General features: G+C 67.1%; 48 protein-coding genes, 1 tRNA gene and 1 riboswitch (1 of these 50 only partly in view). Of the genes, 30 read left to right on the plus strand and 19 right to left on the minus strand.

Annotated features, from left to right (window positions below; genetic code table 11):
* Positions 1-116: 116 nt before the first annotated feature.
* From SFB74_RS18480 to SFB74_RS18490, 3 genes are read right to left on the minus strand one after another with little or no spacing between them, the layout of a single operon-like run.
* Positions 117-404 carry a hypothetical protein gene (locus SFB74_RS18480; protein WP_432725682.1) on the minus strand — a complete coding sequence of 96 codons (288 nt, stop codon included), beginning with the start codon at positions 402-404 and terminating at the stop codon, positions 117-119.
* Complete coding sequence (locus SFB74_RS18485; RefSeq protein ID WP_432725683.1) at positions 401-736, minus strand: hypothetical protein; 336 nt, start codon at positions 734-736, stop codon at positions 401-403. Before SFB74_RS18485 ends, SFB74_RS18480 begins: the two co-directional genes overlap by 4 nt.
* Before the next feature lie 55 nt (positions 737-791).
* A complete protein-coding gene (locus tag SFB74_RS18490; RefSeq protein WP_432725684.1) occupies positions 792-2,324 on the minus strand; it encodes a sigma-54 interaction domain-containing protein in 1,533 nt (510 codons plus the stop codon).
* A gap of 135 nt (positions 2,325-2,459) precedes the next feature.
* On the opposite strand from SFB74_RS18490, the gene SFB74_RS18495 reads away from it, so the two are divergent.
* From SFB74_RS18495 to SFB74_RS18510, 4 genes are read left to right on the plus strand one after another with little or no spacing between them, the layout of a single operon-like run.
* Positions 2,460-3,158: a CerR family C-terminal domain-containing protein gene (locus SFB74_RS18495; protein ID WP_432725685.1), complete on the plus strand. Its 699-nt coding sequence runs from the start codon at positions 2,460-2,462 to the stop codon at positions 3,156-3,158.
* Entirely contained in the window at positions 3,155-4,672 is a 1,518-nt protein-coding gene (locus tag SFB74_RS18500; protein WP_432725686.1) for an efflux transporter outer membrane subunit, read from the plus strand. The genes SFB74_RS18495 and SFB74_RS18500 overlap by 4 nt, the downstream gene beginning before the upstream one ends.
* Positions 4,669-5,871: an efflux RND transporter periplasmic adaptor subunit gene (locus SFB74_RS18505; RefSeq protein ID WP_432725687.1), complete on the plus strand. Its 1,203-nt coding sequence runs from the start codon at positions 4,669-4,671 to the stop codon at positions 5,869-5,871. The genes SFB74_RS18500 and SFB74_RS18505 overlap by 4 nt, the downstream gene beginning before the upstream one ends.
* A gap of 43 nt (positions 5,872-5,914) precedes the next feature.
* A complete protein-coding gene (locus SFB74_RS18510) occupies positions 5,915-9,034 on the plus strand; it encodes an efflux RND transporter permease subunit (RefSeq protein ID WP_432725689.1) in 3,120 nt (1,039 codons plus the stop codon).
* Here SFB74_RS18510 and SFB74_RS18515 read toward each other — a convergent pair.
* The 4 genes from SFB74_RS18515 to SFB74_RS18530 all read right to left on the minus strand — a co-directional run bounded on the left by SFB74_RS18515 (position 9,031) and on the right by SFB74_RS18530 (position 12,614).
* Positions 9,031-9,363, minus strand: a complete 333-nt coding sequence (locus SFB74_RS18515; RefSeq protein WP_126468404.1) for a DMT family transporter — start codon at positions 9,361-9,363, stop codon at positions 9,031-9,033. The two genes, SFB74_RS18510 and SFB74_RS18515, sit on opposite strands and share 4 nt — an antisense overlap.
* Before the next feature lie 124 nt (positions 9,364-9,487).
* Positions 9,488-11,011: a tripartite tricarboxylate transporter permease gene (locus SFB74_RS18520; RefSeq protein WP_432725690.1), complete on the minus strand. Its 1,524-nt coding sequence runs from the start codon at positions 11,009-11,011 to the stop codon at positions 9,488-9,490.
* A gap of 1 nt (position 11,012) precedes the next feature.
* Positions 11,013-11,549, minus strand: a complete 537-nt coding sequence (locus SFB74_RS18525) for a tripartite tricarboxylate transporter TctB family protein (RefSeq protein WP_432725692.1) — start codon at positions 11,547-11,549, stop codon at positions 11,013-11,015.
* Between the two features lie 105 nt (positions 11,550-11,654).
* The gene (locus SFB74_RS18530; RefSeq protein WP_432725693.1) at positions 11,655-12,614 is read right to left on the minus strand and encodes a Bug family tripartite tricarboxylate transporter substrate binding protein; all 960 of its coding nucleotides are present in this window, start codon (positions 12,612-12,614) and stop codon (positions 11,655-11,657) included.
* Positions 12,615-12,750: 136 nt separating this feature from the next.
* Between SFB74_RS18530 and SFB74_RS18535 the strand changes: the two genes are divergently transcribed.
* From SFB74_RS18535 to SFB74_RS18550, 4 genes are read left to right on the plus strand one after another with little or no spacing between them, the layout of a single operon-like run.
* Positions 12,751-13,434, plus strand: coding sequence for a response regulator (locus tag SFB74_RS18535; RefSeq protein WP_432725695.1), 684 nt, complete (start codon positions 12,751-12,753; stop codon positions 13,432-13,434).
* On the plus strand, positions 13,431-14,888 hold the full coding sequence (locus SFB74_RS18540) for a sensor histidine kinase (RefSeq protein ID WP_432725696.1): 1,458 nt from the start codon (positions 13,431-13,433) through the stop codon (positions 14,886-14,888). The genes SFB74_RS18535 and SFB74_RS18540 overlap by 4 nt, the downstream gene beginning before the upstream one ends.
* Positions 14,889-14,907: 19 nt before the next feature.
* The gene (locus SFB74_RS18545; protein ID WP_432725697.1) at positions 14,908-15,345 is read left to right on the plus strand and encodes an RNA-binding S4 domain-containing protein; all 438 of its coding nucleotides are present in this window, start codon (positions 14,908-14,910) and stop codon (positions 15,343-15,345) included.
* Positions 15,346-15,393: 48 nt separating this feature from the next.
* Positions 15,394-16,200, plus strand: coding sequence for a PPK2 family polyphosphate kinase (locus SFB74_RS18550; protein WP_432725698.1), 807 nt, complete (start codon positions 15,394-15,396; stop codon positions 16,198-16,200).
* Positions 16,201-16,256: 56 nt separating this feature from the next.
* Here the strand turns inward: SFB74_RS18550 and SFB74_RS18555 are convergent, their stop codons facing one another.
* Complete coding sequence (locus SFB74_RS18555) at positions 16,257-16,925, minus strand: hypothetical protein (protein WP_432725699.1); 669 nt, start codon at positions 16,923-16,925, stop codon at positions 16,257-16,259.
* A gap of 140 nt (positions 16,926-17,065) precedes the next feature.
* Here SFB74_RS18555 and SFB74_RS18560 point away from each other — a divergent pair, with 140 nt between their 5' ends.
* Both SFB74_RS18560 and SFB74_RS18565 read left to right on the plus strand, forming a co-directional pair.
* Entirely contained in the window at positions 17,066-17,410 is a 345-nt protein-coding gene (locus tag SFB74_RS18560) for a c-type cytochrome (RefSeq protein ID WP_432725700.1), read from the plus strand.
* A gap of 101 nt (positions 17,411-17,511) precedes the next feature.
* The gene (locus SFB74_RS18565) at positions 17,512-19,458 is read left to right on the plus strand and encodes an ATP-binding protein (protein WP_432725701.1); all 1,947 of its coding nucleotides are present in this window, start codon (positions 17,512-17,514) and stop codon (positions 19,456-19,458) included.
* Here the strand turns inward: SFB74_RS18565 and SFB74_RS18570 are convergent.
* Positions 19,446-21,155, minus strand: a complete 1,710-nt coding sequence (locus SFB74_RS18570; protein WP_432725703.1) for an acyl-CoA dehydrogenase family protein — start codon at positions 21,153-21,155, stop codon at positions 19,446-19,448. The genes SFB74_RS18565 and SFB74_RS18570 overlap by 13 nt on opposite strands.
* A 277-nt stretch (positions 21,156-21,432) precedes the next feature.
* Here SFB74_RS18570 and SFB74_RS18575 point away from each other — a divergent pair, with 277 nt between their 5' ends.
* From SFB74_RS18575 to ileS, 11 genes are all read left to right on the plus strand, one after another.
* Positions 21,433-22,272: a helix-turn-helix domain-containing protein gene (locus tag SFB74_RS18575; RefSeq protein WP_432725704.1), complete on the plus strand. Its 840-nt coding sequence runs from the start codon at positions 21,433-21,435 to the stop codon at positions 22,270-22,272.
* A gap of 261 nt (positions 22,273-22,533) precedes the next feature.
* On the plus strand, positions 22,534-23,526 hold the full coding sequence (locus tag SFB74_RS18580; RefSeq protein WP_432725705.1) for a class I SAM-dependent methyltransferase: 993 nt from the start codon (positions 22,534-22,536) through the stop codon (positions 23,524-23,526).
* Positions 23,527-23,594: 68 nt separating this feature from the next.
* On the plus strand, positions 23,595-24,410 hold the full coding sequence (locus SFB74_RS18585) for a hypothetical protein (RefSeq protein ID WP_432725706.1): 816 nt from the start codon (positions 23,595-23,597) through the stop codon (positions 24,408-24,410).
* 35 nt (positions 24,411-24,445) lie between these two features.
* On the plus strand, positions 24,446-24,754 hold the full coding sequence (locus tag SFB74_RS18590; RefSeq protein WP_176666669.1) for a DUF1330 domain-containing protein: 309 nt from the start codon (positions 24,446-24,448) through the stop codon (positions 24,752-24,754).
* Between the two features lie 93 nt (positions 24,755-24,847).
* Complete coding sequence (locus SFB74_RS18595; protein ID WP_432725707.1) at positions 24,848-25,768, plus strand: DMT family transporter; 921 nt, start codon at positions 24,848-24,850, stop codon at positions 25,766-25,768.
* A gap of 47 nt (positions 25,769-25,815) precedes the next feature.
* Positions 25,816-26,541: an alanyl-tRNA editing protein gene (locus SFB74_RS18600; RefSeq protein ID WP_432725708.1), complete on the plus strand. Its 726-nt coding sequence runs from the start codon at positions 25,816-25,818 to the stop codon at positions 26,539-26,541.
* Between the two features lie 45 nt (positions 26,542-26,586).
* Positions 26,587-27,204, plus strand: coding sequence for a Rieske 2Fe-2S domain-containing protein (locus tag SFB74_RS18605; protein WP_432725709.1), 618 nt, complete (start codon positions 26,587-26,589; stop codon positions 27,202-27,204).
* A 285-nt stretch (positions 27,205-27,489) separates the two neighbouring features.
* A complete protein-coding gene (locus SFB74_RS18610) occupies positions 27,490-28,596 on the plus strand; it encodes a Leu/Phe/Val dehydrogenase (protein ID WP_432725711.1) in 1,107 nt (368 codons plus the stop codon).
* The gene (gene argE / locus SFB74_RS18615; RefSeq protein ID WP_432725712.1) at positions 28,593-29,735 is read left to right on the plus strand and encodes an acetylornithine deacetylase; all 1,143 of its coding nucleotides are present in this window, start codon (positions 28,593-28,595) and stop codon (positions 29,733-29,735) included. Before SFB74_RS18610 ends, argE begins: the two co-directional genes overlap by 4 nt.
* On the plus strand, positions 29,732-31,087 hold the full coding sequence (locus SFB74_RS18620; protein ID WP_432725713.1) for an MFS transporter: 1,356 nt from the start codon (positions 29,732-29,734) through the stop codon (positions 31,085-31,087). The genes argE and SFB74_RS18620 overlap by 4 nt, the downstream gene beginning before the upstream one ends.
* 48 nt (positions 31,088-31,135) lie before the next feature.
* Positions 31,136-33,922, plus strand: coding sequence for an isoleucine--tRNA ligase (gene ileS, locus SFB74_RS18625; protein ID WP_432725714.1), 2,787 nt, complete (start codon positions 31,136-31,138; stop codon positions 33,920-33,922).
* 70 nt (positions 33,923-33,992) lie between these two features.
* Here ileS and SFB74_RS18630 read toward each other — a convergent pair.
* From SFB74_RS18630 to cysS, 6 genes are all read right to left on the minus strand, one after another.
* Positions 33,993-34,085 (minus strand) — tRNA-Ser (locus tag SFB74_RS18630).
* Between the two features lie 27 nt (positions 34,086-34,112).
* A complete protein-coding gene (locus tag SFB74_RS18635; protein ID WP_432725715.1) occupies positions 34,113-35,381 on the minus strand; it encodes an aspartate kinase in 1,269 nt (422 codons plus the stop codon).
* A 55-nt stretch (positions 35,382-35,436) separates the two neighbouring features.
* Positions 35,437-36,414, minus strand: a complete 978-nt coding sequence (tilS, locus tag SFB74_RS18640) for a tRNA lysidine(34) synthetase TilS (protein WP_432725716.1) — start codon at positions 36,412-36,414, stop codon at positions 35,437-35,439.
* Positions 36,415-36,429: 15 nt separating this feature from the next.
* Positions 36,430-37,413, minus strand: a complete 984-nt coding sequence (locus SFB74_RS18645) for an acetyl-CoA carboxylase carboxyltransferase subunit alpha (protein ID WP_432725718.1) — start codon at positions 37,411-37,413, stop codon at positions 36,430-36,432.
* Positions 37,414-37,563: 150 nt separating this feature from the next.
* The gene (locus tag SFB74_RS18650) at positions 37,564-38,214 is read right to left on the minus strand and encodes a DNA-3-methyladenine glycosylase family protein (RefSeq protein ID WP_432725719.1); all 651 of its coding nucleotides are present in this window, start codon (positions 38,212-38,214) and stop codon (positions 37,564-37,566) included.
* A gap of 17 nt (positions 38,215-38,231) precedes the next feature.
* Positions 38,232-39,608: a cysteine--tRNA ligase gene (gene cysS / locus SFB74_RS18655; protein ID WP_432725720.1), complete on the minus strand. Its 1,377-nt coding sequence runs from the start codon at positions 39,606-39,608 to the stop codon at positions 38,232-38,234.
* A 218-nt stretch (positions 39,609-39,826) separates the two neighbouring features.
* On the opposite strand from cysS, the gene SFB74_RS18660 reads away from it, so the two are divergent.
* From SFB74_RS18660 to SFB74_RS18685, 6 genes are all read left to right on the plus strand, one after another.
* Positions 39,827-40,417, plus strand: coding sequence for a tetratricopeptide repeat protein (locus tag SFB74_RS18660; RefSeq protein ID WP_432725721.1), 591 nt, complete (start codon positions 39,827-39,829; stop codon positions 40,415-40,417).
* Between the two features lie 82 nt (positions 40,418-40,499).
* The gene (locus tag SFB74_RS18665; protein WP_432725723.1) at positions 40,500-41,093 is read left to right on the plus strand and encodes a peptidylprolyl isomerase; all 594 of its coding nucleotides are present in this window, start codon (positions 40,500-40,502) and stop codon (positions 41,091-41,093) included.
* Between the two features lie 24 nt (positions 41,094-41,117).
* Entirely contained in the window at positions 41,118-41,630 is a 513-nt protein-coding gene (locus tag SFB74_RS18670) for a peptidylprolyl isomerase (RefSeq protein ID WP_432725724.1), read from the plus strand.
* A 28-nt stretch (positions 41,631-41,658) separates the two neighbouring features.
* Positions 41,659-42,447: a UDP-2,3-diacylglucosamine diphosphatase gene (locus tag SFB74_RS18675; RefSeq protein WP_432725725.1), complete on the plus strand. Its 789-nt coding sequence runs from the start codon at positions 41,659-41,661 to the stop codon at positions 42,445-42,447.
* Between the two features lie 17 nt (positions 42,448-42,464).
* Positions 42,465-43,256, plus strand: coding sequence for a zinc-dependent peptidase (locus tag SFB74_RS18680; protein ID WP_432725726.1), 792 nt, complete (start codon positions 42,465-42,467; stop codon positions 43,254-43,256).
* 93 nt (positions 43,257-43,349) lie between these two features.
* A complete protein-coding gene (locus SFB74_RS18685) occupies positions 43,350-43,946 on the plus strand; it encodes a hypothetical protein (RefSeq protein ID WP_432725727.1) in 597 nt (198 codons plus the stop codon).
* A gap of 103 nt (positions 43,947-44,049) precedes the next feature.
* On the opposite strand, the gene SFB74_RS18690 is transcribed toward SFB74_RS18685, so the two are convergent.
* Together SFB74_RS18690 and SFB74_RS18695 are read right to left on the minus strand one after the other, a co-directional pair.
* Positions 44,050-46,902, minus strand: a complete 2,853-nt coding sequence (locus tag SFB74_RS18690; RefSeq protein WP_432725728.1) for a DUF349 domain-containing protein — start codon at positions 46,900-46,902, stop codon at positions 44,050-44,052.
* Positions 46,903-47,127: 225 nt separating this feature from the next.
* Positions 47,128-50,955, minus strand: a complete 3,828-nt coding sequence (locus SFB74_RS18695) for a DUF748 domain-containing protein (protein WP_432725729.1) — start codon at positions 50,953-50,955, stop codon at positions 47,128-47,130.
* A 668-nt stretch (positions 50,956-51,623) separates the two neighbouring features.
* Here SFB74_RS18695 and SFB74_RS18700 point away from each other — a divergent pair.
* The 3 genes from SFB74_RS18700 (at position 51,624) to nrdR (ending at position 54,411) form a co-directional block, all read left to right on the plus strand.
* Positions 51,624-52,463: a transglycosylase SLT domain-containing protein gene (locus SFB74_RS18700; protein ID WP_432725730.1), complete on the plus strand. Its 840-nt coding sequence runs from the start codon at positions 51,624-51,626 to the stop codon at positions 52,461-52,463.
* Positions 52,464-52,504: 41 nt separating this feature from the next.
* Positions 52,505-52,628, plus strand: a riboswitch (ZMP/ZTP riboswitch).
* A gap of 41 nt (positions 52,629-52,669) precedes the next feature.
* Entirely contained in the window at positions 52,670-53,914 is a 1,245-nt protein-coding gene (gene glyA, locus SFB74_RS18705; protein ID WP_432725732.1) for a serine hydroxymethyltransferase, read from the plus strand.
* A 53-nt stretch (positions 53,915-53,967) separates the two neighbouring features.
* Positions 53,968-54,411 (plus strand): transcriptional regulator NrdR, encoded by a 444-nt coding sequence (gene nrdR, locus SFB74_RS18710; RefSeq protein WP_007836918.1) that lies wholly within the window; start codon positions 53,968-53,970, stop codon positions 54,409-54,411.
* A gap of 40 nt (positions 54,412-54,451) precedes the next feature.
* Here the strand turns inward: nrdR and SFB74_RS18715 are convergent, their stop codons facing one another.
* Positions 54,452-54,913, minus strand: a complete 462-nt coding sequence (locus SFB74_RS18715) for a type IV pilin protein (RefSeq protein ID WP_432725733.1) — start codon at positions 54,911-54,913, stop codon at positions 54,452-54,454.
* A gap of 9 nt (positions 54,914-54,922) precedes the next feature.
* Positions 54,923-57,671 carry the 3' portion of a PilC/PilY family type IV pilus protein gene (locus SFB74_RS18720; RefSeq protein WP_432725735.1) on the minus strand. 650 nt of this gene lie beyond the right edge of the window, so 2,749 of the gene's 3,399 nt are visible here — the last part of the coding sequence; its start codon lies beyond the right edge, outside the window; the stop codon is at positions 54,923-54,925.

Here is a 57,671-nt window from a genome sequence, read left to right on the forward strand (position 1 = left end):
AAGGTGACTGAATATTGCACAGTTCGTGCCATCCGCTAAGCCATTGATAACAAACGTTTCTCCACTCGGGAGAATCGCTTTCCGGCTGAATTCAGAACACTTGCAGTGTCTTTATTTCAGTCGAATGTCTGATTTTCAGTCAGGGCTTTCCCGGAGGCTTTGCGCTGGGCGATCCATTGCTCGAACTGCCGCTCGGCCTGCATGCGGAATTCGTTGCGCGCATGGTTGCAGGCCGCATGCGCGAGCCGCCGGTGCTTGGACGACCGAATGCCGCCGAAAGTCGAATCGACAAGATGCTCGATGGTCGCGGACTCCGGCCGGCCCGCGGGCTCGTCGAAATCCATCGGCAGGCCGCACCAATGGCAGTTCGGCCCGAAGGTGGAGCGCAGTGCCTTGACGCTCACAGGTTCGCGTACTCCAGGATCTCCTGGCCCATCAGCGTGCAATCGTTGCCCGACACGAAGTAGATGAGCCGCATCCGGTACTCGCCCTTGTAGATGCTGCCCCACACTTCGAGCACCTTGAACTGCTGCTTCTTGTTGGCGGGGTTGCGGATCGGCGGCAACTCCTTCACATCAGGGCTGACGCGGATGCGGTCGTCCTCGCCGAAGTGGAAGGTCAGCAGCTTCTTGGCACGGGCGACGGCTTCGCCGGAACACTGGGGTGCGGCGCTGGCCATGCTGGCGGCGGCGCAGAGCGCAAGACAAGCGGCGGTACGGGCAAGGGCCTTCTTCATCGGGTGTGGCGTCGGGGTTTATGGACTGGGGCGGGAGTATCGCTCGGGCATCGACTCATTGATCCTGGCTCGTCATCCGCTCATAAAGCGTCGCCCGCGAAATACCTAGCAGCCGCGCCGTCGCCAGCTTGTTGCCGCCGGTGGACGCCAGCGCCGCGGCAATCGCCTTGCGTTCGAGCTCCGCCACCTGCTGCGACAGCGGGCGCAGCAACGCAGCCTGCTCGTCCGCGTCGTGGCTGCTCTGCAAGGTGGCGGGCAGTTCGATCTGCTCCAGGCCGGCTTCGCGCAGGATGCGTTCGAGCTGCACGGCGTCGATGCGCTGCGAGTCGCTTCGCATGGTCACCTGCTCCAGCACGTTGCGCAGCTCGCGGATGTTGCCGCGCCAGTGCTGGCCCGCGAGGAGCGCAAGCGCGTCGGGCGTGAGTTCGGGCGGAGCCTCGCCGCTGCGCAGCGCCATGTCTTCGCCCAGTGCCTCGACGAGCGCTGGGATGTCGGCGCGCCGTTCGCGCAGCGGCGGCACGCGCAGCGGCAGCACGTTGAGACGGTAGTAGAGGTCTTCGCGGAACTGGCCGCGCCGCACGAGCTCGGGCAGGTCGCGCGAGGTGGCGGCGATCACGCGGGCGTCGAAGGGCACGAGCTTGTTGGAGCCCAGCGGCTCGATCTCGCCTTCCTGCAGCGCGCGCAACAGCTTGGCCTGCAGGCCCAGCGGCATGTCGCCGATCTCGTCGAGAAACAGGCTGCCGCCATCGGCCAGCTTGAACTTGCCTTCGCGGCCCTTGCGGTCGGCGCCGGTGAAGGCACCGGGCGCGAAGCCGAAGAACTCGGCCTCCAGCAGCGTGTCGGGCACGGCCGCGATGTTGACGCTGACGAACTGGCCCTTGGCACGCGCGGACGATGCGTGGATGGCGTGCGCCAGCAGTTCCTTGCCGGTGCCCGTTTCGCCCAGCAGCAGCACCGGGCTCGCCGATTGCGCGGCACGACGTGCATGCCGCTTCACTTCCACCGCGGCGGGGCTGCTGCCGATGAAGCTCGCGAAGGTGTACTTGGAACGCCGCTGCCCGTCGGCTGCATGCTGGTACAACGGGTTGTTGCGCTGGCTCGCCAGTTCGCGCCGCGCGTCGTCGAGGTCTCGCTGCAGCAGCGCGAACTTGCTGATGAGCGGCTGCAGCGTGGTCTCCGGCTGGTCGAACAGCACGATGCCGATCGCGCCGATGACCTTGCCCATGCCTCCTTCAGCGCCCCCGCGCTCTTCGCGAAGCGGAATGCGGCTGACGACGAAAGTACCAGCCTTGTTGGTCAGCAGGTCGACCAGGATGGGCTCGCCGGTCTCGAGCACGCGCCGCATCTGGGTGTTGGGAATCACGTCCTCCACCATGTGGCCCATGAACTCGTCGATGGACGAGAAGCCCAGCGCCGGAAGGAAACGGCGATAGCCCTCGTTCACCCACACGATGCGCCCGGTGCTGTCGACCAGGAACATGCCCTGGCTGATGCTCGAAAACAAATGAAACATCGAGCGCGCTGCGAGCGCGAGAATGCCCTCGGCATCGAGAGGCAGCGAGGGTGTTGCGGTGGAGGCGACAGGCATGGCGGGATCGTAGCGCGCCACGGATCGCAACCGTAAGTCTTAAGGATTCGCTCAGGCTCCCCCCTTCCGACAAAACCCTTCAGCAAGCCTTAAGTTAATCAATCGTTTGATTTCATGCGTGGTGTAATGCCGGCCATGAATGCGAGAGATCCGATCACCCAGGCACCTCGCCGCGCACCGCGCGCCGACGGCGCCGAGGCACGCCACCGGCTGCTCCACACCGCGCTGAGGCTGTTCGCGCAGAAGGGCTTCGCCAAGACCTCCACGCGCGAGATCGCCCGCGAGGCCGAGGTCAACATCTCGGCCATCAGCTACTACTTCGGCGACAAGGAAGGCCTCTACGCCGCCACCTTCAGCGAGCCGATGGGAGGCGACTCCAGCGACCTGATCGCCGCCTGCAACGCCCCCGGCCAGCCGCTCGAAGCCACGCTGCGCACGTGCATGGTGTCGATGATCGATCCGCTCAAGCAGGGCGAGATCGTGCGGCAATGCATCCAGCTGCACATGCGCGAGATGCTGGAGCCCACGAGCCGCTGGGCCGAGGAGCTGGAGCGCGACATCAAGGGCCCGCACCGCGCCATCGCCGACCTGCTGTGCCGCCACCTGAAGGTGGAGCGGGCCGACGACGACATCCACCGCCTGACCTTCGCGATCACCGGGCTGTCGATGCAGCTCTACGTGAGCCAGGACTTCATCGAGGCCATCCGCCCTTCGCTGCTGCGCACGCCGCGCGCCATCGACGCCTGGGCCGACCGCCTCACGGGCTATGCACTGGCATTGGTCGAGGCCGAGGCAGCACGCCGGCGCGCCGAGAGAAAGCAGAAGAAACAATGAGAAAACTCCGACTCGAATTGATAGCTGCCCTCTGCCTGGGCATCGGCCTCTCGGGCTGCGCGCTGACCCGCCCGCCCGCGCAGGTCGAGGCACCCACGCCCGCGCAATGGCACGCTCCCCTGCCCCACGGCGGCTCGCTGGCTTCGCTGGCGGACTGGTGGAGCCAGCTCGACGATCCGCTCCTGGTCGAGCTGATCGCCGCGGCCGAGGCCGCGAGCCCCAACGTCGCGAGCGCCGCCGCGCGCGTGGCCGAGGCGCGCTTCACGCGCGTGCAGGCCGGCGCGGCACTGCTGCCCAGCCTGGACGGCACCGCCTCGGCCAGCCGCGGGCCCGTGGGCATTTCGGGCGGCAGCTCCTCTGGCAGCAGCAGCAGCGGCAGCAGCGGCGGGCTGTCGTCGAGCACGCCGATCACCACGCTGCAGGCCGGCCTGCAATCGAAGTGGGAGGCCGACCTGTTCGGCCGCCTGCGCGCCGATCGCGATTCCGCCGAAGCCAAGCAGAGCAGCGCCAATGCCAAGTGGCACGACGCCCGCGTGGCCGTGGCGGCAGAAACGGCCAACGCCTATTTCGCGGAGCGCGCCTGCCAGCAGCAGCTGCGCGTGTCCGAATCGGATGCACGCTCGCGCGCCGAGACCTCGCGGCTCACCGATCTGTCGGCCAAGGCCGGCTTCACGGCACCTGCGGACGCAGCGCTCGCCCGCGCCAGCGCCTCCGACGCATCGGGCCGTCTCACGCAGCAGCGCGCCCAGTGCGCGGTGCAGCGCAAGGCGCTGGTGGCGCTCAGCGGCATCGACGAGACCACGCTCGAGCAGAAGCTCGCGGCCGCGCCGGCGCAGCGCGCGCTGCCGGCCGTGGGCAGCATTGCCAGCGTGCCGGCCGAGGCGATCTCGCAGCGCCCCGACGTGTACGCAGCCGAACTCGGCGTGGCCTCGGCCAGTGCCGACGTGGGCTCTGCCGAGGCCGAGCGCTACCCCAAGCTCACGGTGTCGGGTTCCATCGGACGCACGCAATACCGCGTGAGCGGCGTGCGCCAGTCGCTCGAAACCTGGACGGTGGGCCCGATCTCGCTGACCGTGCCGCTGCTCGACGGCGGCTCGCGCAAGGCCAACGCCGACGCAGCCAAGGCGCGCTATGCCGAGGCCGTGTCGCTCTACCGCGCCAACGTACGGCAGGCGGTGCGCGAGGTCGAGGAGGCGCTGGTCAACCTCGACGCCACCAACGCCCGCACCACCGACGCCGATACCGCGGTGAAGAACTACCAGGCCTCCTTCGACGCCACGCAGGCACGCTACAGCAGCGGCCTCGCGAGCCTGTTCGAGCTGGAGGATTCGCGCCGCACGCTGTTCTCGGCGCAGACCGCGCGCGTCTCGCTGCAGCGCGAGCGCACCGAGGCCTGGGTGGCGCTCTACCGCTCGATGGGTGGCGGCTGGAATCGCCAGTCCGCCCAGGGCCCCTCTTTCGAATCGTCCTCAATGACCACCTCCCCGGCCGCCAAGGTCGCGACGTCGCCATGAAAACAATGAAGCGTTCCACTCTCGCCATCGCGCTGATCGCGCTGGTCGTCGTCATCGCGGCGATCTTCTTCATGACCGGCAGCAAGCCGTCGGACAAGGCGGCCGACCACGCCACGGCGGCCAAGGGCAAGGACGGTGCCGCGTCGCCCAAGCCGGCACTCACCGTCACCGTCGCCAAGCCCGAAGCCACCGAGCTGATGCTCACGCTCGCGGCCAACGGCAACGTGGCCGCGTGGCAGGAAGCCGTGGTCGGCTCCGAGTCCAACGGCCTGAAGCTGGCCGAAGTGCGCGTGAACGTGGGCGATACGGTGAAGAAGGGCCAGGTGCTCGCGGTGTTCTCGCCCGAGACGGTTCAGGCCGACATCGCTCAGTCGCGCGCTTCGCTGGCGGAGGCACGCGCGACCGCAGCCGACGCCGCCGGCAACGCCGCGCGCGCCCGCACCCTGCAGGCCACGGGCGCGCTCAGCCAGCAGCAGATCAACCAGTACCAGACCACGGAGCAGACCGCCAAGGCGCGGGTCGAGGCAGCCGAGGCCGTGCTGGCCGCGCAGCAGGTACGCGGGCGCAACACGCAGGTGCTGGCGCCCGACGACGGCGTGATCTCGGCGCGCACCGCCACGGTAGGCAGCGTGGTTTCGGCGGGTACGGAGCTCTTCCGCCTGATCCGCCAGGGCCGGCTCGAATGGCGCGCCGAAGTGACCTCGGCCGAACTCAGCCGCGTTTCGGTCGGCACCACCGCCTTCGTGGTCAGCGCCAGCGGCGCGCAGGTGCGCGGCAAGGTGCGCAGCATCGCTCCCACCGTCGATCCGCAGACGCGTGCGGCGCTGGTGTATGTCGACCTGCCCAACGTGCAGCAGAACACCGGCGTCAAGGCCGGCATGTTCGCGCGCGGCGACTTCGAGCTTGGCCGCAGCACCGCGCCGACGGTGCCGCAGGCCGCCGTGGTGCCGCGCGACGGCTTCAACAACGTGTTCGTGCTGAAGCCCGACAACAAGGTGTCGCAGCTGAAGGTGCAGATCGGCCGGCGCCTGAACGACCGCATCGAGATCACCAGCGCGCTGCCCGAAGGCGCACAGGTGGTGGTGCAAGGCGCGGGCTTCCTCAACGACGGCGACCTGGTGCGCGTGGTGGATGCACCCGCCGCCGCGACCGCTGCGCCGGCACCCGCGGGCGCGGGCTCGGCAGCGGCCGCCAGGTAAGAAGAAAAGAAAGCAGAAACCAGATGACGCAAAGGACACGCCCATGAACGTTTCCGCCTGGTCCATACGCAACCCGATTCCGGCGGTGATGCTGTTCGTGCTGCTCACCTTCGGGGGGCTGCTGTCGTTCAACGCGATGAAGGTGCAGAACTTTCCGGACATCGACCTGCCGACCGTGACGGTCTCGGCCTCGCTGCCCGGCGCCGCGCCTTCGCAGCTGGAGACCGACGTCGCGCGCAAGCTCGAGAACTCCATCGCCACGGTGCAGGGGCTGAAGCACATCACCACCAAGGTGCAGGACGGCGCCGCCACGCTGATCGTCGAGTTCCGCCTCGAAAAGCCCGTGCAGGAGGCCGTGGACGACGTGCGCTCCGCCGTGCAGCGCGTGCGCGCCGACCTGCCGGCCGACGTGCGCGACCCGGTCGTCACCAAGCTCGACTTCGCGGCGCAGCCGGTGCTGGCCTTCACCATCGCCTCCTCCGCCATGGATGCCGAGGCGCTGAGCTGGTACGTCGACAACGACGTCACGAAGAAGCTGCTTGCACTGTCCGGCGTGGGCGCGGTGAACCGCGTGGGTGGCGTCACGCGCCAGGTGCACATCGACCTCGACCCGGCAAAGCTGCAGGCGCTGGGCGCCTCGGCCGCCGACATCTCGCGCCAGCTGCGGCAGGTGCAGACCGAGAGCGCGGGCGGCCGTTTCGACCTGGGCGGCAGCGAGCAGCCGGTGCGCACCATGGCCACGGTGAAGTCGGCCGACCAGCTCGCCGACATGCAGATCGTGCTGAGCGACGGCCGCCGCATCCGCCTCGACCAGGTGGCGCGCATCAGCGACACCATCGCCGAGCCGCGCGCGGCCGCCCTGCTCAACGGCAAGCCGGTGGTCGGCTTCGAAGTGGCCCGCAGCCGCGGCGCCAGCGAGGTCGAAGTGGGCCACGCGGTGATGAAGGCGCTGGCCGACATGCGCGCCGCGCGCCCCGACATCGAGCTGACCGAGGCCTTCAACTTCGTCGACCCGGTGGAAGAGGAATACAACGGCTCGCTGCACCTGCTGTACGAGGGCGCCATTCTGGCGGTGGTGGTGGTGTGGCTCTTCCTGCGCGACTGGCGCGCCACCTTCGTCTCGGCCATCGCGCTGCCGATGTCGGTGATTCCGGCCTTCATCGGCATGCACCTGCTGGGCTTCTCGGTCAACGTGATCTCACTGCTCGCGCTCTCGCTGGTGGTGGGCATATTGGTGGACGACGCCATCGTGGAGGTCGAGAACATCGTGCGCCACCTGCGCATGGGCAAGACGCCCTACCAGGCGGCGATGGAGGCGGCCGACGAGATCGGGCTGGCGGTGATTGCCACCACCTTCACGCTGATCGCGGTGTTCCTGCCCACGGCCTTCATGAGCGGTGTGGCCGGCAAGTTCTTCAAGCAGTTCGGCTGGACGGCATCGCTCGCGGTGTTCGCATCGCTGGTGGTGGCCCGGGTGCTCACGCCGATGATGGCGGCCTACATGCTCAAGCCCGTGGTCGGCGCCGAGAAGGAGCCGGGCTGGCTGAGCTGGTACATGAAGGCGGTGACGTGGAGCACGCACAACCGCTTCAAGACGATGGTGCTGGCCACCCTCTTCTTCTTCGGCTCGCTGGCGATGATCCCGCTGCTCAAGACCGGCTTCATTCCGCCGGACGACAACTCGCAAACGCAGATCTACCTGTCGCTGCCGCCCGGCTCCACGCTGGCGCAGACGACGGCCGCGGCGGAAGAAACGCGCAACCGCGTGATGAAGATCCAGCACGTGAAGAGCGTCTACACCACGGTGGCCGGCGGCAGCGCGGGCGGCGACCCGTTCGCCAACTTCGGCACGCCCGAGACGCGCAAGGCCACGCTCACCATCAAGCTCGACCCGCGCGGCGACCGCCCGCGCAAGCAGGTGATCGAGAACCAGATCCGCACCGCGCTCGAAACCCTGCCCGGCGTGCGCAGCACGGTGGGCCTGGGCGGCTCGGGCGAGAAGTACATCCTGGCGCTCACGGGCGAGGACCCGGTGGCGCTGTCCAGCGCGGCGAGCGCGGTCGAGAAAGACCTGCGCACCATTCCCGGCCTGGGCAACATCACCTCCACCGCGAGCCTGATCCGCCCCGAGATCGCCGTGCGCCCCGACTTCGCGCGCGCCGCCGACCTGGGCGTGACCAGTTCCGCCATTGCCGAGACGCTGCGCGTGGCCACGCTGGGCGACTACGACCAGTCGCTGGCCAAGCTCAACCTCGCGCAGCGGCAGGTGCCGATCCTGGTGAAGCTGGAAGACTCGGCACGCAAGGACATCGACCTGCTCGGGCGCCTGTCGGTGCCCGGCACGCGCGGGCCGGTCATGCTGAACCAGGTGGCCTCGCTCAGCATGGAAGGCGGCCCGGCCGTCATCGACCGCTACGACCGCTCGCGCAACGTGAACTTCGAGATCGAGCTCTCGGGCGTGGGCCTGGGCGACGCGAAGGACGCGGTGCAGAAGCTGCCGTCGATCCAGAAGCTGCCGCCGGGCGTGCGCATCGCCGAAGTGGGCGACGCCGAAGTCATGACAGAGCTGTTCGCCAGCTTCGGCCTGGCCATGCTCACGGGCGTGCTGTGCATCTACATCGTGCTGGTGCTGCTCTTCAAGGACTTCCTGCACCCGGTGACGATCCTGTGCGCGCTGCCGCTCGCGCTGGGCGGCGCCTTCGTGGGCCTGCTGATCGGGCAGAAGGCGCTGTCGATGCCATCGCTGATCGGCCTGATCATGCTGATGGGCATCGCGACGAAGAACTCCATTCTTCTGGTGGAATATGCCATCGTGGCGCGCCGCGACCACGGCATGAACCGCTGGGACGCGCTGCGCGACGCCTGCCACAAGCGCGCGCGGCCCATCATCATGACCACGCTGGCCATGGGCGCGGGCATGCTGCCCATTGCGGTGGGCTTCGGCGCGGCGGATTCGAGCTTCCGCTCGCCGATGGCGATGGCGGTGATCGGCGGCCTCATCACCTCCACCGTGCTGAGCCTGCTGGTGGTGCCGGCCGTGTTCACCTACATCGACGACATCGAGCACTGGATCAGGCGCACCGTGCGCAAGCTGCGCGGGCAGCCGGCCGATCCGCACATCGACGACGACCTGGTCGAGACGCCCGCGGCACCGAGCCGCTAGCGCGCCTCGAGGTTGAGCACGATCACGCCCGCAACGATCGCCGCCACTCCGGCGATCCGCGGCAGAGTGACGGGCTCGCCGAGCCAGATCATGCCGAGCACGGCGATCAGCACCGTGCCGCTGCCGGCCCAGACCGCATAGCTCAACCCCACGCCGAGCTCGCGCACCGCGAGCGACATGAGCCAGATCGCGGCGGCATAGCAGGCGCCGGTGACGACAGAGGGAACAAGGCGGGTGAAGCCCTCGGCAAACCGAAGGGCCATGGTGCCGGCAACCTCCGCCGCGACGCTCGCGGCGAGCAGGAGCCAGGCAAGGGTCTGGGGACTCACTGGATACCTCACTGCACTCCCCGCCGTACCGGGCGGAGGGTGCATGTGGGGAAAAGCGGTACCCAAAAACGAAAAAACCGGATGCTGACAGCATCCGGTTTCCCGATGATGACGAAGAAAAGACTCAGGCGTCCATCTGCGCCAGCTTTGCCAGCTTGCGTTCGCTCATGCGCTTGGCCAGGCGAGGAAGGATCAGCACGGCCACAACTATGACGATCAGCGTGATCGACATCGGCCGCTGGAAGAACACCGCCGCGCTGCCCTCGCCGATCGACATCGCGTTGCGCAGCTGCGCTTCGGCGAGCGGGCCGAGGATCATGCCGACCACCACGGGAGCGGTCGGGAAGTCGAAGCGGCGCATCACCACGCCCAGGATGCCGATGGCGTACAGCAGGAACAGGTCGAACGCGCTCTGGCGCATGCCGTAGGCACCCACCGTCGCGAAGATCAGGATGCCGGCATACAGCTGGGGCTTCGGGATCTTCAGCAGCTTGACCCACAGGCCAACCATCGGCAGGTTCAGCACCAGCAGCATCACGTTGCCGATGTACAGCGACGCGATCAGCGCCCACACCAGCGCGGCCGAGGTGGTGAAGAGCTGCGGACCCGGCTGGATGCCGTAGTTCTGGAACGCGCCCAGCAGGATGGCGGTGGTGTTCGAGGTGGGAATGCCCAACGTGAGCAGCGGGATGAGCGCGGCCGTCACCGTGGCGTTGTTGGCAGCCTCGGGACCGGCCACGCCTTCGATGGCGCCGGTGGTGCCGAACTCGGCCTTGGCTTCCTTGTCCTTGGCCAGCTTCTTCTCGGTGGCGTAGCTCAGGAAGGTCGGGATCTCGGTGCCACCGGCCGGAATGCAGCCGAAGGGCGTGCCGATGGCGGTGCCGCGCAGCCAGGCGGGAATGGAGCGCTTCCAGTCGCGCCTGGTCATGTGCACGCGGCTGAGCTTGTTCTGGCCCTCGACCACCTTGCCTTCATACAGCACGGCGTACAGCACCTCGGCCACGGCGAACAGGCCCACGGCCACCAGCACGATCTCGATGCCGTCGAGCAGCTCGGGAATGCCGCCGGTGTAGCGGCCCTGGCCCGAGATCTGGTCGAGGCCGATGCAGCCGGCCGCGAGGCCGACGAACAGCGCCGTCATGCCGCGCAGCGTGCTCTTACCGAGCACCGCGCTCACGGTGGTGAAGGCCAGCAGCATCAGCAGGAAGTATTCCGGCGGGCCGAGCTTGACCGCGAAGTCGGCCACGAAGGGCGCGAACAGCGTGACGATGACGGTGGCGATGGTGCCGGCCACGAAGGAGCCGATGGCCGCCGTTGCGAGCGCCGCACCCGCGCGGCCGCTCTTGGCCATCTTGTTGCCCTCCATCGCCGTCACCATGCTGGCGGTTTCGCCGGGCGTGTTCAGCAGGATGGAGGTGGTCGAGCCGCCATACATGGCGCCGTAGTAGATGCCCGAGAAGAAGATCATCGAGGCCGTGATGTCGACCTTGCCGGTGATCGGCAGCAGCATGGCCACCGCCACGGCCGGGCCGATGCCGGGCAGCACGCCCACGGCCGTGCCCAGGGCACAGCCGACCAGGCACCAGAGCAGATTGACGGGGGTGATGGCGGCCGCGAAGCCCGCCATGAGTGCGTTGAAGATTTCCATGTCAGATCCACCCGGTCGAAGTGAGGCCAGGCAGGTTGATGGCCAGGAATTGCGTGAACATCCAGAACACCGGGGCGGAGATCACTGCGCCGGTGACGAAATCGGTCACCCAGGTGCGGGGTGCGTTCACGCCGGCCTGCCCGCTCGCGCGGCGCAGCCCCTGCACGGCCAGCAGGTAGCACAGCGTGCAGCTCAGGATGAAGCCGAGCGTGGTGATGAGCGCCGCGTTGAGCAGCAGGCCCGCCGACACCCAGATGAAACCGGGCCAGTAGGCATGCTCCGCGCCCGAGGGAGCGTCGAGCTCGCGGAAGCCGCCTGTACGCGCCTCCCACAGGATCCAGGCGCCGCACAGCATGAGCACCACGGACACCAGCCAGGGCAGGAAGTTGGGACCGACGCCGCCGTAGCCCGCGTCGGAAGAAATGCCGATGGCGCCGAAGGCCAGCGCGATGCCGGTCACCAGCACGCCGATGCCGACCAGGGTTTGCGGCCAGGTGACCGCGGGTTGCGGCGGGGCCGAGGAGTCTGGAGTTGTCATTTTTTCTCCCGGATGTGGAGCTGGATTTGAAAACGGCACGCTGTCGTCTCTTTCGAGGACAGCGCGCCGTGGGGCGGGCCAATGACTGCGGCGCGAGCCGCAGGATCAGACCATGCCGGACTTCGTCATGATCGCGCGCAGGCTCGCGAAGTCGTCGTCCACGAACTTGGCGAAGGCTTCGCCCGACAGCACGGCCGGCGTCCAGTCGTTCTTCTTGAGCGATTCGGCCCACGACGAGCTCTTCATGGCGGCCAGCACCAGGTCGGTCAGCGCCTTGCGCTGCTCGGCCGAGATGCCGGGGGCGCCGTAGACGCCGCGCCAGTTGCCGATCTCGACGTCGATGCCCTGCTCCTTCAGCGTGGGCACGTTCACGCCCGGCAGGCGCTGCGCGGAGGTGACGGCGATGGGCTTCATCTTGCCGGCGGCGATGTACTCGGCGAACTCGCTGTAGCCGCTGCCGCCGATGGTGACGTTGCCGCCCAGGATGGCGGCGGTGGCTTCACCGCCTCCACGGAAGGCGACGTAGTTGATCTTGGACGGGTCGGCACCGACCTTCTGCGCGATCATGGCCGCGGCGATGTGCTCGGTGGAGCCGCGCGAACCGCCGCCCCACTTGACGCTGCCCGGGTCCTTCTTCAGTTGCTCGACCACGTCCTTCATGGTCTTGAACGGCGAGTTGGCCGGCAGCACGAACACGTTGTATTCGGTGGTCAGGCGCGCGATGGGCGTGGCCTGCGACAGGTTGACCGGCGGCTTGCCGGTGATGATGCCGCCCAGCATGACCGAGCCCATGACCATCAGCGCGTTGGCGTCGCCCTTGGAGCCGTTGACGAACTGGGCCAGGCCCAGCGCGCCGGCGGCGCCGCCCTTGTTGTCGTAGGTGACCGTGTCGGCCACCTTGGCGTCGGTCAGCGCCTTGCCCAGCGCGCGGCCGGTGGTGTCCCAGCCGCCGCCGGGGTTGGCCGGGATCATCATCTTGACGTTGGCGCCAGCCCGCGCCGACAGTGGCAGGGCTCCGACGGCGGCCATGGCGGCCAGTGACTTCAGAAAGGTGTCGCGACGCATGCTGGGGTCTCCTGATTGGAAGGAACTTGAAAGGAAGCTGACTTGTAGCTGAGCGCTATCATGCGCCGCCCCGCTGTCAGTTGGCTGTCCGCCAGACTGGGGAAAACACCAAAGTACGCACCCCCGACGCCACCGTATGAAGCTGCTGCTGGTCGAAGACGACCCCTCGATGCAAATCACACTGCAGCGCACCCTCGGGCGCCGCCGCATCGACGTGCGTGTCTGCGGCGACGGCGCCGAAGCCGTCACGCAGTGGCGCGCCATCGAGCCCGACGTGGTCGCCCTCGACCTGAGCCTGCCCAACGTCGACGGCCTGCAGGTGCTGGCCCAGGCCCGCGCCGAGGGCCTGCGCACGCCGGTGCTGCTGCTGACCGCGCGCGGCACGGTGGGCGACCGCATCGTCGGCCTGAATGCCGGTGCCGACGACTACCTGCCCAAGCCCTTCGACCTCGACGAGCTGGAAGCGCGCATCCGCGCCCTGCGCCGGCGCAGCCACGGCGCCCCCGGGCCGGACGCCGGCCTGAACCCTCAGGAAATCGGCGGATTGCGCTTCGAACCGGACAACGGCGCCATCTACAACCGCGCCGAACTGCTCGAGCTCACGCCGCGCGAACTGGCGCTGCTGAAGGCGCTGATGATGAAACCGGGCCACGCCGTGACCAAGGAGCGGCTGTTCGAACTGGTATTCCCGGGCGAGACCGACGTGCAGTACGAGGCCATCGAGGTGGTGGTGTACCGGCTGCGCAAGAAGCTGGCGGGCACCGGCGCCGTGCTGATGACGATGCGCGGGCTCGGCTATCTGCTGCGCCCCGAGGCATGACCCGCATCTCATCTCTTCGCGCGCGGCTGCTGCTCGGCATCCTCGCGCCGGTGGCCGTGTTCATCGTGATCAACAGCGTGAGCCTGTACCGCCAGAGCCTGGCGGCGGCCACCACCGCCTACGACCGCACCCTGCTCGCGTCGGCCAAGACCATCGGCGAGCAGCTCGACGTGGAGGGCTACGACGACATGGCCCGGCTGCGCGCCATCGTGCCCTACTCCGCGCTGGAGGCCTTCGAGGCCGACAACCGCAGCCGTCTCTTCTACCGGGTCTCGGCGCTCGACGGCGAGATGATCTCCGGCTTTGCCGAGCTGCCCTTCTGGCGCGGCCGCATCCCGGACCGCGGCGCCTACTCGGCGCTGGTCGACTTCTACGACGCCCAGTTCCGCAACCAGCCGGTGCGCGTGGCGGTGCTGCTGCAGCCGGTGGCCAGCGCGACCGGCCGCGGCATGGCCGTGGTGCAGGTCGCCGAAACCCTGGAGCTGCGCGAGACGCTGGTGCGCAAGCTGCTGCTCGACACGCTGTGGCGCCAGCTGCTGCTGATGGGCGTGATCGCGCTCGTCACCATTTTCGTGGTGCAGCGCGCCACGCGGCCGGTGCGCGAGCTGGGCGAGGCCATCGAGAAGCGCCCGGCCGACGATCTCTCGCCCATCGACGCGCCCGACGCGCCGCGCGAACTGCGTCCGCTGATCGACGCCACCACACAGGTCATGGGCCGCCTGCAGCGCCTGCTCGACCACCAGAAACGCTTCGTGCGCGACAGTGCCCATCAGCTGCGCACGCCGCTGGCCGTGCTGAAGGCGCAGGTGCAATCGGCGCAGCGCGGCGACGTCGCGCCCGAGCAGGCGCTCGGCGAAATCAGCGACACCGTCGACCGCGCGACCATGCTGGCCAACCAGATGCTGTCGCTCGCCAAGGTGGAGCAGCTGCGGCAGCAGCCGGAGTCGGTGACGCTCGATCTCGGCGAGGTGGCGCGGCACATCGCGCTCGACCTGTCGCCGCTGGTGGCCGACAAGGCGCTCGACTTCGAGCTCGCCATCGACGAGCCCGTGCCGGTGCGCGCCCATCAGTGGATGCTGCACGAGCTCACGCGCAACCTGCTGCACAACGCGATCAAGCAGAGCCCGCCGGGCGCGGCGCTGTCGGTGACGGTGCGGCCCGAAGGCGCCGACGCGGTGCTGGTCGTGCGCGACGCCGGCCCCGGCATCTCGCCGGAGCTGCGCCAGCGCCTGTTCGCGCCCTTTGCGGCGGGCAGCACCTCCAGCGGCTCGGGGCTGGGGCTGGCGATTTGCCGCGAGATCGTGCAGGCGCTGGGCGGGCGCATCAGCCTCGACAACCGGACCGAACCAGGCCCCCACGGCGGCCAGGCCGGGCGAGTGATCGGGCTGGACGCGGTGGTGCATCTGCCGCTCGCCTCGCAACCTTCACTGCCGCCGGCGCGGCACAATGCCTGACCTCCACTCCTGGACATTCATGGACCGTCTGCGCATCGACAAATGGCTCTGGGCCGCCCGCTTCTTCAAGACGCGCTCGCTGGCCGCGGAAGAAATCGGCAAGAACCGCGTGCAGGTGAACGGAGACATCGCGAAGCCCTCGCGCGAGGTCAAGGCAGGCGACACCGTCGCCATGCGCATGGGCCCACTGACGCGGACCGTGACGGTGCGCGGCCTCAGCGGCCAGCGCGGGCCGGCGCCGGTGGCGCAGCAGCTCTATGAAGAAACGGCCGAGAGCCTGGCGGCGCAGGCCGCGTTCAGGGAAATGCGCCGCGCCGGCATCGAGCCGGCCCTGGCCATCGAACAGGGCCGCCCCACCAAGCGCGACCGGCGCGAACTCGACGGCGCCGTGCGCCATCATGCCGAGTGGGACAACCGCTGGAGCGCATCGCTGCCCGCGGACGACGACGAGTCCTGATCGCTTACCCTGTGGGCTTCGTTGTTCTTCACCACGGAGTCCCGCTACATGGCCAGCTTCAAGAAATACCGCGTAGGCGGCAAGTTCAAGCTCTCCCACATCGACCCCGACGACACGCCCTTCTGCGAAGGCGATGAGAACGCGCAGCGCACCGAGCTCGATGCGCTGTCCGTCGAGCTCGACGAACTGCAGGACGTGCTGCACGCCGAAGGCCGGCGCAAGCTGCTGCTAGTGCTGCAGGGCATGGACACCAGCGGCAAGGACGGCACCGTGCGCTGGGTGTTCTCCCGCACCTCGCCGCTGGGCGTGCGCGTGACGGCCTTCAAGGCGCCTACCGTGGACGAGCGCGCGCGCGACTACCTCTGGCGCTGCCACGCCGTGGTGCCTCGCACCGGCGAGATCATGGTGTGGAACCGCAGCCACTACGAGGACGTGCTGGTGCCCGTGGTCGAAGGCTGGATCGACAAGGCCGAGGCGAAGCGCCGCTACGCGCAGATCAACGACTTCGAGCGGCTGCTCACCGAAACCGGCACGGTGGTCGTCAAGTGCATGCTGCACATCGACAAGAACGAGCAACGCGAACGCCTGCAGGCGCGCATCGACACGCCCGGCAAGCAATGGAAGTTCAGCATGGACGACCTCGAGGTGCGCACCAAGTGGAGCGCCTATCAGCAGGCGTATCAGAACGCGCTGGTCGCCACCTCGACCGACCACGCGCCTTGGCACGTGGTGCCTGCCAACAGCAAGCGGCACCGCAACGTGATGATTGCCCAGCTGCTGGTGAAGACGATGCGGCAGATGAAACTCAAGCCGCCGCCGCCGGATCCCGCCCTCAAGGGAATGATCGTCAAGTAGGCAGCAAAGCAGAACGGGCCCGCATCGCGGGCCCGTTCTTTGTCAGGTGCTCGAACTCAGGAGCGACGGATCGCCGCCTGCGCCAGCACGCGGCACTTGCCGAACTCGCAGCGCACCGCCCAGGTTCCGCCGTTGTCGCAAGGCACGTTGTAGGTTTCGTAGCCGGGGCCCTTGGCCGTGAGCTCGGCGCGCGGCTGCAGGTTGCAACGACCGGCCTTGGCCAGCGTTTCGACGTTGTAGGTGTCGACGCCCGTGCGGCGCGGCTTGACGATCACGCCCGGGTCGAAGGTGTTGCCGTAGAACGAGTCGCGCACGTTGGGGTCGAGGTTGCGGTAGCCGCGCTTGGCCATGCAATGCACGATGGCGATCTGCTGGTGCTCGGCGATCAGCTCCGAGCTGGGGCGGCCGTTCCAGTCGATGATCGCGGCGGTGATGCCGGTGTACGACGCAGCGGCCACAATGCCCTGGCCGTGCACGGTGATCAGGCCCAGGCCCAGCGCGCCCCACATGGCGTCGCCGGTTTCGCTGCGTGCCGTGATGCGGTTCGCGGCGGTGCGGCAGTCGGCCACGTCGTTGTCGTAGCGCACCTTGTCGACGCCTTCCATGGCGACCATCGGCACATAGGAAGTGCCCCTGCCCGTTCCGGGTTCGGTGGGGGTGGTCGGTGCGCTGGCACAACCGGCCAGGGCCACGGCAGCAAACGCAATGCTCAGCAGCAGCTTCATGCAATCCCTCGTCTTCTTCGCGATAGTTGCGCGGATTTAACCATACATATAGTTACTCCTGAATCGTCTTGTCGTGAATGCACGACGGCCGGGCCCATGGGAGCGGCATGCGACGATGCCGGGCGCAAGCCCCGCCACAAATGAAGATCCAGATTCCCGGCAAGCTCCTTTTCCCGCTCCTCACCGGCTGCGTGATGGCCATCCACCCTCTCTCGGCCACGGCCCAGGCTCCCGCCGACCTTGCCCGCAGGAACGCCTGCATGGCCTGCCACGGCCTGGTCCACAAGCAGGTGGGCCCGGGTTTCGCGCAGATCGCCGAACGCTACCGCGGCGACGGCGAAGCCGCGGCGCGGCTGGCCGGGAAGATCCGCAACGGCAGCGTGGGCGTCTGGGGCCGCGTGATCATGCCGCGGCAGACACAGGTTTCGGAGGCCGACGCGCAGGTGCTCGCGCAATGGATCCTGTCGCAACCCACACCGCGCTGAGGCCCATCCGGGGGCACGGGCTCGCCCGGCTGGTAACAAAGTGAGAAAATAGGTTACATAAACCTCCGCCCGACTTCGGCCGCGGCACTTTCCAGCATCCCTTGAACTACCGCCCCGCACCCTTCTTCGCCAACGTGGTGCTCGTTCTCTCGATCGCACTGCTGGGCATCATCGGCGCCTATCTGGTCGGGGCGACCGGCGTACGGCAGTCCGACGCGCTGCTGCACATGACGCACGCCGACTGGCAGGTCGACGAGGCTGCGGGCTTCAGCGCACCGCCGCCCCGGCAGGACAGCAGCGCCCTGCCCCCGACCTGGAAGAAGGTCGAACTGCCCCTGGCCCTGCCCATCGCGCTGCTGCGCCAGGCCGAGAGCGCTTCCACCACCACGACACGCACCACCTGGATCAGGCTGAGCACACGCGGCCTGCCTGCCAGTTCCGGCCCGCTGGCGCTGTACGGCGCCCGCATCAAGACCGACGGCACGATCGCGGTCTACGCCGACGGCCAGTTGGTCCATCGCGCGCAGCAGTCGGGGCCGCTGTGGAACAGCACCCGCACGCCGCTGTGGGTGCAGCTAGACGGCCACGGCGCCGCCGACGACAACGCCCCGCCCGCCGAGATCCTCCTGCGCCTGGAGCACACCGGCAGCGCGCAGGTGGCGCTGTCCTCGCTGTGGCTCGGCCCGGTCGACGCGCTCAGGGGCCGCCACGGCATGCGCCAGTGGCTGCAGCAGGAGCTGCCAGCGATGCTCGGTGCCGCGTTCATGGCGGTGGGCGTGTTCGCCCTCTTCGTGTGGTTCAGGCGGCGCGACGAAACCGGCTACCTGCTCTTCTTCAACCTCTCGGCCACCTCCTTCATGCGGGGGCTGCATTTCTACGTGAGCCTGCCGGTCCTCAACGACTGGTTCGCGTGGCTGACCGTCAACTCGCTCTTCTGGCTGGTGATGGTCGTGCACTTCTTCCTGCGCCAGCTGCACGGGAAGCAGCTCGTCTGGCTGACGCGCGGCGTGGTCGTGACGACGACGGCCATCGGCATCGTCACCATTCCCGGCCTCGCCATCGTGCAGAACACGCCACAGGTCACGCCGCTCATCTACGCGGTCGCCGCGATGATGGGCACCGCGGTGTGCCTGGTCGGCGGCGTCAGCGCATGGCGCCGCTCCACCGAGGGCCGGCTGGTGGCGGTCGGCATCGGCATCTGCGTGCTGCTCGGCGTCACCGACTGGCTGCTGCAGAACAACTTCATCAGCCCCGAAGGCTGGTACCTGGGCGCGTACACCAACGCCGTCACCTTCAGCGTGTTCGGCGTGCTGATGTACCGCCGCTACGTGCACGCCATCGGCGAAGTGGAAGAGCTCAACGCGAGCCTCGCGCATCGGCTGCAGGCGCGCGAGGCCGAACTCGAACTCAGCCACCGCCGGCTGCGCGAAGTCGAGCGCCTGCAGACCATCAGCGACGAGCGCCAGCGGCTGATGCAGGACATGCACGACGGGCTGGGCTCTTCGCTGATCAGCGCCATCCGCTCCGTCGAAGGCGGCGGCATGAGCGACGACAAGGTCTCGCAGATCCTCAAGAGCTGCCTGGACGACCTGAAGCTCACGCTCGATTCGCTGGAGCCCGTCGAGGCCGACCTGCTGCTGCTGCTCGCCACGCTGCGCTACCGGCTCGAACCGCGCCTCGAAGGCACGGGCGTTTCGCTGCGCTGGGAAGTGCAGGAGCTGCCCGCGCTGGAGTGGCTCGACCCGTCGAGCGCGCTGCACATCCTGCGCATCGTGCAGGAGAGCATCTCGAACATCCTGCGCCACACGCGCGCGACCGAGATCCGCGTCGGCACCTCGCTGGGCGACGGCGGCGTGCGCGTGACCATCGAAGACAACGGCCAAGGCTTCGACGTCGACAAGGCCATGACCGCATCCTCTGGCCGAGGCCTGCAGAACCAGCGGCGGCGCGCACGCTCGATCCACGGCACCGTCAGCTGGGAATCGCTGCCGACGGGGACGCGCTTCGTGCTGTGGCTGCCGATGCGGCGGCAGGCTCAGGCGGCCTGACGCCCGGGAGCGACTTCCGCTCGCGAGACGATCCCGCGCAGATCGGCCCCGGCATCCAGCGTACCCATTACGCCGGCATGCCGGCCGCCCAGGCGCGATTCGATGAAGCGCTGCGCAATCGCGCCGTCGCCGTGCCTCAGCATCTCGCTCGCCTGCAGCGCAAGCGCCATGCGCGTCACGATCGCGCGCGAGTTGCCTTCGTCGATCGCACCAGTGCCGAGATCGTCGCGCAGGCTCGCGATGAACTTCGCATGCGCCGCATTGCCGGCCGCCTGCGACACTGAAACCTCGTCCAGGAAGACCTCGAGCGAACCCTTCTCGCGCCCGAGCGCACGCACCACATCCATGCACATCATGTTCGTCGTGCCTTCCCAGATCGAGTTGAGCGGCGCCTCGCGATACAGCCGCGCGATGGGGTTCTCCATGATGAAACCGTTGCCGCCGTGCACCTGCAGCGCCTCGTACACGAAGTAGGTCGCGCGCTGGCAGTTCCAGTACTTGACCACCGGCGTCGCCACGCGCGCGAGAAGCCGTTCGCGTTCGTCCTTCGCCATGGCGTCGGTCGCGCGCGCCACGCGCATCGCCGAGAGCATGGCCGCTTCGCTTTCGAGCGCGAGGTCGGCGAGCACATTGGTTTGCATGGGCAGGTCGGCCATGCGTCGCCCGAAGCCGTCGCGCGTCGATGCGTGGCCGATCGCCAGCGTCAGCGCCTGGCGCATCAGGCCCGCGGAGCCGACGGCGAAGTCCAGCCGCGTCAGGTGCGCGTGCGAGAGGATCTCGCGGATGCCGCGCCCCTCCTCGCCGACCAGCATCGCCCGAGTCTTGTTGAACTCGACTTCGCTCGATGCGTTGGAACGGTTGCCGCACTTGTCCTTCAGGCGTTGCACCGCGACGCGGTTGGCGCCGCCGTCCGGCAGGAAGCGCGGCACGAAGAGACAGCTCACGCCGGACTTCGTCTGCGCCAGCGTGTAGAAGCCATCGGAGGTGGGCACCGAGAAGAACCACTTGTGGCCGGTAACGCTGTAGACCTGCGCGCCGTTCTCGGTTCCGACGAATGAGGCTGTGGTCTGCGTCTGGCGCAGGTCGGAGCCGCCCTGCTTCTCGGTCATGGCGTAGCCGATCACTGCGCCCGTCTTCTGCGAAAGCGGCAGGCGGCGCGGGTCGTACTTTCCGGAGAGCGTCTTCTCCCTCCAGAGCGCGAACTCGGGCCGTCCTTCGAAGCCGGCGCATGCGGCGTACGCCATGCCGGTGGGGCAGCCCGTGCCGTTCTCGACCTGGTTCCACAGATAGCTGAGCACGGCGCGAGCGAAATGGCCCGAGCTTTCGCCGGTGGTCCATGCAAGGCCGGGCACGCCATGCGCGAAGGCCAGGCTCATCAACTGGTGCCACGCAGGATGGAACTCGACCCAGTCGAGCCGGTTGCCGAAGCGGTCGTGCGTGCGCAGTTGCGGGTTGTGTTCGTTGGCAAGGCGCGCGAGGTCCTGCACCTGCTCGTCGCCCGCCAACGCGCCGACGGCCGTCGCATGCGGAATGCTCCACGGTGCATGGCGCTCCACCAGCTGCCGTAGCGCCACGTCGCCGCAGAATGCGTTGTGGCCGACGCATGGGTCGGCCTGGTTGAATACCTTGTGCGTTTCGACGCCATCGGCAAGCGAAAACTGAAACGCCAGTTCGGTGCTCTCGAGAGGCATGTTCATGAAGGTCTCCAGTGAGTGGCGGCCAGAGTGGGTGGCTGCGCCGCGGAGCATGGTGAATCATTCCTCGCCGTTCGTGAATCTGATCTTTCCCGGCCCGCCGAATGGCACAGCCTTTGCTTGATCGGGATATCGAGGCCGGAGGCTTTCCGCTTCCACCAAGATCGCGCTGTAATCACCGGAACAAGACGGCCTTGCTCACCATTCAGGTGCCATCGATCGGTCGGACGACGCTGGATGGATGTGTGGCAACCGCTGCTGATGCAAACGGAGGTTTTCGTTGGCCAAGCTGGACCCTCTGAACACTTCGCGCTACTGGCATGCGCCCGGACTGCCGGGCATGGACATGCTGCACGCGGACTTCACCACTCACGAATACGCGCCGCACGTGCACCACTCCTTCGTGATCGCGGTCACCGAGGTCGGTGGCGCGGAGTTCAAGAGCCGCGGGCGCACCGGTGCCGCGCACCAGCAGGCGCTGCTGGTCTTCAATCCGGCCGAGCCCCATTCGGGCCGCATGGGTGGCAGCCCGCGCTGGCGCTATCGCTCCTTCTACCTGGCCGATCCGGGCATCAGGCACCTGATGACGACACTGGGCATGGACCAGGCCCGCTACTTCGACTCGAACGTCTACTGCGACGAGGAACTCATCGCCAGCTTCCTCGAGCTTCACCGCGCCTTCGATGAAGACAGCGGGCAGTGCGATCCGCTGCGGCAGCAGGAGCTTTTCGTGCACAGCTTCGGAACGCTCTTCCAGAGGCATGCGCAGCAGGGCCATCGCGTGCTGCCGGTGCCCGCCGACACCAGCGTGCTCGCGCCGGTGCTGGAGCTGCTTCGCGATGCCTTCTCCGAGCGCCTGACGCTCGAGGCGATGGCCGCGGCGGCGGACCTGACGCCCTTCCAGCTGATCGGCCTCTTCAACCGCGCGATCGGCCTCACGCCCCACATGTACCTGACGCAGCTGCGGCTCAGGGCGGCCATCAGCCATCTCACCGCCGGGCGGCCGCTCATCGAGGCGGCTGTGGCGAGCGGCTTCTACGACCAGAGCGCCCTCACCCGGCATTTCAAGCGCACCTTCGGCATGACGCCGCTCCAGTACGTCCGCGCCCGGATCAACTGAAGCGCGCACGCTCCGGCACCCACCCGTTCTTTTGCGCCCGGCTCGCGCGGCATGCACCGCGCCGGAGCCGGTTTTCGCCTGCCCGCACCGTATTCGGAACTCCTTTTCGAATTCTTCCGAATCTCTTTTTGCGGCAATCCCGCGGTGCCGCAATTTTTACCAATACGACCTTCCGCACGCTGTCTATCGTGCAACCAAATGGCCTCGGCTATTGCAAAGTAATCAGTTGGTTTTCAATGGCGTTTAACACACAGGTGCCCCATGCAAAATGTTGATCGCGGTATTACTGGCTCTTCCCTCGCAGGCTCCGCAATCCTGCTCGAAATTGGTGCGGAGTACGGAGTCATCGAATTTCTCCAGAATTCGGAGGTCGTGGACGCCGCGGCGGCATCCCGGTCCTGCGGAATAAAGGAGTCGGTGATTTCCGCCTACCTCGACTCCCTGAGCAAGGCGGGAATCATCGAAGTGCTGAGCCCCACGGCTCCTGCCACCTACAAGGTCGGCAGCAATTTCGAGGAGCTGATCAACGAGGTTGGCTATCTCTCCTGGGCACTGCGCGCCTGCGCGCCCCTGATCAACAACGCGAAGGAGTTCTCGGAGCACAACGAGGAGGCGCAAGCCAAGTACCCGCGCAGCGGCGGACTGGTGGCGCGCACCTCGAAGTGGATGGGGGAAAAGTCCTTCTATCCCCAGCCGGAGAACGCCATCGTCGCGATGGCACCAAAGAAAATCGTGGATCTTGGATCGGGCTCCGGCGGCTTCCTGATCCGCATGCTGCGCAAGATCCCGGGCTCCACGGGCGTGGGCATCGACCTGAGCGCCTCGGCCACCGAGCAGGCCGTGCACGCGGCCGGCGAAGCCGGGATGAGCGACCGGCTCCAGTTCGTGACCGCCCCCATCCAGGTGCTCGTGGAAGACGCGTCGCTCATCAAGGACGCGGACATCATCCACGCGGGCTTCGTCATGCACGACCTTCTTCCGGCGGAAGAAGAAACGCTCGACGCATTGCTGCGCGCCTGCTGCGCCCATGCGATCAAGGGCACGCTGATCATCGTCGACGCAATTCCGGTCGCCCAGTCGAATTGGGAAAAGCCGTTCGCCGCCGCATTCAACCACCTGCACAACCATTTCATGTCCAGAAGGCTCCTGAGCGAGGAGGAATGGACCGAAAAGCTTTTCCGCGCCGGTTTTTCAAATGTCCGCATTGAAGTACTCGACCACCCTGGAGGGCGCATGTTGATGGCAAGCAAGTAAGCACACCACCCGTTTATCGAATTCTCCCGTTGGCATTTTTTTCAACCCACTGTGATTAGGAGCAAGAAATGAGCGTAACCATTTCCGATCTGGTTGATAGAGTCAAAACTCACCGGTGCTATTCCCACCCGATCTTCAGGAATTGGGCAAGGGTCGAACCGGAGCCGCCCGTCGTCGGCGCCCTGTTCCACCAGATCCAGAGCTTCTGCGCCTCGACGCGCCCTGGCTGGAGCTTTCCCGACGCGCTGAAGAAGCACGGCCTGCACAGGCAGAGCGAACTGCTCGAGGAGATCGTCGAAAGCGAATCGGGCCACGGCCCCGAACTCGCGACGATGGCCGGCTACATCGTCAACCAGTCGGCCGAGACGCCCGTGTTCGCGGACCTCTACAACCAGGAAAAGGTCGAGGCGAAGCTGAAGGCCTTCTCCGACCAGTTGCTCGGCTCCCTGCCCGGCTACGACATGGAGACCGGCCTGACCACGCAGGTGCGCAAGGCCATCGGCGTGTTCGACCACCGCAAGCTGACCGACATCGAGAACACCTACCGCAACCTCGGCACCACGCTGGCGCTGGAGATGATCTCCAACCAGCAGCTGATTCCCGGCGAGAAGTACTGCCTGGTCGACAGCGGCATCTACAACGCCGATCTCGAAGTGCCCGAAATGCACTACCTGCTGGAGCACTGGGGCGAAGTCGGCGCCGAGCAGCATCACGAGCAGAACGCGCGCACCGCGGTCGAGCTCGCGCTGAAGACGGAGTACGCCCACCTGGTCATCGAAGGCGCGGACGATTTCCTCGATTCGCTGACCGGCCTGTGGGACGTCCTGGACGCGGCGCTGCTGCAGTCGGGCGTCGCGACGCAGAAGAAGGTGGCCTACGTCTGACGGCGCGAGCGGTCGAGCCTCTTCGGGAACGCCAGATGGTCGCCTATCTGATCGGCCGGATGTCCATCGTGAATCCGGACCAGTACAACCAATACAAGCAACTCACGCCCGGCATCGTCGAGAAATTCGGCGGCAGGTTCCTGACGCGGGGAGGCGAGCGCATGCACCTGGAAGGCGCTCACGATGACAGGCGAGTGGTTCTTGTCGAGTTCAAGACCGCGGACGCGGCGAGGAAGTTCTACGAGTCGCCCGAATACACCCACGCAAGAGGGTTGCGAAAGGACGCCGCGGTCGACATGCAGCTCATGGTGATCGAAGGATTCGAAGAGCCTCTACGGCCCTAGCTTCTCGCCTTCGCCATGTCTGTGTTCCAGATGATTCACAACAAACAAACCGAACGATACGACCGATGGAGACCCGGTCGTATCAAACAGAACATGACGACAACCATCGCACTACCGGCTGCCTCGAAAAGCAGCTTCTTCTCATTCGTTGCGCTGCTGCTGGGCGCGGCGGCGTTGGCGCTGGGCGGCGTTTTCCTGCGCCACAGCGAACTGCCTCCGACCGCCAGCGCGGTCTACCGGGTCGCCTTGGCGATTCCGATCTTCTTCCTGCTCGACATGCTCGCGGCGAGGGCCGAGCCGGCGCCGGCAGGCGCACAGCAGGCCGCCCGGCAGCCCACGCCGGCGATTCCCGTCAAGCTCATCCTCGTGGGCTTCATCTTCTCGGGAAACCTCGCGCTCTACCACTGGTCGATGACGCTGACCACGCTGGCCAATTCCAACCTGCTGGCCAACCTCGCTCCCATCTTCGTGGTGCTCGGCTCCAGGATCTTTCTCGGCAAGAGGTTCAAGCGGGGCTTCCTGTTCGGCATGCTGTTCGCGCTGACCGGCGCCTTCATCCTCATTGGCCACAAGCTCGACTTCGGCTCGAGCTACATGGCGGGCAACCTGCTGGGGCTGCTGACGGCGGTGTTCTACGGCTCCTATCTCCTGGCCGTGAGCCTCGTGCGCTCCAACTATCGGACGATGACCGTCATGGCCTGGAGCAGCGTCGGCACGCTGATCGTCCTGCTGCCCATCACGCTGCTGCGCGGCGAGTCGCTGGTGCCGCACACGCTGCACGGCGTGCTCATGCTGGTGGCGCTGGCGGTGGTGTCGCACGTCGGCGGCCAAGGGCTCATCGCCTATGCGCTGGCCAAGCTGCCGGCCGCGATGTCGTCGATCACCCTGCTGATACAGCCCGTCATCGCAACGGTGTTCGGCGCCTACCTGTTCCACGAGTACCTGAGCGCCACCGAGTTCATCGGGGCCGTGATCATCCTGGCCGGCATCGTGACGGCCCGGCGTTTTTCCTGAGCAACCGCAACCGAGCAACCAAGCATTCCGCACAACCCGAGGAATTCATGTCCCAGTATCTTTGCCACATCGAACCCGAGCGCCTCCAGTTCGAGGCCGACGTCATCGCGCGCCGGCCGAATGCAGTTCTTCTCGACAAGTCCTACTTCTATCCGGGTGGCGGCGGGCAGCTGGCGGATCGCGGCACGCTGCAATGGAACGGCAGCGAACTCAGGATCGACCGGATCGAGATGGAAGGCCGCAACGCCTGGCACTACTTCGACGAGGCGGACATCGGCAAGGTGCCCGGCGACAAGGTCGTCGCCAGCATCGACCAGGACTTCCGCTCCATGATGTGCCAGCTGCACACGGGCCTGCACATCCTCAACGCGCTCGTCTACCAGCGCTTCGAAGGTTCGCTGGTCACCGGCGTGCAGATGGCCGCGGACGGCACCGCCCGCATCGACTTCGACCTGCCCACGGTCGACAACAACGAACTGCGCAAGCTCGAGCCCGAGCTCAACAGCCTGATCTCCGACGGGCTGCAGGTGAACGCCGTGTATCTCGATTCCGCCGCGCTCGCGCGCGAACCCGGCGTGCTGCGCAGCCGCTCGGTCGCGCCGCCGGCCCAGGACGACGGCACCACCCGCATCATCGAGATCGTGGGCCTCGACCGTCAGGCCTGCGGCGGCACCCACCTCTCGAAGACTTCGCAATCGGCGCCGCTGCGCATCATGAAGATCGAGAACAAGGGGCAGCACAACCGGCGAATCCGGATCGGGCTGGTCAAGTAGGCCGGCTCGACGCAAGAGAGGCAGGGAAACAAAGGGAGGCAACGCATGTCGGTCGAAGCGGCTCTTCCACGCCCGTTGCCCGAGGGCTTCCTGCCTCCCAACTGCACCTACGCGGAGCAGGACTGGCCGGTGCTGGCGCGGCAGTGGTTTCCGCTCGTGCGCGCGGACGATCCGCTTGCCAAGCCCAGGCAGGTCGTGCTGCTGAACCTGAGGCTGGCCGTCTACCGGATGCCCGACGGCATCCGCATAGGCCGCGACATGTGCCCGCACCGCGGGTTGCCGCTGAGCAGCGGGCGCATCGAAGGAGAAGAGCTCGTCTGCGCCTACCACGGACTGCGATTCGGGTCCGACGGGCAATGCCGGCTGGTGCCGGAAAAGCTCGCGCCGAAGACAGCCGATTGCTTCAGGATCACGGCGTTTCCGGCCATCGAGCGGCATGGTCTTATCTGGACTTGCCTGATACCTGAAGACGAAGCCTGGATGCCCACGGCTTCCTCTGAAGTTGAGGCGACTGCGTCGGAAGATTCCGCATCTGCCTTCAAACTTTCAATCGAATCCATCGAAGATTCCCAGAAAGAACTCGCTCTTAACGAGTTTCACAGGCTTCTCAACGAGATTGGCTTCGGCAGCACGCCGAACGCCCTTCTCTCCTCTGGCTCCTGATCTCTCGCCGCCAGAAATTTTCGCCAATATCACGGCGTATCTCCCTGTCATGCTTGACCTCAAAGCGAGGCCAACACATGACGCAATCATTTCGCCAAGCAAGCCCTGAAATCCTTCCGCTATGCGGCATGGAGCTCGACGTCCAGCAGATGGAGCTGTTGCTGTATCTACGTCGACTCCTGTTGTTCCTAGCCTGCTCGTGCAGGCATGGGCATGGATGCAGCGGCCCTGCGTAGCTCGAAGCCGGTCCGCGCCAGTTCAAACGAAATTCAAAAGAAGAACCAGATGACAGTCTTTTGCACCGAGTCTTTCGCGGACCACGAACAGGTCGTCTTCATATCCGACGACCGGGTCGGGCTCCGGGCCATCATCGCCATCCACAGCACGAGGCTCGGACCCGCGCTGGGCGGCTGCCGGATGTATCCCTACGCCGACGAGGCGTCCGCCCTGCGCGACGTGCTCCGGCTCTCGCGCGGCATGACCTTCAAGGCCGCGGCCGCGGGGCTGGGCCTTGGCGGCGGCAAGTCGGTGATCCTCGGCGATCCGCGCAAGAGCAAGACGCCCGACCTGCTGCGGGCCATGGGCGTGGCGGTCAACCGCCTCGGCGGCCGCTACATCACCGCCGAGGACGTGGGCACCACGGTCGACGACTTCGCCTGGGTGCGGCAGAGCACGCGGCATGTGGTCGGGCTGCCGGAGGCGCTGGGCGGCACGGGCGACCCGTCGCCGACCACGGCGCTGGGGGTCTATCATGGCATCGTGGCCAGCGTCGCGCACCGGCTGGGCCGCGACCTGCGCGGGCTGACGGTGGCCGTGCAGGGCCTCGGCAACGTCGGCTGGAACCTGTGCCGGCTGCTCGCCGATGCGGGAGCGCACCTCGTCGTGTGCGACGTCGATCCTGCACGCGCGGCCAGGGCGGCGGCCGAGTTCGACGCGCGCATCGTCGAGCCAGATGCGATCTACGCCGTGCAGGCCGATGTGTTCGCCCCCTGCGCGATGGGCGCCGTGGTGAACGACAAGACGCTGCCGCTGATGCGCTTTCGCGTGATCGCGGGCGGCGCGAACAACCAGCTCGCGCGCGACGAGCACGGCAGGCAGCTGCGCGACAGGGAGATCCTCTACGCGCCGGACTTCGTGATCAACGCGGGTGGCCTGATCCGCGTGGCGTCGGAGCACGAGGGCTTCAACGCTGCGAAGGTGGATTCGCAGGTGGAAGGCATCGGCGCCACGCTGCGCCGCGTGTTCGAGCTCGCCGACAGCGCCGGCACGACGACGCAGTCGGCCGCGATGCGGCTCGTGCAGGAGCGGCTGGGCGGTAACTGCAGCAGCAACAGCAAATCCGGCAACGCCGGCAACACCAACGAGAGCCCGCTGGCCGAGCGCGTCGCATGACTACCATCGAAATCCTGCGGGCCCTGGTGACATTCGACACGACCTCGCACCGCTCCAACCTCGACCTGATCCACTGGATCGCCAACTACCTCGCGGGGCACGGCACCAAGGTGCAGCTCGTGCACAGCGAGGACAAGCGCAAGGCCAACCTGCTCGCCAGCATCGGCCCCGACACCGCCGGCGGCATGGTGCTCTCGGGGCACAGCGACGTCGTTCCCGTGACCGACCAGAACTGGAGCGCGAGCCCCTTCACGCTGGTCGAGCGCAACGGCCGTCTCCACGGACGCGGCGCGGCGGACATGAAGGGCTTCATTGCCGCCTGCCTGTCGGCCGTGCCCGCATGGCGGCGGCAGGCGCTGCGCCGCCCGATCCACCTGGCCTTTTCCTACGACGAGGAAATCGGCTGCCTCGGCGTTCCGCAGCTCGTGGAGCACCTGAAGACGCAGGTGGAGGCGCCAGCGCTGGCCATCGTCGGCGAGCCGACCGAGATGCGCATCGGCGTTCGGCATCGCGGCTTCTTCGGGCACCGCGCGCTCTTCACCGGTCTGCCCGCGCATTCGAGCGATCCGTCGCTGGGCGCCAGCGCGATCGAGCCTGCGGCCTACCTCGTCACGCGGCTGGCCGGGCTGCGGCGCAACCTCGCCGGAAAAGGCGGCGAGGCCACCATCAACATCGGCCAGATCAACGGCGGCACCGCGATCAACATCGTGCCGGGCTGCTGCGAGGTGCTGTGGGAGTTCCGTCCGCAGGACGAAGCCACGGCCCAGCTCGTGCACGACACGGTGCGCGATGCGCTGGCCGACCTCCCCGCTGGCGTCACGGTCGAAGCCAGCCAGGTTGCCGGCGTGCCGGCGCTCTCGGCACGCGACAACGACGCGGCCGTTTCGGTGGCGCGCGAACTCGGCGCGCTCTGGCCCGAGGCCGAGCTGCCCTTCGGCACCGAGGCGGGCTTCTTCCAGCAGGTCGGCATCTCGACGGTGGTGTGCGGCCCCGGTTCCATCGCGCAGGCGCACCAGCCCGACGAGTGGATCGCCGCATCCCAGCTGCAGGCGGCCGACCGCTTCATGCAATCGGCCGGCGCATGGGCGCTTTCGAAGACAGCCATCCGTTCAACGACTCCAACTCTCAGGACAGCATGAAAAACCTTGACGCTGCCGCGCTGGCGGACGCCACGAGCAACTTCACTCCCCTTTCCTCTGGTCACGAGGCTCCGGCGCATGGCGCACGGACGAAAGACGCCACGCGCCGGACGATCCTTGCAGCCGTCATCGGCAACACGCTGGAGTGGTTCGACTTCGCGGTCTACGGCTTCTTCGCGCTCACGATCTCGCGGCTCTTCTTTCCCACGGGCGACGAGACTTCGTCGCTGCTGCTGACGGTGGCGACGTTCGGCGTGGGCTTCGTGATGCGGCCTGTCGGCGCGGTGGTCCTGGGCGCGCTCGGCGACTCGCGCGGACGGAAGGCCGCGCTGTCCACCACGATCCTGCTGATGGCGCTGGGCACGGCCATGATCGGCTTCGCGCCGACTTATGCCGACGCGGGCCTCTGGGCGCCCGCCTGGATCGTGCTGGCGCGGCTCATCCAGGGCTTTTCCGCCGGCGGCGAGGTCGGCGGCGCGACGGCATTCCTGGTCGAGCACGCGCCCAAGGGCCGAAGGGGCTACTTCGCGAGCTGGCAGCAGGCGAGCCAGGCCGGCGCCCTGCTGCTGGGCTCGGTCTTCGGCGCGACGCTGACCGACGTGCTGACGCCGGAGCAGCTCGAGGCTTGGGGGTGGCGGGTGCCCTTCCTCTTCGGCCTGATCATCGGGCCGGTGGGCTGGTACATCCGTACCCGCACGCACGAATCCGAGAGCTTCGAGCAGGTCAGGGCCGCCAACAGGCAGTCGTCGCCCCTGAAGCAGGCGCTGGGCTCCTATCGCCGGGAAATCATCGCCGGCTTCGGCGTGACCATCGTGTGGACGGTCTGCACATATTTCTTCCTGGTCTACATGCCGACGTACGCGGTGCGCACGCTGAAGCTGCCGCAGAGCGTGTCGCTGTGGGCCAATGGCGCAGGGCTGATGGTGCTGGTGGTGCTGGCTCCCTTCTTCGGCGCGCTGTCGGACCGCATCGGGCGCAGGCCGCTGCTGATCGGCTTCGCCACCGCGATCCTGGTGCTGGCCTATCCGGCGCTCTGGCTGCTGACGGCCGCGCCCAATCCGTCGACCCTGACCATCGTGCTGCTTGTGTTCGCGGTACTGATCGCCGGCTTCACCGGCCCCGCGCCCGCGGCGATGGCGGAGCTCTATCCGCCACAGGTGAGGTCCACGGGCCTTTCCATTGCCTACAACTTCGCTGTCACGATCTTCGGAGGCTTCGCGCCCTTCATTGCAACGGCACTGATCGCGCGGACAGGGAATCCGCTCGCTCCCGCCTGGTATGTGGTGTTCGCCGCGGCGGCAAGCCTCGTCGCGCTGCTGGCGGCCGGCTCGGCCCTGCGCAACAGGGACTGACCGACGACAGCTCAGCCGCCCGTATCTCGAGAAAAAAGAAACGACCGCATGCCAGATTTGAAAGACACCCTGAACCTGCTGAAGACGCCGTTCCCGATGAAGGGCGACCTGCCCAGGCGCGAGCCTGCACTGGTCGAGCGCTGGGCGCGGCTGCGCATCTACGAGCGGATGCGCGCCGCCGCCGCCGGGCGCCCGCCTTTCATCCTGCACGACGGCCCGCCCTATGCGAACGGCGACATCCACATCGGGCATGCGGTGAACAAGGTGCTCAAGGACATGGTCTTCAAGAGCCGCTTCTTCGACGGCTTCGACTCGCAGTGGATTCCAGGCTGGGACTGCCACGGCATGCCCATCGAACACCGCATCGAGCAGATGAACGGCAGGGGCCTGCCGACCGAGCAGGTCCAGAAGCTATGCCGCGAATACGCCTTCTCGCAGACGCAGAGCCAGAAGAAGGATTTTTTGCGCCTGGGCCTGCTCGGCGACTGGGACAGGGCCTTTCGCACCATGGACTTCGAGACCGAGGCCAACGAGATCCGCTTTCTCGATCGCATCCGGCAACGCGGCCTGCTGTTTCGCGGCCAGAAGCCGGTGAACTGGTGCGTCGATTGCCAGTCGGCGCTGGCCGAGGCCGAGCTCGAATACGCGCCCAAGCGCTCGACGACGGCGTATGTGGGAATGCGGGCCATGGATGCGGCCGACCTGGTGTCGCGCTTCAAATGCCCACTGCCTGAAGGCAAGCAGGCCCGCATCGTGATCTGGACCACGACGCCGTGGACGCTGCCCGGCAATGCCGCCGTGGGCCTCGATCCCGAGGCCAGCTACGGCCTGTACGACACGCCAGACGGCCTGCTGGTGCTGGCGGCGGAGAGCGGCGCAAGGCTGCTCGGCGCCTTCGGGATCGCGCACGAGCTTCTCGCGGTCGCGCCCGGCAACGAACTCGTCGGCTCGATGCTGAAGCATCCACTGCAGGACATCGCGGTGCCCATGGTCGCCGCCGATTTCGTCTCGCTGGACACCGGCACCGGCCTTGTCCATCTGGCGCCGGCGCACGGCGCGGAAGACTTCGAGCTGTGCCGCGGCCTGGGTATCGGTGGCGACAACGTGATCGACGGTGCCGGGCGCTTCGTGCCCGGCCTGCCTGTGATCGGCGGCATGGCGCTGGAGGAAGGCAGCAAGGCGATCGTCGAGATGCTGAAGGCCGACGGCTCGCTGCTGCGGCAGGAGCGCATCGAGCATTCGTACCCTCACTGCTGGCGGCACAAGACGCCGATCCTGTTCCGCTCGACGACGCAATGGTTCATTGCCATGGACCATCCCGCGACGGGCGATGCGCGCACGCTGCGCGAGACCGCGCGAGAGGCGATCAGGGACGTGCCGTTCTACCCCGCCTCGGGCCGCTCGCGCATGGAGGCGATGATCGACGGCCGGCCCGACTGGTGCGTCTCGCGCCAGCGCGCGTGGGGCGTTCCGCTCGCCTTCTTCGTGAGGCGCAGCGACAACTCGCTGCACCCCGAGACCTCGCGCCTCATCGAGGAAGTGGCGCGGCGCGTGGAGCGCGAAGGAATTTCCGCCTGGACTCGATTGAGTCCCGCGGACCTGGGCGTGGATGAGTCGGAGTTCGAAAAGCTGTCCGATACCCTCGACGTGTGGTTCGACTCCGGCTCCATCCACGCGACCGTCTACAGGGATCCGCAGCGCCCCGACGCGCACGGCCATCCGGCGGACCTGTACCTCGAGGGCTCCGACCAGCACAGGGGCTGGTTCGGCTCTTCGCTCATGACGGGCTGCGCGGCGGACGGCCTTGCGCCGTTCAAGGCCGTGCTGACGCATGGCTTCGCCGTCGACGGAAACGGCAAGAAGATGAGCAAGTCGCTGGGCAACACCGTCAGCCCGCAGGAGGTGGCCGGCACGCGGGGCGCGGAGATCATCCGGCTGTGGATCGCGAGCACCGACTATTCGACGGACATCTCGGTCTCGGAAGAAATCCTGGACCGCGTCGTCGAGATGTACCGGCGCATCCGCAACACGATCCGCTTTCTGCTGCTGAACGTGTCGGACTTCGATGCAAAAGCCGATTCGGTGCCCGAACGCGATCTGGCGAGCGTCGACCGCTATGCGCTGGTGCGCTGCCGCGAACTGGCGGAGCACTGCCGCAAGGGCTACAGCGAGTACGACTTCGTCTCTGTGACGCGCCTCCTTCACGGCTATTGCGCGGAGGAGCTCGGGGGCTTCTATCTCGACGTGCTGAAAGACCGGCTGTATGCGAGCGCGCGGGACAGCCGCGAAAGACGGTCCGCGCAGACCGCGCTGCACGCTGTTCTCAGGAACCTCCTGCTGCTTGCGGCACCGATCCTCAGTTTCACCGCGGAGGAAGCGTGGATGGTGCTGTTCGACGCGGAGGACGACAGCGTATTCCTCCACACCTGGGACGAAGCAGCACCACCCGACGCGGACGACGACCCGGACGTCGCCGAGTTCTGGCGGCACGTGAGGCAGTTGCGTCCGAGCGTGATGAAGGCGATCGAGGATCTGCGCTCGTCGGGAAGCATCGGCCGCTCCGGCGAGGCGAACCTCGTGATCGAGGCGCCCGTGGAAGTCGTCGAATCGCTCGCGCTGCTGGGCTCGGAGCTGGCTTCGATCTTCATGGTCGCCGACGTGGTCCTGAGGGTGGGCGACAAGGTCGACGTCAGGGTCAGGCAGACCTCGTTCCTGCGTTGCAGGAGGTGCTGGCGGCACGATGCCACCGTAGCGGACGAAGACGGCGAGCAGGGAATGCTCTGCGAGCGGTGCCGGACTGTGCTGGCGGGGTTTCCGGAGCTGTACGGCGCCTGAGAGAGCCGCGTGCAGGTCGGGCCTGAAAAGAAAAAACCCCTGTAGCTTGGTAGCTACAGGGGTTGCATCTTGGCGGAACCGGAGGGATTCGAACCCTCGATGAGGCTCTACACCCCATACTCCCTTAGCAGGGGAGCACCTTCGGCCACTCGGTCACAGTTCCTGAAAGAAGCCGAGATTATGCCACTACTTATGCGCCCGGCTGATCCAGATCGAAGGCTTTGTGCAGTGCGCGCACTGCCAATTCCATATATTTTTCGTCGATCACGACCGAAGTCTTGATTTCGCTGGTCGAGATCATCTGGATGTTGATGCCCTCTTCGCTCAGCACGCGGAACATCTTGCTCGCAACGCCCACGTGGCTGCGCATGCCGATGCCGACGATGCTGACCTTGCAGATCTTGGTGTCGCCGACCACTTCGGTCGCGCCCAGCGAAGGCATAACCTTCGACTGCAGCAGGTCGATCGTCTTCGCGTACTCGTTGCGGTGAACGGTGAAGCTGAAGTCGGTCTTTCCGTCCTTGCTGAGGTTCTGGATGATCACGTCGACTTCGATGTTGGCGTCGGCCACGGCACCGAGGATGTGATACGCGATGCCGGGCTTGTCGGGCACGCCGAGCACCGAGATCTTGGCTTCGTCGCGGTTGAATGCGATGCCGGATACGACGGCTTGTTCCATGTTTTCGTCTTCCTCGAAAGTGATCAGCGTGCCGGACTTGGCCTCTTCATTGATGTCGATGTCCCACGGCGTGAAGCTCGAGAGCACACGCAGCGGCACCTTGTACTTGCCGGCGAATTCCACCGAGCGGATCTGCAGCACCTTGGAGCCCAGGCTCGCCATTTCGAGCATTTCCTCGAAGCTCACGGTCGTCAGGCGGCGCGCATCGGGCTCGACGCGCGGGTCGGTCGTGTAGACACCGTCGACGTCGGTATAGATCAGGCATTCGTTCGCCTTCATCGCCGCGGCGATGGCCACGGCCGAAGTGTCGCTGCCGCCGCGGCCCAGCGTGGTGATGTTGCCGTCGTCGTCTACGCCCTGGAAGCCGGTGATGACCACCACCCTGCCGGCATTGAGGTCGGCCATCACGCGCTCGCTGTCGATGCTTTCGATGCGGGCCTTGGTGTAGGAGTTGTCGGTACGCACCGACACCTGCCAGCCCGCGTAGCTCACGGACTCGACGCCCTCGGCCTGCAGCGCGATGGCCAGCAGTGCCGACGATGCCTGCTCGCCGGTGGAGGCGAGCATGTCGAGTTCGCGGTTGTGGGCCACGCCGGGTTTGCTGGGCGCCAGTTCCTTGGCCAGGCCGAGCAGGCGGTTGGTCTCGCCGCTCATGGCGCTCGGAACCACGATCATCTGGTGGCCTGCGCGCGCCCACTTGGCGACACGCTTGGCGACATTCTTGATGCGCTCGGTCGAGCCCATCGACGTACCGCCGTATTTGTGAACGATCAATGCCATGGGTGAAATCAGAGAAAAGGAAAGGGCCGCTTGAGAGGCGGCGCCCTGCAAGCGGTCAGAGCGAAGTCTTCGGCGAGGGCGAAGCATTGTACCAATGCAGGAAATCGCCCTCCCGCTCGACGAAACCGGCGGCCACCTTGAGATGGATGCGGTGGCCGCGCGTGGTGCAGGCGCGGACCTGGTCGAGCAGCTGGTCGAGCTGCGCCGCACTGGGCGCGCAGCCGTGCGACTGCATCAGCCAGTGGCGCAGCACATTGGCCTGCCGGGCACGCGACAGCGTCTGCAGCGCGGCGATGCGCGGCGGATTGCCCACGCTTTCCAGGTCCTGCGCCGCCAGTTCATTGAGCAGCTGCTGCGCCTGCGCGGCATGGCCCACGCTGCGCGCAAAGGTGGAGCGGAACTGCGGAAAGGCCTGCTCCAGCGCGGGCATCAGCACCGAGCGGATCCGGTTGCGGGTGTAGCGCGCGTCCTCGTTGGTCGGGTCTTCGATCCATTGCAGATCGCGGCCGGCCAGCCATTCGCGAATCTCGGCGCCCGCCACCGCGAGCAGCGGGCGATGGATGTCGAGCCCGTTGCGCCGCGCATGCGCCGGCATTGCCGCCAGCCCCGGCAGCCCCGCGCCGCGCGACAGCGCCAGCAGCAGCGTTTCGACCTGGTCGTCGGCATGGTGCCCCAGCGCCACGGACCTGATGGCCGCCTCCGCCCCATCGGCACGCGCCATTTCGGCGAACGCCGCGTATCGCGCTCTGCGGGCCGCATCTTCAGGGCTCTCGCCAGACGCATGCCGCGCGTCGACGCGATGGACGACCAGCGGCACGCCCAGGCGCTCGCAGGTCGAACGGCAATGCTGCTCGAATCCGTCGGCTGCTGCCTGCAGCCCGTGATGCACATGGAAGGCGACCACCTGCCCCGGCCAGCGCGACGCGCAGGCAGCCAGCAAGGCGGTCGAATCGGCGCCGCCGCTGAACCCCACCGCCAGCGGCCAATGCGCCGGCTCGAACGCGGCAATGGCGCGTTCGAAAGCGGAGTTCATGACTGCGCCCGCGCGTTACCTGCCGCTGCTCTCGGCCTTGGTGTCGTTGAAGCGGCCGTAGCTCTGCAGGCGCTCGTAGCGGCGCTCCAGCAGTTCCCTCGGCTTCAGGTCGCTGACCTGGCGGAAGGCGTCGTTGAGAGCGCGCTTGAGGAACGCAGCCATCTGGCGATGGTCGCGGTGTGCGCCGCCGACGGGCTCGTTCACGATCTTGTCGACCAGGCCCAGCGCCTTCAGGCGGTGCGCGGTGATGCCAAGTGCATCTGCGGCTTCCTGGGCCTTCTCGCCAGTCTTCCAGAGGATGGAAGCGCAGCCTTCGGGGCTGATCACGGAGTAGATCGAGTACTGCAGCATCAGCAGCTGGTCGCCGACCGAAATGGCCAGCGCGCCGCCGGAGCCGCCCTCGCCGATGATGGTGACGATGATCGGCACCTCGAGCTGCGCCATCTCGAAGATGTTACGGCCGATGGCTTCCGACTGGCCGCGTTCCTCGGCATCGATGCCGGGATATGCGCCGGGAGTGTCGACGAAGGTGAAGACCGGCAGCTTGAACTTCTCGGCCGTCTTCATCAGGCGCAGCGCCTTGCGATAGCCCTCGGGCTTGCTCATGCCGAAGTTGCGCGCGGTGCGCTCCTTCGTGTCGCGGCCCTTCTGGTGGCCGATGACCATGCAAGGCACGCCGTTGAAGCGGGCGAGGCCGCCCACGATCGACAGGTCGTCCGAGAAATGGCGGTCGCCGTGCAGCTCGACGAAATCGGTGAAGATTTCGTTGACGTAGTCCAGCGTGTACGGGCGCTCCGGATGCCGCGCGATCTTGGTGATCTGCCAGGGCGTCAGGTCGCTGTAGATGTCCTTGGTGAGCTGCTGGCTCTTCTTGCCGAGCTGATCGATCTCTTCAGAAATGTCGACCGCGGATTCGGTCTGCACATAGCGCAATTCTTCGATCTTTGTTTCGAGCTCGGCAATCGGCTGCTCGAAGTCGAGGAAGGTTCGTTTCGCCAACGTCTTCTCCTGTTTATTTCAGTTTGCTGCCCGCAAGTCCGTCGCATCCATTCCAGGAACACCGCGGAACCGGCTTCGCCGGGCCGCAGGTGTTGCCCCCTTGAGGGGGTTGGCGAAGCGACACGAAGTGCGCGCAGCCTGGGGGTGTTGCTAATACGCGACTGGAGCGGGATCCAGCGATCGCCAAATATACCAAGTCGCCACGCTGCAATAAGGCGCCCAGGCCACGGCGACGTCACGGGCATCGCTGCGGCTGACCGGGTCGCCCGAAAAGTAGTTGACGCTGATGCCGTTGAGCAGCCCCAGGTCGTCTACCGGCAGCACGTTCGGACGCATCAGGTGGAAGATGAGGAACATCTCGGCCGTCCAGCGGCCGATGCCGCGGATGGCCACGAGCTCATCGATGATCTGCTCGTCGTCCATGTCCTTCCATGCATCGACGTGCACCAGGCCCGAGTCGAAATGCAGGGCCAGGTCGACGAGGTACTCGATCTTGCGCGCCGACAGCCCCGCCCCGCGCATGTCGTCGACCTTGAGCTTGAGCACGTTGGCCGGCGTCAGCTTGCGCGGCAGCGCGGCGAACTTGTCCCAGACCGACTGCGCGGCCTTCACGGAGATCTGCTGGCCGACCACGCTGCGCGCGAGCGTGGTGAACGCATCGCCGCGCGACTCGAGGCAGGCGTCCCCGAACTTCGGGATCAGCCGCTTCATCACGCGGTCCTTGCGCGAGAGATGCTTGCACGCCTCCTCCCAATAGTCCGGCGTATAGATCTTGACGCTGGACTTCCGGGGGGCGGGCATGGGGTTCGTCGTTCCGTTCACTGCGCAGCCGCCCAGGTCGTGCCCGTGGGCGAATCCTTGAGCACGATGCCCTGCTCGAGGAGTTCCTGGCGGATGCGGTCGGCTTCGGCGAAGTTCTTCGCGGCCTTGGCAGCAGCGCGAGCGTCGATCTTTGCCTGGATGGTGGCTTCGTCGAGCGTGCTGCCTGCCTGCAGGAAGGCCCGCGGGTCGCCTTGCAGAATGCCCAGCGAACCGGCCAGTGCCTTCAGCAAGCCGGCGGTTTCGGCGGACTTGGTGCGATTGACTTCGCCTGCAAGTTCGAACAGCACGGCAATGGCTTCGGGTGTGCCGAAGTCCTCGTCCATGGCGGCCTTGAAGCGCGCGGCATGAGGCTCCGCCCAGTCGATGGCCACCTCGGCCGGAGCGACCAGGTCTAGCGCGGTGTACAGGCGCTTCAGCGAATTGCGTGCGTCGTCGAGATGCGCGTCGCTGTAGTTGAGCGCGCTGCGGTAATGCGTGCGCACCAGGAAGAAGCGCAGGCTCTCGGCGTCGTACTTCTGCAGCACCTCGCGGATGGTGAAGAAATTGCCCAGGCTCTTGGACATCTTCTCGTTGTCCACGCGCACGAAGCCGTTGTGCACCCAGAAGCGCGACAGCGGCTTGCCGTTGGCGCCTTCGCTCTGGGCGATTTCGTTCTCGTGGTGCGGGAACTGCAGGTCGGCGCCGCCGCCGTGAATGTCGAAGGTCTCGCCCAGGGTGGCGCAGCTCATGGCCGAGCACTCGATGTGCCAGCCCGGACGGCCGGTGCCGTAGTCGCTTTCCCATTTGGCGTCGGCGGGCTCGGTCGGCTTGGCCGCCTTCCAGAGCACGAAGTCGAGCGGGTCCTGCTTGCCGTCGAGCACGGCAACCCGTTCGCCGGCATGCAGCTCGTCGAGCGACTTGCCCGACAGCTTGCCGTAGCCCGGGAACTTGCGCACCGCGTAGTTCACGTCGCCGTTCTCGGAGCGGTAGGCCAGGCCCTTCCGCTCGAGCTTCTCGATGATGCCGAGCATCTGCGGCACGTATTCGGTGGCGCGCGGCTCGATGGTGGGCGGCTCGATGCCGAGCGCGCCGATGTCCTCGTGCATGGCCGCGATCACTTCGTCGGTCAGCTCGCGGATGGTGATGCCGCGCTGCACCGAGCGGGCGATGATCTTGTCGTCGATGTCGGTGATGTTGCGCACATAGGTCACGGCGTAGTCGCTGGCACGCAGCCAGCGCTGCACCACGTCGAACGCCATCATCATGCGCGCATGGCCGATATGGCAGAAGTCGTAGACCGTCATGCCGCAAACGTACATGCGCACCTTTCCCGGTTGCAATGGGGAGAATTCCTCCAATTCACGCGACAGCGTGTTGTAGATGCGCAGACTCATGAGATTCGGAAAAACGCCATTCCGCGCGCGTGCGGCACGGGCGAAAGACGTTGTTTTTCAGGGGTGACTGGGACTGTGTTCGCGAGGGGGTCGACATGGCCCCTCGGTTACAATCCGGTCAAGTATAAACGGCTGCCATCGGGTAGCGTCCGGGTGATCCCCAAGCCCTGATCCAAGCTCGCTCCCCCCGCATCTCCCCCCAATTCCGCCGAGGCTTCATGAAGCACGCCGCCTTCTCCAGACTCTCCATTGCCTTCGCACTGCTGTTCAGCCTCTGGGGCTCCGCGGCGCATGCGAACGAATACGACGACGTGAACGCGCTGCTGCGCCAGGGCAAGTCGAACGAGGCGCTCGCCAAGGCCGACACCTACATCGCCGGCAAGCCGCGCGATCCGCAGATGCGCTTCCTGCGCGGCGTGATCCTCACCGAGCAGAACAAGCAGGCCGAGGCCGTCATCGCCTTCACCCAGCTCACGCAGGACTTCCCCGAACTCTCCGAGCCCTACAACAACCTTGCCGCGCTCTATGCGTCGCAAAGCAAGTTCGACCAGGCACGCGCCGCGCTCGAACAGGCCATCAAGCTCAACCCGAACTACGCCACGGCGCACGAGAACCTCGGCGACGTGTACGCCCGCCTCGCGGCGCAGGAATACGTGCGCGCCCAGCAGTTCGCCAGCACCAACGCCAGCGTCGCGCCCAAGCTCGCGCTGGTGCGCCAGATCTTCACCTCGAAGACCGAAGCCGAGGCAGCCGCCCTGCCCGCCGCGCCGGTGGTCATCCGCAAGCCGGTCGGCCGCACCAGCAAGTAAGCAAAACCAGTCGCCGCAGCCGCGACACCGCCATGGCGGCCACGGCGCGGCACCGTTCCTCCATCCGCATACGGAGCCTCACTTGACGACCAACTCCTTCTCCCGCTTCAGCCGCCGCGGCGCCCTCGTGCTCGCAGCCGCATTCGCGTTCGCCGCCAGCGGCCATGCGCAGTCGGCCACGCCGCGCGTCAAGCTCGCCACCTCGGCCGGCGACATCGTGGTCGAGCTCGACGAAGCGAAGGCGCCCAAGACGGTCGAGAACTTCCTGCAGTACGTCAAGGACAAGCACTACGACGGCACGGTCTTCCACCGCGTGATCGACGGCTTCATGATCCAGGGCGGCGGCTTCACGGCCGACCTGCAGCAAAAGCCCACGCGCGCGCCCATTCCGCTGGAAGCGAGCAACGGCCTGAAGAACGACAAGTACACGATCGCCATGGCCCGCACCGGCAATCCCAACTCGGCGACCTCGCAGTTCTTCATCAACGTGAAGAACAACGACTCGCTCAACGCGCCCAACCCCGACGGCTACGGCTACACCGTGTTCGGCAAGGTCGTCGCCGGCACCGACGTGGTCGACAAGATCCGCGCGGTGGCCACCGGCAACAAGGGCGGCATGCAGAACGTGCCGCTCGAAGCCGTCACCATCAAGTCCGCCACCGTGGTGGCGAAGTAATCCCTTTCAAGTAGGAGTCCTCTCATGAGCAATCCCCAAGTCGAACTGCACATCAAGAACCTCGGCGTGATCACGCTCGAACTCGACGCCGCCAAGGCGCCGAAGTCGGTCGAGAACTTCGTCGCGTACGTGAAGAAGGGCCACTACGACAACACGGTGTTCCACCGCGTGATCCCCGGCTTCATGGTGCAAGGCGGCGGCTTCGAACCCGGCATGAAGCAAAAGCCCACCGACGCCGAAATCCAGAACGAAGCCAACAACGGCCTGAAGAACGACAACTACACCGTGGCCATGGCCCGCACCAGCGCGCCCCACTCGGCCACCGCCCAGTTCTTCATCAACGTGGCCGACAACGGCTTCCTGAACCACACCGCTCCCTCGGCCCAGGGCTGGGGCTATGCGGTGTTCGGCAAGGTCATCGCCGGCACCGACGTGGTCGACAAGATCAAGGCCGTGAAGACGGGCCGCAAGGGCTTCCATGACGACGTGCCGCTCGAAGACGTCGTGATCGAAAAGGCCGTCGTCACCGCGGAATGACCCGCGACCGGCCCGGTTCGACAGCAGCATGAGCACGGTGGCGAACCCGGCCTTTGCGGAACTGGTGGCGCCACCCGCGTGGCGCACTGTCGACCTCATCTCCGACCTGCACCTGCAGGCCGGCGAGCCCGCCACCTTCGAGGCCTGGCAGGGCTACCTGCAGACCACGCCGGCGGACGCGCTCATCATCCTCGGCGACCTGTTCGAGGTGTGGGTGGGCGACGATTCCGCCGCCCAGCCCGGCGAGCCTGCCACCTTTGAAGCCCAGTGCGCCGAACTCCTGCGCCAGACGGCGAAGCGATTGCCGGTGTTCTTCATGCATGGCAACCGCGACTTCCTCGTCGGCCCCGCGTTCGCGGCGCAATGCGGCCTGACGCTGCTCGACGACCCGACCGTGCTGGTGCTGCACGGCCAGCGCTGGCTGCTGAGCCACGGCGACATCCTCTGCCTCGAAGACACCGAGTACCTCAAGTTCCGCGCGCAGGTGCGCACGCCCGGATGGCAGGCCGCGTTCCTCGCGCGACCGCTGGAAGAGCGCCGCGCGCTCGCACGCTCCATGCGCGTGCAGAGCGAAGACCGCAAGCGCAATCCCTCAATGGTCTGGGCCGACGTCGACCATGATGCGGCGCGCGACTGGCTGCGCCGCGCCAACGCCTTCACGCTGGTGCACGGCCACACGCACCGCCCGGCCGACCATGACCTGGGCGACGGCCTGCGCCGCGTCGTGCTGAGCGACTGGGATGCCGCGGCGCATCCGCCGCGCGCGCAGCTGCTGTGCCTTTCCTCCGCCGGCGCGCAGCGCGTCGACCTGCGCTAGCCGCGCCGCCGCCAGCAATGTTCAAGTGGCTGCGCCGCCTGCGCGCCCTGCCCCCGATTCCCGAAGCCGCGTGGCAGGCCACGCTCAGGCGCTATGCCTTCCTGGGCGCCCTGCCCGAAGCCGACCGGCAGCGCCTGCGCACGCTCACGGCCGAATTCCTGCGCGACAAGGAATTCCACGGCGCCAAGGGCTTCTCCATCACCAACGAGGTGGCACTGGCCATCGCGGCGCAGGCCGTGCTGCCGGTGCTGCACCTGAAGGGCGGGCTGAACTGGTACGACGATTTCGTCGGCATCGTCGTGCACCGCTCCGAAGTGGTCGCACGGCGCAAGGTGATCGACGAAGCGCAGGTGGTGCACGAATACGGCGAAGTCGTGGCCGGCGAGGCCATGGACCGCGGCCCCGTCATGCTGAGCTGGGACGACGTGCTGGCCAGCAGCATCACGAGCGAGCGCGGCTACAACGTCGTGATCCACGAGTTCGCCCACAAGATCGACATGCGCAGCGGCGACGCCAACGGCTGCCCGCCCCTGCCGCCCGGCTTCGCGGGCCAGCGCAGTTCCCGTGCGGCCCGCGAGGCGTGGCTGGCCGTGCTGCAGCCGGCATACGACGACTTCCGCGAGCAGACCATCAAGGCGGAGCGCTTCGGCACCGAGGCGCCATGGCTCGATGCCTATGGCGCCACCTCGATCAGCGAGTTCTTCGCGGTGGCCTGCGAGGCCTACTTCGTGAACCGCCCGAACTTCGCCCGCGACTTCCCCGGCGTGCTCGCGATCTTCGATGAATTCTTTCTGCCTAAAAGGCCCTGAGCCCCCGCCCAATATCGCCCTTCAGCTACTGATTCGATAGCGCCACAACCCTTACCATTGATGGGTTATCAACTCACCAAAAAGGTAAACAACATGAGGGATTGGTTCTATCAGCTCACGGGCAAGGCGTGGATCGCGCTGGTGTTCGGCATCGGCATCCTGGGCTGGGCAGGTTATGCGCAGTTCAAGGCCAGCTCGGACACGCACGGCACCGCCGTCGAAGACCTGGTCGCCAAGAGCGGCACGATCGTCAGCGGCAGCGAAGTCACCGAGACCACCAAGCGCCGCCGCGGCGGCAGCACCACGCGCCGCTACTTCGTGCTCGACGCCAAGCTGGCCGACGGCAACACCGAGAAGTGGCGCGTCGACTACGCGGTCGGCCGCAGCAAGCTCGAGCCGCTGATCGACGAAGCCGTCGAGGTGCGCGTCGATCCCTCGGACAACAACCTGGTCTACGAAGTCAAGCTCAAGGGCAAGCCCGTGGTGTCGCTGGAAGACGTGCAGAAGATCATGGAAGTGAAGGACAAAGCCGCCGCATCGAGCGCCACCGACAAGGGCACGCTGATCGTCGGCGCGCTCGCCCTGCTGCTGGGCATCGGCGGGCTGCTGATCCGCCGCAAGATCCGCGACGGCTACCTGGCCGAACAGGCCGCCGCCGTGCAGACGCCCGCCATCGGCGAGAAGGTCTGAGCGCCAGCCTCTTGCGGCTTCGACGCTCAAAAGAAAAGGCGCCCCGCGGGGCGCCTTTTTCATGGGCGGCAGTTTCGTCCTTCCGCCCGCCTGCCGCCGCGCCTTACTTGCGCAGCAGGGCCTTCAGCGCGTTCTGCAGACGACGCGCGCTGGCAGCGTCGTGCGCCGCGGCCAGCACCTTGCCGGCGTCCTGGCCCCAGGTCTGGGCCGGCGCCGGATCGCCGCGCTTCGTCAGCAGCTTGAGCTGCAGGGCACGGCGTGCATCGAGTTGTTCGGCGGGCGTCGGCACCTCAGCGGCCATTTCGAGACGCAGCAGCGCTTCGGCGGCGTCGTTCGCCGCAGCCGTCGGCGCGGAGCCGATGGCTTGCGACCAGCCGCTGCGCACGGCCGGCGTGACCGCGCGGCCCAGCTCCTGGATGCTCGGCAGACGGCTGGCGTCGCGCTGCTCCCAGGCGCCCAGCACCTGGGTCAGGGCTTCGCCATGGGCCTGCGCCGCGAGCTTGCGCAGCGCCATGTCGGCGCGCTCGAGAGCTTCGCGCTGTGCGCGGAAGGCAGCGTCGCCCAGGCGCGGGCCGCGATCTTCGCGCGGCGGACGGTCGCCGAAACGGCCGCCGGGCGCGCCACGATCGCCACCGCGAGGGGCTCCACGATCACCACGATCGCCGCCAGGACGACCCGGGCCACCGGCACCGGGACGGCCGCCATCGCGGCGGTCGCCGAAGCGGCCACCGGCCCCACCGCGCGCGGCAGGTGCCGGCTCGGCCTTCTTGCTGCTCGGACGGTCGTCACCGCGCATGGCCACGACGGGCTTGGGCGCGGCCTTCGGTGCCGCGGCCGGCGCTTCGACGACTGCGGCAGCTTCGCCGGCATCGTGCGCCGCGCCATCGGTGCGTGCCGAAGCGTCGGCACCGTCGGCCGGTGCCACGAGGTCCGCCGAAGCGTCGGGCGCCGCGGCTGCATCGGCGTGCGTGCCGGGCGAAGCTTCCGCGTCGCTCGGGCTCGGTGCCTGTTCGGCGCTTTCACCGAATTCGGCGGCTGCCTGCCCCGGCGCCACGACCTCGGTCGCGCCGACCGACGGACCATCGGCCTTCGGTGCGGGCGGCGGCGCCTCGCCGCGCAGCGCGCCTTCGAGGCGGGCGATGGCGGCACGAATCTTCTGCGCATCGCCGCCGGCATTGGCGGCGTCGAGCGCCTTGGACGCCTCGAGCACGTTGCGATCGTGCTCATTCATCGCGGCCGACGCCTTTTCGCGCTCGGCAGTCTTGCGATTGAAGGCCTCGTCAATGGGCGCGCGGAAGGCGTCCCACAGCTTCTGTTCCTGGCGGCGGTCCAGCGGCACGCTCTGTGCCTCGGCCTGCCAGCGCTGCTGCAGCGCCTTGACAGCGTCGATGCGCAGCATCGGCTGCGCGCCGAGCTCGGTCGCCTCGGCGATCATGGCCTGGCGGCGTTCGATGCTGGCCTTCTGTGCCGTCTCGAACGGCGCGCGGGCGGCGCCGAATGCTTCGTTCCACAGCGGCTGCAGTTCGGCGAACACCTTCTCGCCCACGTGGCCGGCATCGCGCCAGCGGTCGGCGAACTGGTGCAGCGCGCGGTTGTGCGCCTTCAGGTCGCTGGCGCCGGCATGCTCGGCAGCCCAGGCCTTGACCTCCTCGATCAGCGCGACGCGCAGTGCGCGGTGCTCGGCCGCATCGGCGCGGACCTTTTCGAGCCAGGCCTCGACCACCTTGTGGGCTTCGTTGCAGGCTTCGTCGAAGCGCTTCCAGAGCGCATGGTTCGGCACGCCGCCCTGGTCGGCCTGCTTCCACTGGTCGCGCAGCGAGCGCAGCGTTTCCTGCATCTTGCGGCCGCCGAGGGCCTGGCCTTCGGGGCGCTTGAGCAGGCCTTCGGCCTTGGCGACCAGGTCTTCGCGCACCTTGTCGGCGCTCCAGCGCTGCCAGCCTTCGAGTTCGCCGGCGGCGACCAGTGCGGCATGCACGCGGGCTTCGAGCGGCGCCTCGACCAGCTTGCCGTGTTCCTTGAGCACTGCGCGCAGTGCGGCGGCGGCACCGGCGCTGGCCTTGCCGTGGCCTTCTGCGGTTTCCTGCTCGAGCTTGGCGAGCGCGGCCTGGACGGCGTCCTGGGCGGCGGCGCGCACGGCCGGGTCGACCTTGGGCGCGGCCGGACGGGCGGGAGCAGCGGGCTTGGGTGCCACGACTTCGCCGCGCGCAGCGCGCAGCTCGTCGGCCCACACGGGCACGGGCGGCAGCGGTGCCGCGGCATCGGCGGCGGCGGCGACGGCCTGGGCCAGAGCGCTATGGAACGCATCGGACACCACCAGCAACTGCGACCTGGACGATTCGAGCTGCGGCGCGAACTTGGCGTCGAGGCTGCTCCAGTTGGTGTCGGCGACGATCTCGGCCGCCTGCTGCTGCCAGTGCGTCACGTCGGCGCGCAGCGATTCCTCGGCGACCTGGGCGTCCTGCCAGCCCTTGGTGGACAGCACTTCGAAGCGCTGCGCCAGCAGCACGGCGGCTTCGCGATGCACCTGAGCGCGGTGCTGCAGGTCTTCGATGCCCTTGACGCGCTCGGACAGCTTGAGCTTCAGGCCCGCCAGCGGCTCGCGCGACAGCGGAGCACCGGCCTTGGCGGCGTCGCGCTGCCAGGCGAGCGCATCGGCGATGTTGAGCTTGGACTGGGCGACGAGGGCTTCCGCCTTCTGGGCCCATTCGGCGGCGATCGCCTCCTGGCCCTTGGCGCGCTTGAGTTCGTCGAGCTTTTCGCGCAGCAGGCGCGCGGCGCCCTTGTCGCGACCGCTCAGTTCCTTGAAGACTTCCTGCATCTGCTCGGGCGCGGGGTTGCCCGCGAGCCAGTCGCGGATGCGCGCGGCGCGCTCGCCGGACGTCGGCGCGGTGAAGGCGCCGCCGGTGAGCGAGTCGAGGGCCTGAATGTCGTGTGGCTTGGAAGAAGTAGAGGTCACTGCGCGAAATCGTTGTCTTGGTAGAGAAAGCGAAGGCGCCGGCAAAGGCCGGCGCACATCGACATTTTCACCCACTTGCGGCCGATCACTGAATTCCGTCCTGAAACGACGGCACTCCGAGGGGTCGCGGATGGGAAAGCTGGTGGACTACATATATAGCAAGCCCAAGGGAAAAACCAAGTCGGCGCCACGGATCGGGCCGCGGCACCGCGCTCGTTCAGGTCGTCACTTCATGGTCAGGCTGAGTTCGGCGCCCGGCTTCCAGTCGCTGCCGCTGGCGCTGGTGCGCACCGCCCCCAGGAAGAGACGCTCGCTCGGCAGCTTCTTGGCGAGCAGGTAGTCGCGCACCGCCGCGCCGCGCTCGACGGCGAGCTGGCGCATCGACTCCTCGTCGACCGGCACGCTGGCGAACAGCAGCTTTTCCATGTCCTGCAGCGGCAGGTCCTTCGCCAGGCCGACGATGTTGCGCGGCTTGGTGATGTCGGCGCGCTTGTACACGGCGGTCACCAGCTCGGGGTATTCGGCGTCGGTGACGGGCGGCACGTCGGTGCCGGTCTGGCCGCCGCGCACCGCGACGCGGCGCTTCTCGGCGTAGGCGAGCTGGCGCACGCGCTGGCGCTGGTAGGCGTCGCGCTCCTTCTCGAGGCTGGAGGTGCCGACCACCGTCATCTGCAGCGTCGGCCGGTCGGTCAGCGCCTTGGCGACCTTGTCCAGGCTTTCCTTGGCGGACGCGCTGAGTTCGGAACTGCCGGGCTCGAAGGTGATGGCGCTCGATTCGCCGCTGCCGCCGCCCAAACCACCCGTAAGCAGGCTGAACGGCGCCGTCACGGCCTTCACGACCAGGTTGACCACCGCCTTCCAGATCAGCGGGCCGACGCTGAACTGCGGGTCGTTGAGCGAGCCGCTGAGCGGCAGGTCGACGTCGATCACGCCGTTGCGGTCGGCCAGCAGCGCCACTGCCAGCTTCACCGGCAGGCTGTTGGTGGAGCCAGCCACCTCGTCGCCGAACTGCAGCTGGTTGAGCACCAGCTTGTTGGTGGCGGTGAGCTGGCCATCGGGCGCGACCTTGTAGTTGACGTCCATGCTCATCTTGCCGCGCTCGATGCCGTGGCCGGCGTAGCGCACCGAGTACGGCGACAGCGGCGCCAGGTCGAGGTCGCGCATCTTGGCGGTGATGTCGAGCTCGAGCGGCTTGGCCAGCGGGTTGAGCTTGCCGGTGATTTCCAGCGCCGCGGTCTGCTGGGCCTTGCCGCGCAGCTCGAGGTCGGCCAGCGCGGGTCGGCCGCTCTCGCCCTTGGGCGGATTCGACGAGAACGAGCTGAGCTTGCCGGTCAGCTCGCTCAGGTCGGCCGAGTAGTTCGGCTTGACGAACAGGTCGGTGAAGTCGATCTTGCCGTTGACCAGGCTCATCGGGCCGAAGTTGATGACCGGCGCAGGCCCGGCATCGGCCGGTGCCGTCGGCGCGGCGGCCGCCGCCACCGGCTTGGCGGGCTCGGGCGCCGCGCTGCCGACCATTTCCTCGGCGGACATCGGCCGGCCGCCGGTGGGCTTCGGCGCCGAGCCCTTGGCGGCCGTGGTGGTCGTCGTGCCGCCCGGGCCCTTGCGGGTGCTGGCCTCGCCGGCCGCCGCGGCGGCAGCGGCCGCTTCCGCCTCGCCCTTCTTGGTCAGGCTCAGCAGGTTGAGCCGGCCGGTCGGGTCGACGATCACGCGGGCGAAGAAGTCGGTCAGCGTGGTTTCGCGCACATCCACATTCGGCGGCGCGTTGGGTGCCATGCTCACCTGCAGGCCGCGCAGGCTCAGCGTCTTCCAGCTCAGAAGCTGGTTGTTGTTGCGGTCGAAGCCGGGAGACTGGGTCAGCGAGACGCTGTTGGCGCGGAAGTCGTCGAGCGCCGTGTCGCCGGCCAGCTTGACGCTCACGCCCGCCGGCGAGGTCGCGTAGCGCACCGTGCCGCGATAGCTCGCGAAGGCACGGCGGATGTCGACATTGAGCGCATCGGCGTAGTAAGCCTTGAAGGCGTGCGCCGGGAAGGATGCGATCTCCACCTTGCCCTCGGCCGCCAGCGGCTTGAGCACGATGTTGCCCTTGTAGTCGAAGCGGCCCGGGTCGGAACGCCCGGAGCCGATGCGGCCCGAGACCTCCAGCGGCGAGGTCGCATTGGTTTCGGGGGCGAGCTTCTGGGCGTGCAGCTTGAAGGCAGTGACTTCCACCGTCACCGGGGTCGCGCCGGCCTTGTCTGAATAAGATAGCGCGCCGTTGTCGACCGCCAGCGTGCCGACGGTCAGCGCCCAGGGCTTGGTGTTGGCGCCGGGCTGCGGCGTTTCGGCGGTCGCGGGCTTGGGTGCGGCAACCTTGGCTTCGGCCTCCTTCGTATTGCCTGCCCCGGCGGGCGTCTTGAGCCAGCGCTCGAACATCCAGCGCTTCTCGCTGTCGCGCTCCACGCGGATCTTGGGATTGGTCGCGGTGAACGAAGCCACTTTCAGCGTGTGCTTCGTCATGTCGGCCTCGGCGTCGACCAGTTCGAAGCGCCCGACGCTGGCCAGCGCGGTCTTGCCCTGGGTCAGCGCCAGGCCGTCGGCGGACACGCGGCGCGCCTTGAACTTCAGGTCGGGCTGGGCCCAGGCGATGTCGATCTGGCCGCTGAGCTTGCCGTCGAGCGTGGGTTCCAGGCTCTGCGCCAGATAAGGAGCGGCCAGCGAGAGCGGCAGCGCGTCGACCTCGGTCTGCACGTCGGCCACCTTGTCGGTGGCGTTGCCCTTGAACTTGAGCGAGGCGCCGGCAACGGCGGTGCTGCCGCTGAACTCGGCCGGTTTCTCCATCGGCCAGGTGACGCCCGAGACGTCGATGCCGAGATCGGTCAGGTCGACGGCTGCGGCAGGGTTCACGGTCTCGTCGCGCCAGCCGATGCGCCCGCCGTTCAGGGCCACCTTGTCGACCTGGACCTTGAGCGCCGCCTTCGGCGCCGGCTTGCCGGCCGCGGGCGCGCTCGCTGCCGCGGCGGGCGGCGCAGCGACCTTCTCCGCCGCGCCGGTGGCCGGATCGGTGGCCAGCAGATTGAGCTTGCCGGCCGCGTCGCGCGCCACCGCAAGCTGCGGATTCGCCAGTGAAACCTCGCTCAGGTGGAACACCGACTCCAGCGGCCGCACGTCGGCCAGCGCCAGCTTGAGCGAGTCGAAGGCCAGCAGGTCGCGGCCGCGCGCGTCGGCGACCTTGGTGGTGTGGGCCTCGACCGTGCCGGTGATCTTCAGGCCTGTGGTCGCGCCCTGCTCGAAGCCGATCTTCAGGTCGGCATCGAGGCTGCCCGCCTGCAGCTTCACCGGCAGGCCGCCGGGGATGTAGCCCAGGTACGGCACGAGATCGAGCCCCTTGAACTGCACGTGGGCGTCGGTCTTGCGGCTGTCGGCGAAAGGCGTGGTGAACGCGGCCGAGTCGAACTTGCTGCCGTTGAGGGCGAAGGCGAGCTTGGGCTCGGTGTTCACGTCGCGCTTGGAATCGAGGTTGCTCAGGAAAGGCACCTTGAGCACGAAGTCGCGCAGCTCGTGCTTGCGCTTGACAGTCTGGTCGTCGAAGTCGACCGAGCCGCCATTGATCGCGATGTTGTAGATGGCGAAGCGCGCGGGCTTGGCGTTCGGATCGGGCGGCGGACCGGCCGAGAGCTTGGCCAGGATGTCGTCGATGTCGTACTTGCCGTCGGCCAGGTGCGTGAGCAGGATGGCCGGGCCATCGACGGTGACCGCGTCGATCACCGGGGCGAGGCGGAAGATGGATTGCAGCTCGGCATCGGCATAGATGCGGTTGACGGCCACCTGCGACTTGCTGCCGTCGGCGGTGGCGATGCGCAGGTCGTTCAGCGTGAGCTCGAGGGTCCAGGGCTTGAAGTCGATCTTGCCGACGGTGACCTGCCGGCCGAGCTTCTCGCTCGCGATCTTCTGGAGCTGGCTCTTGGCGATCGGCGGTACTGCCAGCCAGGCGATGACCCAGAAAGCCAACAGCGCCAGCACCGCGACGACCCCACGTCGCACCCATTTGTTCTGTTTGATCGTAGCTACGTCCATCGCTGGAGTGTGCCGCAAACATGCGCCAACGCTACGTACGCAGAAAGGACGCAAGCCCGTCTGCGGAACAAATGCCGGGGAAAGGTCTTCGCAGGGTCTCCCAGATGAAGAAAGCCCGGTGAGTCGACGGAATGTCTTGTCACCGGGCTTGATGGCGGGCACAAAACCCATGCCATCGATTCGCGCGACCGGAAGTCAATGGTTCCCGCCGTGCTGGCAGCAAGAGATTGCCACCGTGGCTCCTCGACCGCTGAACCCTCGGACTTGCACCTCGGGCTGCCCGGGCCTTGGAAGAACGCCTGAAAAGCCAGGCCCGTCCAGATTAGGCGTCGCTCCCTCCGATTGCAAACGTGTTTTACAAAGGGATTTCCCGTAAGCCAAAACGCCTCTGTGGAGGCTCACTTTTTAAACAACTATAAGCATAAGAAAACAAATACTTATACTTGACCGGGTATTTAGCCACGCTAGAATCCGCGCTGCCCTGACCGCCCGACGCGGAGGGGCCACCTGAATCCGCTGCCGAATTCCCCCGGCTTGATCAGGCCGCCGCGCTCCCAACCCCTTCACTCCATGCGCGGAGCCTGATTCGTACCAATCCAAGCGCCGCTGCCTTCATCCCTCGCCTTTCATGGCGTTGCGACTCGGGTGCCGCATAGAAAGGAAAAGCGATGAGCAAGGCGTTTGATGCCACGGCCCGAGGGCTGAGGACCTTCGTGTCCGATGTGGCAGACGGCTTTTTTGAAATCACCCACAACGGGTTTGCACTGGTCGGCCTGGCCATCGTGTTCGCGGCCCTCGCCCTGGTGGCGCGGCCCGACCTGCGCAAGACCGGCGAAGAGGAACTGATGGGCTGGCTGCAGTCGCGCAAGCCCGCGCCCGAACCCACCGACCTCGAGCCGACCGCCATCGAGCGCACCACGGCCGCGAGCCCCGCCGACCTGCCCAAGCAGCAGGCAGCCGTGGCCTACTGGCTGAGCAAGAAATACCGCGTGGCCGCCGAGCCGCTGAGCGTGCTGGTGGCCGAGGCCTATGGCATCGGCAAGCGCACGAAGATCGATCCCACCCTGATCCTCGCGATCATGGCCGTCGAATCCAGCTTCAACCCCTTCGCCCAGAGCCAGGTCGGCGCCCAGGGCCTGATGCAGGTCATGACCCGCGTGCACGGCGACAAATATGAAAGCGCGGGCGGCACGCTCACCGCCTTCGACCCGGTGACCAACATGCGCGTCGGCGTCAAGGTGCTGCAGGAATGCATCGCCCGCGCTGGCTCCCTCGAAGGCGGCCTGCGCTATTACGTGGGCGCCGCCAACCTCGAGGACGACGGCGGCTACGCCGCCAAGGTGATGGCCGAGCACGAGCGCCTGCTGCAGGTTGCCAACGGCCGCGCGCCGTCGACGGTCACGCCGCCGAACGTGCGCCCGCAGCCGATCCCGGTGGTGGCGCCTCCGGCCAAGCACGAAGAAGGCAGCGAGCCCGCCAAGGTGGCTCTGCTCTCCTCCGTTTCCTGAAGGAGTTTTCGCGGCGCGGGTGCAGCCTCCTGAGCTACACTCGACCGGTACGCGACTGGCGATAGGCGCAGCACCCCGCAAGGTGCCACGCGCTGACGTGGAATACCACTGGGAAGCGTACCGCCTGGTCACGCAGGCGTTCAGCCGTTCGCCTGGGCAGCCCTTGTTTGGTTGAAGAACAAGGACCTCGTCTTCAAAGGACTGCCATGTACCAACGCAATATCCTGGTCGAACAGACCGACCCCGAAATCTGGGCCGCGATTCAAGCCGAAAACGCACGCCAGGAACACCACATCGAGCTGATCGCCAGCGAGAACTACGCCTCGCCGGCCGTCATGGCCGCGCAGGGCTCGCAGCTCACCAACAAGTACGCCGAAGGCTATCCGGGCAAACGCTACTACGGCGGCTGCGAGCACGTCGACGTGGCCGAGCAGCTGGCCATCGACCGCATCAAGCAGATCTTCGGCGCCGATGCCGCCAACGTGCAGCCGCATTGCGGCGCCTCGGCCAACGAGGCCGTGATGCTCGCCTTCCTGAAGCCTGGCGACACCATCATGGGCATGAGCCTGGCCGAAGGCGGCCACCTGACCCACGGCATGCCCCTCAACATGAGCGGCAAGTGGTTCAACGTCGTGAGCTACGGCCTGAACGAGAAGGAAGAAATCGACTACGACGCGATGGAGCGCAAGGCGCATGAGCACATGCCCAAGCTGATCATCGCGGGCGCGTCGGCCTACTCGCTGCGCATCGATTTCGAGCGCTTCGCCAAGGTGGCCAAGGACGTCGGCGCGATCTTCATGGTCGACATCGCCCACTACGCCGGCCTCGTGGCCGCAGGCGTGTACCCCAACCCGGTGCCGCACGCCGACATCGTCACCTCCACCACCCACAAGAGCCTGCGCGGCCCGCGCGGCGGCATCATCCTGATGAAGTCGCAGCACGAGAAGGCCATCAACAGCGCGATCTTCCCGGGCCTGCAAGGCGGCCCGCTGATGCACGTGATCGCCGCCAAGGCCGTCGCGTTCAAGGAGGCCATGTCGCCCGAGTTCAAGACCTACCAGCAACAGGTGGTCAAGAACGCCCAGATCGTGGCCGAGACGCTCACCCAGCGCGGCCTGCGCATCGTGAGCGGACGCACCGAAAGCCACGTGATGCTGGTCGACCTGCGCGCCAAGGGCATCACCGGCAAGGAAGCCGAAGCCGTGCTGGGCAGCGCCCACATGACGATCAACAAGAACGCAATCCCCAACGACCCGGAGAAGCCGATGGTCACCAGCGGCGTGCGCATCGGCACCCCCGCCATGACCACCCGCGGCTTCAAGGACGAAGAGGCCCGCATCACCGCGAACCTGGTTGCCGACGTGCTCGAGAACCCGCGCGACGCGGCGAACATCGAAGCCGTGCGCGCCAAGGTCCACGCCCTGACGAGCCGCTTCCCCGTCTACCGCTGATTTCCGTCAGCCGGTAGAGAAGAAGAAAAAAGAAAAGAAGAAGCCCTGGCCGCATGAAATGCCCTTTTTGCGGCCATCTTGAAACGCAGGTCGTCGAGACCCGCGTTTCCGAGGACGCCGACTTCGTCCGCAGGCGCCGCCAGTGCAGCGCCTGCGACAAGCGCTTCACCACCTACGAGCGCCCGGACGTCAACTTTCCCGTGGTCGTGAAGAAGGACGGCAGCCGCGCCGACTTCGACTCGACCAAGGTGCGTGCCTCCATGATGCTGGCGCTGCGCAAGCGCCCCGTGAGCATCGAGCAGATCGACAACGCCCTGCTGCGCATCGAGCAGAAGCTGCTGGCCAGCGGCCTGCGCGAAATCGACTCGACCAAGGTCGGCGAGCTCGTCATGCGCGAACTCAAGAAGCTCGACAAGGTCGCCTACGTGCGCTTCGCCTCGGTGTACCGCAGCTTCGAGGACGTGGACGAGTTCAGGCAGCTGCTGCGCGATATCTGAGCGGCCCTGCGTCGTTTTCTCATCTCTTTTCCGCGTTTTTTCAGCGGTTCCAGCACGACTGCACCAACGCATTCGAGGCATCGGTGCTGCCGGCGGCCAGCTTGACGCCCTGCTGATTCACCGTGAGCGTCCCGCACTCGTCGCGGGCCGATGCGCCCTGCGGCACGGCGCGCAAGGTATAGCTGGTCGTCGATCTCGCCGCATAGCCGATGGCATAGCTGGCCGGGCCGGACGAGGGCGACTGGCCGAGCCCCGCCGGCAGCGCGACGTTGGCTGGCGGATATTTCCCGTTGACCGTCAGGTAGCGCTCGTTCCACTGCGCAGCCTGCAGCAACTGCTGCTTCGCGTCGGCCCGCTTGGCCCGCAGCACGTAGCGCGTGTAGCTCGGGTAGGCGATGGCGGCGAGGATGCCGATCACCATCGTCACGATCATGAGTTCGATCAGCGTGAAGCCGCGCGAACGCGCCCGTTTGCCAACCTTGGTTCTGGAGTGCTTGTTCATGTTCGTTCTTCAGTTCGTCGAGATCAGGCTGCGCCAGCCGAAGCGGCGCACGATGTCCGGCCGCTTCGGCGACTTGCAGTCGCCGGCGGCATTGCAGATCACGTCCCTGCCCTTTTCCCGGTTCTGCGGCTCCAGGACGATGTCATCCCTGCCGGAACGATTCCGGAACCCCAGATAGGCTCCCACTGCACCAGAGGTGGTGTATGCGATGCCCTCGGGGGCAGAGCCGCTGAACAGGTCGACCACCAGCGACCAGCCGTCGTCGCCCGTGCCGGCGGTGCAGTCGATCGAATTGCTGCTCGAACCGGGAATGGTGGTCGAGAACAGCCCGACCCCATTGCCCAGCACGTTACCGGGATAGACGATGCGCTCCCCTGTCGTCGGCAACTCCAGATGCCAACCGCGCTTGGCCTGCGAGCCGGTGTAGCTCACGGATTTGCGGGAGACGGTGCGCAACTCGACGCCGGCTTCATCGACAGGGGTGGTACCGATGGTTTGTGCCACGAGGTCGGTCAGGGTCGCCGTGCCGACGCTCCCGTTGGCCGGGTCCCAGATGCCGTACAGGTACTGCTGGGCGCTCAAGCCTTCGTCACCCGAGGCGAACAGCCGCCCGGTGCCGAACACCACCATGTAGCCGCCACGCGGATGATCGACGACCACGGGTGCGGCCGTGATCGGCTGCCTTGCGTCGGCCGAGAACAGCGGCTTGTTGTCGAGGCCGGATGCGGCTGCGGTCGAACGGTTCGGACCGACCGGACCTAGCGTGGCCTTCCACTTGCGGCTGTCGGGGTCGCTCAGATCGAATTTCCAGAGGTTCCCGAACAGGTCCCCGGCGTAGACGAAATCGACCTTGCCGTCGCCGTCGCGGTCCACAGGGCGCGGCGCCGACAGGCCGTTGCCGATGTCGCTCCCCTGCATGGCGGGCACGGGGATCTTCATGATCGCCTTGTCGCCGTCCAGATACTGGATCCACAGCACGGCTCTCTCGCTCCTGTTGTTGTAGCCGTTGCCAAGGATCAGAGCCTTGCGCTCGTTGTTCAGCGGCGCCACCTGCAGCGCACGCCCCGAGAAGGAATCGAGCGCGGGCTGCTGGAGCTGATGGCCCAGGTCTTCGTCGGCGAGCGCAGTCGTGTCGATCAGCGCCACGCTGGCGGCCTTGCTCTCGTCGATGGTCTCGGGCCTCGTGACGTCGAGCACGAAGTACCCCTTGCCGCCCGCTCCGAGCGTCCCCACGAGCAGGGACCTCCACTGCGCCGCCTTCTCGGCGTCCGTGACCTTGGAGGCGGTTGTCGTGCCGCGGCTGCCCATGTAGACATCGGCCACGAAGGCGCTGCCGTCGACGTAGTACCTGTGCGAGTAGGAGCCCTCGCTGAGCCGCTTGAGCCCGGGCGCTTCCGCCGTACCGAAGAGGCCTTCGGGCACATAGGCGAACTCTTCCTTGCCGGTCGAGGCATTGAAGGCATGCAGCATGCCGTCGTTGGCGCCGACGTAGACCATCGGCGCGCGGCCGACGCTCGCGGCAAATCTGGCGTAGGCGTCGTTGGTGAAGCCGCTCCTGGGTTTGCCTGCGTACCAGACGCTGGAGCCCACGATGTCGCCGAGCACATGGGCGCGCTTGCGCAATCCCAGGCGAGTGCCCTCGTTGCTGCGGTCACCACGCAGGAAGTCGAGCACGCCCTGGCCCAGCGCCGTGCTTGCGGCGTCGACAGCGGCGGAGCCCTTGAGCGCATCCTTTTGCGTGTCGTTCAGGCGGTTCCACCGGAACGGCACGCCGGAACCACTGGTTGCGGCGCTGGAGGCCGTCGCCGTGGTCGTGCCCGAGAAGCTGAGCACCTTGCGATCGCTGCCGTGCGCTCCGGGCGTCGCCATGCGCGCGTCGAGCAGATCGCGCGCAGACCAGACGGACGAGGATGCCAGCCTGCCGTCGGCGCCGAACCTCGTGGCGGTGAGCGTGCCCGACCAGTCCGCGGAGTCGTAGCCGGCCTGGTAGACGGTCGTGCCTGTCGACACCCTGGAGGCGCTGGCGGCGATGGAGGTCAAGGGCAGGCTCGTGTTGACCAGGATCTGCCCGAGGATCGATTTGAAGGCGCTGCCGAGCGCCTGGGCGTTGGATGCCGGCGTGAACGTGCCGCGGCTGTTGAGCGCGGCATGCCACAGGTCCATGCGCACGGCGGCGGCATTGGAGGGTTTCTCGTGGTAGTACCCGCTGCCACCGTTGAAAGCATTCCAGCTTTGCATCTCCAGCGTGCTCGCCAACGGGTTCGACCAGGCGATCGTGCCGTCTACCAGCCGCGCGTAGTCACCGCTGTAGGTGGGCTGTGCCGCCCTCGCCGAGATGGCCGGAGCGCCCGCCCACGACGAGGCCGCGCCGAATCCGATGGTGTAGGTCGTCAGGTGCTGCCAGCCGGCTGGATTGTTCTTCGGATTCCAGTACTCGGGGACGGTCTTCCCGCCTACCGCGACGGCACCGGCCTCGGCAGTGATCCTCCGGATGTTGTTCGGGATACCTGGCTGCAGGTCGCTGGCCCAGTAGTGGAAGGCCATGTCGGCCAGGGTTGGACGGTATTCGGCCCCGGACTTCCAGTTGCCCCACAGATCCTTCCTCCAGTTGGCAGCGTTGTGGACGGCGCCGGCGTCGTCCTTGTAGGGCGGGCGCGGCACATAGGCGACGGAATCGGGCAGGACGCGGCCCGTCCCGTCCTCGTTGCCGATAGCCGGCATGTTGAGTTCGCCCGGATCCTGGTTGAACCCGAAGAGG

Source organism: Variovorax xiamenensis, assembly GCF_050916385.1.
Taxonomy (GTDB): domain Bacteria; phylum Pseudomonadota; class Gammaproteobacteria; order Burkholderiales; family Burkholderiaceae_C; genus Variovorax.

Excerpts from the sequence above, each read along its gene's own strand:
- SFB74_RS18485 (WP_432725683.1), bottom strand. The coding sequence starts at position 736 with ATGAAGAAGGCCCTTGCCCGTACCGCCGCTTGTCTTGCGCTCTGCGCC.
- SFB74_RS18490 (WP_432725684.1), bottom strand. The coding sequence starts at position 2,324 with ATGCCTGTCGCCTCCACCGCAACACCCTCGCTGCCTCTCGATGCCGAG.
- SFB74_RS18495 (WP_432725685.1), top strand. The coding sequence starts at position 2,460 with ATGAATGCGAGAGATCCGATCACCCAGGCACCTCGCCGCGCACCGCGC.
- SFB74_RS18500 (WP_432725686.1), top strand. The coding sequence starts at position 3,155 with ATGAGAAAACTCCGACTCGAATTGATAGCTGCCCTCTGCCTGGGCATC.
- SFB74_RS18505 (WP_432725687.1), top strand. The coding sequence starts at position 4,669 with ATGAAAACAATGAAGCGTTCCACTCTCGCCATCGCGCTGATCGCGCTG.
- SFB74_RS18510 (WP_432725689.1), top strand. The coding sequence starts at position 5,915 with ATGAACGTTTCCGCCTGGTCCATACGCAACCCGATTCCGGCGGTGATG.
- SFB74_RS18520 (WP_432725690.1), bottom strand. The coding sequence starts at position 11,011 with ATGGAAATCTTCAACGCACTCATGGCGGGCTTCGCGGCCGCCATCACC.
- SFB74_RS18525 (WP_432725692.1), bottom strand. The coding sequence starts at position 11,549 with ATGACAACTCCAGACTCCTCGGCCCCGCCGCAACCCGCGGTCACCTGG.
- SFB74_RS18530 (WP_432725693.1), bottom strand. The coding sequence starts at position 12,614 with ATGCGTCGCGACACCTTTCTGAAGTCACTGGCCGCCATGGCCGCCGTC.
- SFB74_RS18535 (WP_432725695.1), top strand. The coding sequence starts at position 12,751 with ATGAAGCTGCTGCTGGTCGAAGACGACCCCTCGATGCAAATCACACTG.
- SFB74_RS18540 (WP_432725696.1), top strand. The coding sequence starts at position 13,431 with ATGACCCGCATCTCATCTCTTCGCGCGCGGCTGCTGCTCGGCATCCTC.
- SFB74_RS18545 (WP_432725697.1), top strand. The coding sequence starts at position 14,908 with ATGGACCGTCTGCGCATCGACAAATGGCTCTGGGCCGCCCGCTTCTTC.
- SFB74_RS18550 (WP_432725698.1), top strand. The coding sequence starts at position 15,394 with ATGGCCAGCTTCAAGAAATACCGCGTAGGCGGCAAGTTCAAGCTCTCC.
- SFB74_RS18555 (WP_432725699.1), bottom strand. The coding sequence starts at position 16,925 with ATGAAGCTGCTGCTGAGCATTGCGTTTGCTGCCGTGGCCCTGGCCGGT.
- SFB74_RS18560 (WP_432725700.1), top strand. The coding sequence starts at position 17,066 with ATGAAGATCCAGATTCCCGGCAAGCTCCTTTTCCCGCTCCTCACCGGC.
- SFB74_RS18570 (WP_432725703.1), bottom strand. The coding sequence starts at position 21,155 with ATGAACATGCCTCTCGAGAGCACCGAACTGGCGTTTCAGTTTTCGCTT.
- SFB74_RS18580 (WP_432725705.1), top strand. The coding sequence starts at position 22,534 with ATGCAAAATGTTGATCGCGGTATTACTGGCTCTTCCCTCGCAGGCTCC.
- SFB74_RS18585 (WP_432725706.1), top strand. The coding sequence starts at position 23,595 with ATGAGCGTAACCATTTCCGATCTGGTTGATAGAGTCAAAACTCACCGG.
- SFB74_RS18590 (WP_176666669.1), top strand. The coding sequence starts at position 24,446 with ATGGTCGCCTATCTGATCGGCCGGATGTCCATCGTGAATCCGGACCAG.
- SFB74_RS18595 (WP_432725707.1), top strand. The coding sequence starts at position 24,848 with ATGACGACAACCATCGCACTACCGGCTGCCTCGAAAAGCAGCTTCTTC.
- SFB74_RS18600 (WP_432725708.1), top strand. The coding sequence starts at position 25,816 with ATGTCCCAGTATCTTTGCCACATCGAACCCGAGCGCCTCCAGTTCGAG.
- SFB74_RS18605 (WP_432725709.1), top strand. The coding sequence starts at position 26,587 with ATGTCGGTCGAAGCGGCTCTTCCACGCCCGTTGCCCGAGGGCTTCCTG.
- SFB74_RS18610 (WP_432725711.1), top strand. The coding sequence starts at position 27,490 with ATGACAGTCTTTTGCACCGAGTCTTTCGCGGACCACGAACAGGTCGTC.
- argE (WP_432725712.1), top strand. The coding sequence starts at position 28,593 with ATGACTACCATCGAAATCCTGCGGGCCCTGGTGACATTCGACACGACC.
- SFB74_RS18620 (WP_432725713.1), top strand. The coding sequence starts at position 29,732 with ATGAAAAACCTTGACGCTGCCGCGCTGGCGGACGCCACGAGCAACTTC.
- ileS (WP_432725714.1), top strand. The coding sequence starts at position 31,136 with ATGCCAGATTTGAAAGACACCCTGAACCTGCTGAAGACGCCGTTCCCG.
- SFB74_RS18635 (WP_432725715.1), bottom strand. The coding sequence starts at position 35,381 with ATGGCATTGATCGTTCACAAATACGGCGGTACGTCGATGGGCTCGACC.
- tilS (WP_432725716.1), bottom strand. The coding sequence starts at position 36,414 with ATGAACTCCGCTTTCGAACGCGCCATTGCCGCGTTCGAGCCGGCGCAT.
- SFB74_RS18650 (WP_432725719.1), bottom strand. The coding sequence starts at position 38,214 with ATGCCCGCCCCCCGGAAGTCCAGCGTCAAGATCTATACGCCGGACTAT.
- cysS (WP_432725720.1), bottom strand. The coding sequence starts at position 39,608 with ATGAGTCTGCGCATCTACAACACGCTGTCGCGTGAATTGGAGGAATTC.
- SFB74_RS18660 (WP_432725721.1), top strand. The coding sequence starts at position 39,827 with ATGAAGCACGCCGCCTTCTCCAGACTCTCCATTGCCTTCGCACTGCTG.
- SFB74_RS18670 (WP_432725724.1), top strand. The coding sequence starts at position 41,118 with ATGAGCAATCCCCAAGTCGAACTGCACATCAAGAACCTCGGCGTGATC.
- SFB74_RS18675 (WP_432725725.1), top strand. The coding sequence starts at position 41,659 with ATGAGCACGGTGGCGAACCCGGCCTTTGCGGAACTGGTGGCGCCACCC.
- SFB74_RS18680 (WP_432725726.1), top strand. The coding sequence starts at position 42,465 with ATGTTCAAGTGGCTGCGCCGCCTGCGCGCCCTGCCCCCGATTCCCGAA.
- SFB74_RS18685 (WP_432725727.1), top strand. The coding sequence starts at position 43,350 with ATGAGGGATTGGTTCTATCAGCTCACGGGCAAGGCGTGGATCGCGCTG.
- SFB74_RS18695 (WP_432725729.1), bottom strand. The coding sequence starts at position 50,955 with ATGGACGTAGCTACGATCAAACAGAACAAATGGGTGCGACGTGGGGTC.
- SFB74_RS18700 (WP_432725730.1), top strand. The coding sequence starts at position 51,624 with ATGAGCAAGGCGTTTGATGCCACGGCCCGAGGGCTGAGGACCTTCGTG.
- glyA (WP_432725732.1), top strand. The coding sequence starts at position 52,670 with ATGTACCAACGCAATATCCTGGTCGAACAGACCGACCCCGAAATCTGG.
- nrdR (WP_007836918.1), top strand. The coding sequence starts at position 53,968 with ATGAAATGCCCTTTTTGCGGCCATCTTGAAACGCAGGTCGTCGAGACC.
- SFB74_RS18715 (WP_432725733.1), bottom strand. The coding sequence starts at position 54,913 with ATGAACAAGCACTCCAGAACCAAGGTTGGCAAACGGGCGCGTTCGCGC.